We start from the raw sequence: 57,671 nt of genomic DNA, 5'->3' as shown, positions 1-57,671 counted from the left end.
CCGCCGGGACCACCTGGAGGCGAGCGCCCTCTACGAGCTGATCGAAGGCCGGGTCGCGCCGCGGTTCTACGACCGGGCCGGGCGCGCCGGGCTCCCGGTGCGGTGGATCGAGATGGTCCGGCGCACGCTCGTGTCGCTGGGACCGAAGGTCCTCGCCGGACGGATGGTGCGCGAGTACGTGGAGCGGCTGTACGCGCCGGCCGCGCTCGCCCACCGCTCCCTGACCGCCGACGCGGCGCGGGACCTCGCCTGGTGGAAGGGCCGGGTCCGGGCGGCCTGGCCGCGGGTCGGCGTCGAGCACGTGGAGGCGCTGGCCGCGGCTCCCGTGAACGGCACCGCCGAGCTGGGGGCCACCCTCACGCTGCGGGTGCAGGTGTCGCTGGACACGCTGGCGCCCGAGGACGTGGAGGTGCAGGCGGTCGCGGGCCGGGTGGACCCGCAGGACGTGATCCGGGACGGGCGGACCTTCCCGCTCAAGCCGGCCGCCGGTCCCGACATGGAGGGCCGCTGGGTGTACGAGGGCCCGCTCGCCCTCGACCGCACCGGGCCCTTCGGCTACACGGTCCGCATCCTGCCGACGCACCCGCTGCTGGCGACCCCGGCCGAACTCGGCCTGGTCGCGGCCCCGGCGGACACGGACACCGGCGGTGGGGTACTGCTGCGGTAGGTACGGCGGGGGGTGCCTGCGAGGGGGCGGGCGGCGGGTCCATCCGCCGCCCGCCGCCCAGGGAGCCGAGTCGGCGTACGGCGGGGGACCTCCTGGGTGAACCTGAGTTCGCGCCCGGTATGCCGAATCGTTTCAGCGCCCTTGTCCGCTCCTACGCTGCCCGCGGATGCCACCGGATCCGGCATCCGCGGAACCCGAGGAACGGACTCTCCCCCATGCGTCTTGGCACCACCGCCGCAGTGTTCGTCGGCGCCCTCGCCCTCGTCCTGCCCACCGCCGGTCCCTCGCTGGCCGACGACCAGGGTGACCGCACCCTCGGCACGCTGTACTACAGGTATCTCGACGACGCGGGCCGCGAGCGGCAGGGGCGGATCCGGCCGGCGGACGACGGTACCTGCTACCTGCTCACGGGGACGTCCCGCAACGAGCCCGCGGTCGACGTCCGCAACCGGACGCGGTCGCGGGCCCTGCTCTTCGACAACGCCGGATGCAGCGGCAGAGCGGTCGCGACCCTGAGGCCGAACGGCGCCGTGTCGGACGTGGAGGTCGTGGCGGCCTTCTTCAAGCCGGTGGACGAAGCCGGTCAGGAGCCGGGCCGGGGCGACTGGGGCAACGGCGGCGACCAGAACGACGAGGACGCGGCCGACGAGTCGGACGGGGCCGACCAGGGGCAGGGTCGCGGTGACTGGGGCAACGGCGGCGACCAGAACCAGGGCCGCGGCGACCAGGCGGACGCGGAAGAGGGAGCGGAAGAGGAGGAAGGAGATGAAGGGGAAGAAGAGGAGTCGGACGTCGAGGAGGACTTCCTCTCCATGGTCCTCCGCGCCGTGGGCTGATCCGGGGCCTCCGCCGGCTCAGGCCGGCCGTGCCGCGCCGGCCCCCGGCGCCAGCCACCGAACGACGTCCGCCGCCGTGAAGGGCGCCTCGTCCGGAGAGAGCGCCGGGAGGAACGAGAGGTCCTTGCCGATCGTCACCAGCGGCGGTTCCACCCGGCCGCCGGGCCGCCGCTGCGCCAGCCCGATGGTGGCCGGCAGGCCGTTGCACAGGCACTGCCGGCCCGTGGTGTCGGCCTCGTCCCCGCCCTTGCGGACGTAGGCGCGCACGGCCTCGGCCGCGCACCGGTGGAGCAGACCGCGGGGACCGCGCACGGGCGTGCGCAGGAAGCCCAGGTCGCACACGCGGCGGCGGGCGGCGGCCACTTCGGGCTCGGACACGGTCCCGGGCAGCTCCGCCACCTTGAAGGGGAAGGACGTAGGCGAGGCGTCGGGGTCGTTGCGGACCGTCAGGGTGCCGGCCCGGGCCCGGCCGCGGAGCTGCGCGCGCAGGTGCGGGGCCATCCCCGACTCCTCGCACAGGGCGAAGGCGCTGCCGATCTGGACGCCGGCCGCGCCCGCGGCGCGCGCTGCGGCGACCGCTTCGGGGCGACCCTGCCCGCCCGCGAGCCAGAACGGCAGCCCGAGCGCGCCATTTTGGCGAGATCCGGATGGTCGCGGCCCGTGGACCGGCTCCCCGCCGGCGTCCAGCCGCACCGGTCCGCGCGGCGGGGCGCTGTGGCCGCCCGCCCCGCTGGTCTCGATCACGAAGCCGTCCGGCCGGGTCGCCCCGTCGCGCGCCAGGCGCCGGAGGTCCCGACTCCGCCGGCACAGGTCCCTTGCGGCAGGGCCAATGGGACAGGGCCGCCCGGGGAGGTCTTCTCCCGGGCGGCCCCGTGTCTATCTATCGGTCCAGCCGTGGCTCACGCTGCCCCGAAGGGGTCAGAAGGTGAGCTTCCAGCTGTTGATGTAGCCGGTGTCCAGGCTGGCAGCGTCGCGGACACGGAGCTTCCAGGTGCCGTTGGCGACCTCGGAGGAGGCGTTCACGGTGAAGGACTGGACGATGTTGTCCGCGCTGCCGCCGCTGCGGTTGCGCAGGTTGTAGACGCTGCCGTCGGGGGCGACCAGGTCGACCACCAGGTCACCGACGTAGGTGTGGACGATGTTCACGTCCACCTTCAGCGTGCTCGGGGCGTTGCCCGTGCGGGTCACCGCGATCGGGGACTCGACCGTGGCGTTGTCCGCGATCTGGTAGTCGTTCGTGTTCTCGAAGACGTTCTGCTGGCCGGTGCCGACGGTCCAGGTGAAGGACGCCGTGCCGGTCTTGCTCTGCGAGTCGGTCACGGTGACGGTCACGTTGGACGTGCCCGCGGTGGTGGCCGTACCGGAGATCAGACCGGTCGAGGAGTTGATCGACAGGCCGGCCGGCAGGCCGGTCGCCGCGTAGCTCAGCGCACCCGGGTTGGTGCTGGTCGCCTGGACCTGCAGGCTCACAGCGGTGTTGATCTGGGTGGTCTGGTTGGCGATCGGGGTGACCGAGACGCCGCTCACGATGCGCGGGCCGACGTTGATGGCCGCCCAGGCGTTCGCCGCGTTGTTGTAGGTGGTCGAGCCGGCGCCGTACAGGTCGGCCGCCGCCTGCAGGGTCGCCGTACGGGCGGCCGCGTAGTTGGTGTTCGACTTGAACAGACCGGTGGTCAGCGCGCGGAACCAGATCTTCGAGGCGGCGTCGCGGCCGATCGCGGTGACGGGCAGACCGTCGGAGGTCGGCGAGTCGTAGCTCACGCCGTTGACGACCTTGGCGCCGGAGCCCTCGGAGGCCAGGTAGTACCAGTGGTTGGCCGGGCCCGAGGAGTAGTGGACGTCGATCGAGCCGATGCCCGAGTACCAGGCGTCCTTGGACGAGCCGTCCTTGCTGGGCTTGTCCATGTAGCGCAGCGGGGTGCCGTTGCCGCGGATGTCGATCTTCTCGCCGACCAGGTAGTCGCCGACGTCCTGCGGGTTGTTGGCGTAGAACTCGACCGCCGCCGCGAAGATGTCGGAGGTGGCCTCGTTCAGACCACCGGGCTCACCGCTGTAGGTCATGTTGCCGGTGACCGAGGTCAGGCCGTGGGTCATCTCGTGCGCGGCCACGTCGGTGGAGGTGAGCGGCTTGGCGTTGCCGTCGCCGTCGCCGTAGGTCATGCAGAAGCAGGAGTCCTGCCAGAAAGCGTTCACGTAGTTGTTGCCGTAGTGGACCCGGCTGTACGGGGCGACGCCGTCGTTGCGCAGGCCGTTGCGGCCGTGCACGTTCTTGTAGTAGTCCCACGTGACCGCGGCGCCGTAGTGGGCGTCCGCGCCGGCCGTCTCCAGGTTGGACGGCAGGCCGTTGCCCCAGATGTCGTCCGGGCCGGAGAAGAGCGTGCCGGTGCCGGACGTGCCGCGGTTGAGGTTGTACGTCTTGTGGCTGCCGCGCGCCGCGTCGGTCAGGTTCCAGGTGCTGCCCGACTGGGTGCTCCCGAGGGTCACCTGGCCGCTGTACATCGTGTTGCCGGTGCCGGTCTCGACGGCCTGCCACTCGGTGATCTTGGCGCCGGTCCTGGCGTCGGTCACCACGTGCAGCTCGTTCGGCGTGCCGTCGTGCTGGAGACCGCCGACGACCGTCTCGAACGCGAGCCTCGGAGCGCCCTCGGCCGCCCAGATCACCTTGCGGGCGTTCTTGGAGGGCTTGGCCTCCTTCGAGCCTTCGGCGCCGGCGGCGGAGACCGCCTGGCTCTCGGCGGCGGCCGGGGTGACCGAGGCCTCGGTGGTCGCGACCTTGATCTCGTGGTTGGTCGCCTTCGTCACACTCTTGGTGACGCCGTTCTTGGCGTGGACGGTGAGGTCGCCGCCGAGTACGGGCAGACCGTCGTAGGTCCGCTCGTACGTGGTGTGCGTGGTGCCGTCCGCATCCTGGACGACATCGCGGACGACGAGCTTCTCGCCACTGCCGAGGCCGAGCGCCTTGGCGGCCTGCGCGGTGGTCGAGTTGGCTTCGGCGAGGAGCGTCGCACGCTCCGATGCGCTGAGTACGCGGTTGGCCGAGCCCGGATTGGACTGAGCGGCCTTGGGTGCCTGTGACGCGGTGGCGTCGGCGGTGGCGGTTCCGGTCTGTATACCTACGGCGAGCAGGGCTGCCGCGGCAACGAGCGCGCCCGCCGCGGTGGCACGCCTCTGGGGGGTGGACCTCAACGCAGACTCCTTCTGCAAGGGGGGTTCCGGATGGCTGGGTGGGCCTCCGGGCAGAGCAGGTGCGGTGCGATGAACGGTCGAAGATTGCCACTTGGCGCGTCGGATGTCAGGGCCGCGTCAAAAGGTTGGCCGGAAACGGTTCGTTGTTCGAAGATACGTATCCGGTATCCGGAGCATTCACCTTCGCGTGCGTCGCACGACGTCCAGGATTCGGAACGCCAGCTACCGGTTGCTAACACTTGCGCAACAAGAGGCTGGGTTGACCGAAACGGCAATTACCGTACGGGTGTTTGTCGTACTGTTTGCCGGTGCGGCAGATGTTCATCGCCAGGGGAAGCCATGGACACTTGCCACTGTCATAGACCACGTGCCAGGGGGGCCCATGAGGCATGTTCATTTTCCTGCGCAAAGAGTGGCCAGGGCGGCCCATGAGTCCCTGGCGCCCGTGCGGCGCCTCGGGGACAAGGCCCGTTGGTACCGTCCGGCCGCGATAGTCGCCGACTTCTTCGGCGCCGCCGTCCCCGTGGGGCTCGTCTTCGACGCCGCCCAGCAGGTCCGGCCCGTCTACTGCGCCCTGGCCGCCGCCGTGGCGTGGACCGGCATCCAGGCGCTGCGCCGCCGGTACGCCACCCGGGCGCTCGGAGAGTCCCGCGGTGTGCTCCCGGTCCTCCATGACTGGCTGATTCTGATCGGCGTGCTGGCCGTGGCACGTGTGGTGACCGAGGAGGACACGCCCCGGCTGTCCGCCCTCGGGGCCCTGCTGCCCGCTCTGCTGATCACCGTCGCCTGCCACAAGCTGACCTACCGTCACCTCTCGGCCGCCCGCCGCGAGGCCCAGGCCGTGAGCCGCGTGCTGGTGATAGGGGAGCCCGACGCGGCCGAGGACGTCATCGCGCACCTCGCCGCCCGCACCGACCACCCGTACGTCGTCGTCGGCGTCGTCCCGGTCGGCACCGGGCGGCTCGCCAGCGGCGTCCCCGTGGCGGCACGGCTCGACGCCGACGCGCCCGAGGCCCCCGGAGTCGACTCCGCGGCCGTGCTCGGCGCAGTCCTCAGCCACCACGCCGACCTGGTGCTGGTCGCCCCCGGCGTGCGGATCACGGGGGAGCGGCTGCGCCGCGTCGCCTGGGCCCTGCACGACGCGGGACTCGAACTCGCCGTCTTCCCAGGGCTGGTGGAGGTCTCCGTCAAGCGGCTGGAGACCCTCTCCGCGGGCGGACTCGCCGTGCTGCGCGTCGCACCGCCGGTCAGCCGCGGTGTACAGACCCTGCTCAAGTCGGTCCTCGACCGGGTGGGCGCCGCGGCCGGCCTGCTGCTCCTCTCCCCGTTCTTCCTCGGGATCGTCCTCGCGATCCGCTTCGGCTCGCGCGGTCCGGCCTTCTACCGCCAGCGGCGCATCGGCCGTGACGGGGTCCCCTTCGTCATGTGGAAGTTCCGCACGATGGTGGTGGACGCCGACGCGCGCAAGGCCGAACTGGCCGGGGCCAACGAGAACGACGGCCTGATGTTCAAGATGCGCCGCGACCCCCGGGTCACCCGGGTGGGCCGGCTCCTGCGCCGCACGTCCCTGGACGAGCTGCCGCAGCTCGTCAACGTGCTCATCGGCGACATGTCGCTGGTCGGCCCGCGCCCGCCGCTGCCGGAGGAGGTGGCCCAGTACGACGAGGTCGAGCTGCGCCGGCTGACCGTGCGGCCCGGGATGACGGGGCTGTGGCAGATCAGCGGCAGGTCGGACCTGTCCTGGGACGAGACGATCCAGCTGGACCTGCAGTACGTCGACAACTGGTCCTTCACCAGTGACGTCGACGTGATGGGCCGTACGCTCCGCGCCGTCGTCGACGGTCGCGGAGCCTACTGAGGGGCCGAGGCCGCCCGTGCGATCAGCTCTGCTCGCGCCACCACTTGTACGTGGAGGCGATGCCGTCCCGCAGCGGGATGCCGGGCTTCCAGCCGAGCGAGGTCAGGCGGCCGACGTCCAGCAGCTTGCGCGGCGTTCCGTCCGGCTTGGAGGTGTCCCAGGCGAGCCGGCCCCGGAAGCCGGTCACTTCGGCGACCGTCTCGGCCAGCTCGCGGATGGTCAGGTCCTCACCGCAGCCGATGTTGACGGGCTCGTCGCCGTCGTAGCTCTCCAGCAGGACGGCACAGGCCGCGGCCAGGTCGTCCACGTGCAGGAACTCCCGCCGCGGGGTGCCGGAGCCCCACAGGGTGACCTCCTCGCGGCCCTCGGCGGCGGCCTCGTGGAAGCGCCGGATGAGGGCGGGCAGGACGTGCGAGGTCTCCAGGTCGAAGTTGTCGCCGGGCCCGTAGAGGTTCGTCGGCATGGCCGAGATGTACGAGGCCCCGTACTGCTTGCGGTACGACTGGACCTGGACGATGCCGGCGATCTTCGCGAGGGCGTAGGCCTCGTTGGTCGGCTCCAACGGGCCGGTCAGCAGGGCGTCCTCGTGGATCGGTTGCGGTGCCAGCTTCGGGTAGATGCAGGACGATCCGAGGAACAGCAGCCGGCCCACGCCGGCGGCGTGGGCGCCGCCGATCACGCTGAGCTGGATCTGCAGGTTCTCCTCCAGGAACTGCACCGGGTACGTGCTGTTGGCCATGATCCCGCCCACCTTGGCGGCGGCCAGCACGACGGCGTCCGGGCGGACGTCCTTCAGGTACGCCCCGGTCGCGGCGGCGTCGCGCAGGTCGAGGTCGGCACGGCCCCGGGTGAGCACCTCGTGGCCGTCGGCGGTGAGCCGGCGGGCGACCGCGGACCCCACGAGGCCGCGGTGGCCCGCGACGAAGACGCGGGCGTTCGGGGGCAGGAGCGGCAGCGAACTTGTCATACCGCCGATGATGCCAGTCCGCTCCCGCGGGGGTCGCAGTGGTCCACGGCCCGCGCCCCCGGCGCGGCCCCGGCCCCGGCGGCAAACCCCGGCCGGGACGCGGCTGCCCTCGTGGGTGCGGCCGGTGCCGTGCCTCCGGGCGGGCAGTCGGCCCCGTCCGCCGGCCCGCTCCCGGCCGTGCCGACGCGGTCCGGCGCTCCGGGCCCGGCCGCCGGGGCGGCCCGTGGCGTCGGCTCCGGAACCGGGAGCGGGCCGGGCGGCGTCAGGACCACGAGACGGCGGGCGCCCCGCAGGGGGCGGTCGCCGACCGACGTGTACGGTACGCATCCAGCCGCCCGGCCGCGGCCCGACCGCTCGGCGCGCCGCCCCGCAGGGCCCGCTCCGCACTCACACCCACACCCACACCGAGGCAACGCCTCGCCACGACACACAGCAACCACCAGCAAGGGGACCCCATGGGCAAGACCGCACTGATCACCGGAGTCACCGGACAGGACGGCTCGTACCTCGCCGAGCTCCTGCTCTCCAAGGGCTACACGGTGCACGGTCTCGTGCGGCGGTCCTCCAGCTTCAACACGGAGCGGGTCGACCACATCTACCAGGACCCGCAGACGGCCAACCGGTCCTTCGTCCTGCACCACGCCGACCTCTCCGACGGCGTCGCCCTGGTGAATCTGCTCCGTGACATACGCCCCGACGAGGTCTACAACCTCGGCGCGCAGTCCCACGTCCGCGTCTCCTTCGACGCCCCGCTCTACACGGGCGACGTGACCGGCCTCGGCGCGCTGCGGCTGCTGGAGGCCATCCGGGCCAGCGGTGTCGACACGCGCATCTACCAGGCCTCGTCCTCCGAGATGTTCGGGTCCACCCCGCCGCCGCAGAACGAGCAGACCCCGTTCCACCCGCGCAGCCCGTACGGCGCCGCGAAGGTCTTCGCGTACTGGACCACGGTGAACTACCGCGAGGCGTACGACATGTTCGCCGTCAACGGGATCCTCTTCAACCACGAGTCCCCGCGCCGCGGCGAGACCTTCGTGACCCGCAAGATCACCCGCGCGGTCGCCCGCATCAAGGCCGGTCTGCAGGACCACCTCTACCTCGGCAACCTCGACGCGGTGCGCGACTGGGGCTACGCCCCCGAGTACGTGGACGCCATGTGGCGGATGCTCCAGCAGGACGAGCCCACCGACTACGTCGTCGCCACCGGCGTGGCCGCGACCGTCCGCGAGTTCGTCGAGTCGTCCTTCTCGCACGCCGGTCTCGACTGGACCGAGCACGTGCGGTACGACGCCAAGTACGAGCGCCCCAGCGAGGTCGACGCCCTCATCGGCGACGCCTCCAAGGCCCATGACCTGCTCGGCTGGAAGCCGTCGGTCCTGGTGGCCGAATTGGCGCAGATCATGGTCGACGCCGACATCCGCCAGGTCGAGGACCAACTGGCGGGCGTGACGGTCCGTATCGATCGCTGAGGGCTTATATTTCCCCTACGATTTGCCGTGTTCCGGTCATGCAGGCGGTTCTGCGCCAGCATGACCGGGGCAAACGTGCCGTATGTCCCTAGTGCGCCCTCCATGCTGAACCTTTGATTCCAAGTTGGTATGCAATGGGTCAAGGGAGGTGACCAGGCCCTCGCGTGAGCCCTAGTCTGCGCCAGATACATATGGCTGTTCGGATAGTTCCAGCCATCAAACCGGGCGATTGCCCTGGGGGGCTCATGCGTAGATCCAGAGGGCTGACTGCCGCCCTCGTACTGTCACTGGCCGGTGCGGGCACCGGGATAGGCCTGGTGCTGATGCCCCAGGCGTCCGCCATCACGGCGCCGGTGGCATTCACCGCCGACGAGCTGCCGACGTGGCAGCCGGACGGCATCGTCTGGGCGATGGCCCAGGCGGAGGGCACCGTCTTCGCCGGCGGCACCTTCTCCGCCGTCCGCCCGCCCGAGGGCGCGGCGGGCGCCGAGCAGGAGGCCGTGAACTTCGTCGCGCTCGACGCCGCGACGGGCAAGCCGACCTCCTGCAAGCTGGCCTTCACCATCGGCGACGGCACCGCGACGGTGCGCACGCTGGTCGTGTCGAAGGACAAGAAGACCCTCTACGCGGGCGGCTACTTCGGTGCCGTCAACGGCACCCCGGTCTCCAGCGTCGCGGCCATCGACATCGCGAGCTGCACCCCCAAGGCGGCGTTCCACCCGGGCTTCCCCGCCACCGTGCGCGGACTCGCGGTCACGGACGACACCCTTTACGCGGCCGGCGACTTCACCACCGTCGAGGGCCAGACCCGCGAGCGGTTCGCCGCCGTGGACGCCTCCACCGGTGTGCTCAAGCCCTTCGTCGCCAACGTCGACGAGCCGGGCCGGGCGGTCGAGGTCACCCCCGACGGCAAGAACGTGCTGCTCGGCGGCGACTTCTTCACGGTCAACAACTCCAACAGCCACGCGCTGGCCGTTGTGGACGCCGCGTCCGGCGCCGTGAAGAAGACCTACACCAACATCCCGTCGAACTCGGTCGTCAAGGACATCTCCACCGACGACACCGGCTTCTACACGGGCCACGAGGGCTCCGGCGGCGGTGTCTTCGACGGCCGCATCGGCCTGCGCCTGAGCGACTTCACCGAGAAGTGGCGTGACCGCTGCCTCGGCGCCACGCAGTTCGTCCTGCCGTACGAGGGCGTCCTCTACAGCTCCTCGCACGCGCACGACTGCTCCACCGAGCAGGAGTTCCCCGACGGCAAGCGGCACTTCCTGCTGGCGCAGCCGACCAACCACGAAGGCGCCGCCCCCGCGCCCGTGGACGGCTTCGTGCGCGGCCCGGCCAAGCTCGGCTGGCACCCCACGGCCAACGACGGTCTCGGCGAGGGCATCGGCCCGCGCGTGATGGCCGTGGCCGTGAAGAACGACGTGAAGTACATGTGGGTCGGCGGTGAGTTCACCCTCATCAACGGCAAGGCCCAGCAGGGTCTGAGCCGCTTCGCCTCCACCGGCGACGTCGGCGCACCGACCACCCCGGTGGTCAGCGCCTCCAGCGTCAAGCCGGGCGAGGCCCAGGTCCGCTGGCGGACCAGCTACGACGCGGACGACAGCAAGCTGACGTACCGCATCTACCGCAACGGCTCGGCCACCCCGGCCGCCACCGTCACCGCCGGCTCGCTGGAGTGGGAGCGCCCGCAGGCCTCCTGGAACGACACCACGGTCAAGGCGGGCCAGTCGTACACCTACCGGGTGACCGCGACCGACGCCGCCGGCAACACCAGCGCCCTGTCGGCCACCACCTCGGTGACCGTCCCGACCACGGTCCAGTCCTACCCGAACCAGGTCCGCACCGACGGCGCCGACCTGTACTGGCGCTACGACGACGTGGTCAGCCCCTACGTCGCCGACTCCTCGGTGTCCGGCAACCGCAGCGGCATCCAGGTCAACGCCCCCGCCCTGAAGCAGTCCCCCGGCGCGGTCCCCGGCAGCAACGCCATGGGCTTCAACGGCACGAGCCAGAAGGTGCACAGCGACCGCCGTCAGTCGGTCGGCAACACCTTCACCATCGAGACCTGGTTCAAGACCAACACCACGCGCGGCGGCAAGCTGGTCGGCTTCGGCAACAACACCACGCGCAGCAGCGGCTCGAACGACCGCCACATCTACATGACGAACACCGGTCGCCTGGTGTTCGGCGTCTGGAACGGCTCGGCCCGGACGGTCTCCACCGGCCTGTTCGAGACGTACAACGACAACAAGTGGCACCACGTGGTCGGCACCCAGGGCCCCGGCGGCATCACGCTGTACGTCGACGGCCAGAGCAAGGGCTCGCTGAACGCCACCAGCAACACCACCTACGCGGGCTACTGGCACGTCGGCGGTGACAACCTCTCCGGCTGGCCGACCCGTCCGACGAGCAACTTCTTCGCCGGTCAGCTCGACGAGACCGCCGTGTACCCGACGGCGCTCACCCAGGCCCAGGTCAAGAACCACTTCGACCTGGCCAAGGCTCCCACCGACACGGTCTCCACGGTCAAGACGACCGAGGACACCTACATCAACCAGGGCGCCCCGAGCACCGCCTACGGCACCGCCACCTCGCTCGCCGTGCGCGGCAGCGGCTCGCTGTACCAGACGTACATGCGCTTCGACCTGCCGGCCGCACCGGCGGGCCAGGTCCTGAAGTCCGCCTCGCTGCAGTTCAAGACCAGCACCCAGGCGAGCGCCGGCACCGCCGACACCGTCTCCGTGGTCCCGGTCACCGGCACCTGGAGCGGCGCGAGCACGTCGTTCAACACCAAGCCGGCCCTCGGCGCCACCCCGCTCGGCACCATCGCGGGCGTGCCGGACGGCTCGGCCGTGCACAACGTCGAGCTGGACACCGCCGCGGTCACCGCGGTGCTGGGCAGCAGCTACAGCCTGGGCCTGACGAGCAACGGGACCGACCCGCTGTGGCTCTGGGCCTCGGAGTCCACGGCTGCGGAGGGCACTCCGCAGCTGGTCCTCACCTTCGGTGCGAAGTAGCCCCACCGAAGCAACCGCCTGACGGAATGCGGGGCCCGGCTGCGTGGCCGGGCCCCGCATTCCTGCGTACACCCCCTTGAGTACGGGAGCCACCCGATGTACCGACGCTCCGCAGCGGCCGCTGTCCTGCTCGCTGCCGCACTGACGCTGACCGCCTGCAGTTCGGGCGGGGACGACTCCGACGCCCAGGCGAAGGCGAAGCCCCCGGCCTCGTCGGCGGCCCCCGACCCGGCGGACACCCCGGACACGGCGGCGTCGCCCGCCGCCGACGCGAAGCCGACCGGCCCGGTCCTCCCCGACGCCAAGCTCACCCCGAAGACGGGCAGCTTCACGGCGGAGGAGAAGAAGTACCTGAGCGGGCGCGTCCCGGAGAAGATGGACCCGGCGGCCGTCCTGCAGACCGGCCAGGAGGCCTGTCAGCGGGTGGCGCGCACGGCCAAGCGCGACAAGGACGCGGCGACCGGCGCCGTCATCACCGGGGAGATCCCGGGCGCCAAGGACGCCATCACGCACCTGTGCCCGGACCAGAAGCCGATCCTCGCCGCGGCGGAGAAGGGCTTCCCCGAGGGGTCCCGCAAGTCCCCCGCCGCGGGCAGCTACCGGGCGCTGACCCAGGCCACGAACTGCACCTGGGAGGTCAAGGGCAAGGACGGCGCCGTCCTCGCCTCGGGCCCCGAGACCCCGCCCAAGGCCGGTGACAAGATCACGGCCACGATCCCGTCGGGCGCCGCGGAGTTCAACTCCTCCGGCTGCTACGCCTGGATCCCCGCGTAACACCACCGCAGTCGCGAAAACGCCCCCCGGGGCCGGTACTTCCGGACCCGGGGGGCGTTTTCGTGCGCGATACCCGGGTACCCGCGCGGTCACAGTCACCAGACGGAAGGCGGACCCATGGGCATCGGCGGATGCATAGGCCTGATCGTGGTGGGCGCCATCCTCACCTTCGCCAGCGACTGGGAGATGGAGAGCGTCAACCTCGACCTGGTCGGTCTGATCATGATGGCGGTGGGCGGGATCGGCCTCGCCGTCTACACCAGCATCTACAAGCGGCGCCGGACCGCGGGCGCGATCCCGGTGGTGGAGGAACACCGCCGGGACGTCATCTGACCCGGCGGCCCCGCCTCATCGGCGCAGCGCGGCCTCGTACACCGGCAGCAGCGTGTCGAGGACGGCGTCCATGGAGAAGGACCCGTCGGCCAGCTTGCGGGCGGCGAGGGAGGCCTCGCGGCCCGCAAGCGGGTCCAGCAGCTCCAGGACCGCGGCGGCCACACCCGCGGGACCGGGGTCGACCGCGCGGCCCGCACCGGCCGCCGCGACGTCCCGAGCCAGGCCGTTGGAGTGCGTCACCACCGAGGGGACGCCCACCGCGAGGGCCTCCAGGACGGACATCGGGAACGGCTCGTCCACCGAGGGCAGCACGTAGACATGGGCCCGGCGCAGCTCCGCCAGCACCTGCTCGCCGGACAGCGCCCCGGGGACCGTGAACCGGTTCGTCAGGCCCAGCCCCCCGATCCGGGCGCGTACGGCCGCCAGCTCGCCCTCGTCCGGGCCCGCGACCACGAAGTGCGCGTCGGGGTGCGCGGCGAGGACCGCCGGCGCCGCGTCCACGAAGTCCACCGGCCGCTTGCGGGCCTGCAGGCGCGCGGAGTACAGGATGCGCGGCGGCCCCTCCGGCGCGGGCCGCTCCTCCTGCGCCGGGGTCCCGTTGATCAGCCGGACCGTGTTGGCCAGCGGTGCGCCGACCACCGCGTCCAGGCCCTCCCGCTCGTGCGGGGTCAGGTACAGCACCGCGTCCGCGCCGCGCAGCAGCCGGCGTACCGCCACCGCGTCCAGCACCTTCGCCAGGAGCTTCCCGCTCGGGTCCACCATCCCGTGGGTCTGGAGCACCAGCGGCTTGCCCGCGCGCAGCGCCGCCAGCGCCACCGGCAGGGTCACCAGGTCGCGCGCCAGGTGCACGTGCACCACGTCGGCGTCCCGCACCAGGCGCCCGGCCGAGGCCAGCAGCGCCGGCGAGGTCATCCCGCTGAAGCCGAGGGGGAGCAGCCGGCGGGCCGGGAACAGCTTCGCCGGCACGCCCTCCACGGAGGTGGGCCACTCGTCGAAGCCCTCGCCCAGCGCGAGCAGCCGCGCCTCATGGCCGCGTGCCCGCAGCCCCTTCGTCAGATTCAGTGCGACCCGCACCGGACCGCCGAAGGCGTGCGAGGGGGAGTGCAGGGTGACGGCGTGCAGGACTCTCATCGCGGCACTCACTTGGGCTCCTCCACCGGGCGGCGCCGCCCGTCCTGGGTCTGCAGGGTCAGTTCCGGCAGGTCCTTGTGCACGACGGCCCCGGCGCCCGCGACGGCGCACCGGCCGACGGTCACCCCGGCCAGCACGGTCGCCCGTACCGCCACCCAGGCGCCGTCCTCGACGGTGATCGGCGCGTTGCGGTAGCGGAAGTCGGCGGCCCGGTGGTCGTGCGAGCCGGTGCACAGCATCGCCTCCTGCGAGAGGCACACGTGCGAACCGATGGTCACCGGCTCCAGGTTCAGCACCCAGACGCCCTCGCCGATCCAGGCGTGGTCCCCGACGGTGAGCTTCCACGGCCACAGCACGCGGACCCTGTGCCGGATCAGCACCCCCTCGCCGATCTTCGCCCCGAAGGCACGCAGCAGCGCGACCCGCAGCCGGGCCGGACAGAACCAGGCCATGAAGACCGTGTTCATCACGGCGAACCAGAGCGCCTGCGTCAGCAGTCCGCGCCCCTTGTCGTACCCGGCCAGCGTGAAGGAAGGAAGATCACGCAACAGAAGCCCCCATCGTGCTCTCGGCCACGGCCTCCCCGGGCGCGGCCCGCTCAGACTAGACTGCGCGCGGACCAGGCACATCGGGTGGGGGCGGCAGTGACGACGGACATACGCAAGCCCTCCGTGCCGGCCGCCGAGCCGGCCGTCCCGTCCCGCTTCGAGGACGAGAGCATGTGGGGTCGCGAGACCCTTCCACGGACCCTGCTCTCCCGGGCGCTGTCCGTACCGCTCGCACTCGGATTCACCGTCTTCCTGCCGCTGTTCGTCGCCGTCCAGACGGGCGCCGGAGCCCGCGACGCGGCCTTCTGGCTCCAGCTGCTGCTCACCATGTACGCGGGTGCCCGGCTCTCCGCGATGGTGCTCACCAGCCGCCGCAAACTTCTCCAGGGCTCCTTCTGGCTGTTCGTCTACATGGCGATGGGCGTGGCCCCGCTCGCGCAGGCCGTCCTCGGCCAGGTGCCGACGCCGGTCGTCGGCCCGCGTTCGGACCTGACCGTCGCGATCGGGCTGGTGCTGCTCGGCTGCACGGCCTTCGACGTCGGCGTGCTGCTGGCCCGTCACCGGCCGGCCGGGCGTGCGGGCGGCTCCCAGAAGGAGTCGAGGCCCGTCATGGCGCACCGGCGCCGGCTCCAACTCCTGACGGTCCTGTCGTTCCTGTGCAGCGCCGCCTTCATCATGAAGCTGGGCGGCCCGGCGGTCTTCTTCTCCAGCCGTCAGGAGATCATCGCCGGCATCGAGGAGGCGGGCGTCTCCAACGGCGACGGCCAGGCCGGCCAGGCCCTGCTGCGCGGCTTCGGCACCGTGCCGGCCCTGCTCGCGCTGCTCCTGTACACGCGCTGGCTGATCACCTCGAAGTTCGCCCGCCGCAAGGTGTCGATCATCGTCACGTGGTCGGCGCTCGCCGGCCTCAACCTGATCGTCAACAACCCGATCTCGAACCCGCGCTACTGGTTCCTGACGGTCATGTTCGCGCTGCTGTTCACCGTCTTCCCGGTGAGCGCGGCGATGTACCGGGTGGCGCTGTCGATGGCGGTGGTCGTCGCCCTCCTGATCTTCCCGTTCGCGGACCGCTTCCGGTACGACGAGAAGAACTACCGGCCGGTGGAGACCACGTCCTTCCTGGAGCCGATGGCCCTCAAGGACTACGACCAGATCGGCATGTTCGCGAACACCATCACCTTCTCGGAGTCGGGCCCCGGGCACTTCTACGGCCGCCAGCTGGCCGGGTCGATCTTCTTCGCGGTGCCCCGCTCGGTCTGGGAGGGCAAGCCGCGGGACACGGGCGTGATGGTCGGCCAGTGGATGGGCACGGTCAACACCAACCTCTCCTCCCCGATCTGGGCGGAGCTGTGGCTCGACTTCGGGCCGCTGGGGATGGGGGCGGGGCTGCTGGGCATGGGCTACGCCTCGGCCCGCATCGACCGGCGCTATGCGAAACGCGCCACGCGGAGGGCGCCGCCGGGCAGCCTGATCTCGGTGGTCGTCCCGCTGGTCGCGGGCTACTCCTTCATCCTGCTGCGCGGACCGCTGCTGCAGGCGTCGGGACGCGTGGCGATCGCGGCCCTGTGCCTTGCGCTGGTCGCGACCTACCGCACGGACAAGTCCACCACCCTGCGGTAGCGCTCCGCTGGGTTCGGCACGACCCGGACCCCCTCCGCGCCCGGCCGCGGCACCGCTGCTGGGGCTGTATTCCAGCCTCGCCGGCGTGTGAGGCGCGGGTCCGGGCGGAGCCCGGGAAACGGTGAAAGGGCGGGGCGGGGAGAAGGCCCGCGCAGCGGATCAGGCCGCAGGCGCGGTGGCAGGTTCGGTCACGACGGGGACGGCAGCCGGCAGCCGGGCCACCCGGAGCCAGGCGGCCAGAGCCTTGAGCGCCGAGCCGGCCGCCAGGCCCCACGCGGCGCCCGCCACACCCCACACCGCGTAGCCGCCCAGCAGCAGTCCCACGGACAGCAGCGAGAAGACCACCTGGAGGGAGAGCGTGGCCTTCGGGGCGAGGACCCGCAGGGTCAGCAGCGCGCAGGTGCCGAGGCCCATCACGGCGTACTGCGCACCCGTGGCCGGCAGCAGCGCGGCCGCCGCCGCCCAGGTGTCGCCCAGGAGTTCCCGGCCCAGCCGGTCCGGCAGCAGGTACAGGGCGGTCGCCCAACCCGCGCCGACCGCGGCCAGCACCAGGCCCAGCGCCGCCGTGGCCCGTACGGTGGCACGCTTGCCGCCGAGGCGGCCGAGCACCGGCGGCCCGAAGGCGTTCGCCGAGTTGAACAGCACGTTCAGCGGCCCGAAGAGGGTGGTCGCACCCCGCAGCGCACCGACGGCCAGTGGTGTCGCGAAGACGCCGAGGCCCAGTACGGCGAGCTGGCTGGAGCCGTTGCCCACCGCGAACTCGACCACGAACCGCTGCCCCAGGTGACCCCGCCGCAGGTACGGCCGCAGGTCCGCGCGGGAGCCTCGTACGTACGGCCGCAGCAGCCACAGGCCCACCGCCAGCGCGGGCAGTGCGGACAGGCCCCACACCAGCACCAGCCGTCCCGCCGAAGCCCCTTCGGGCTGCACGGCCAGCGCGGCGACCACGCACACCAGCCGCAGCGCGTCCGCGGCCAGTGCCCGCTCGGGGGCGCGCAGCGCGGAGAAGCAGTAGCGCAGCCCGTCCTGGAGGAGCACCAGCGGCAGGACGAGGCCCAGCGCGAGGAAGGCCCGCCCGGTGGCCCCGGGCAGGGCGAGGCCCACCACCGCGAGCAGGACGCCCACGGCGGCCGACGCGGCCCCGGTGAAGCCGGCGGCCGACCGGCAGGCGGCGCCGAGCCCTTCGCCCTTCTGCAGGACGAGGCTCTGGCCGACGTAGGCCATGTTCAGCCCGAGGAGCACGCTGAAGGCCACGTAGACCATCGAGAAGTCGGCGAAGGCGGAGGCCGACGACAGCCGGGCGGCCAGCACCAGCACCAGGATGTTCGTGGCGCTGGAGGCCGCCTGGTCCAGGACCGAGGCGACGGCGGCGAGGCCGCGTCGGCTCACCTGCGGCCCATGCGCACCGTGCGCAGCGCGACGGTGTCGGTGCCGTCACCGGGGATGTGCTGCTCGGGCTCCGCCACCTCGTACGGGATGGGCTGCGGCACGCTGTTCCCCGGCTTCGCGGGCGCCGCCGGGCCGGCGGCGGGCGCCCCGCCCTTGTCGCCCTTGCCCTTGCCGCGCTTCTCGCCGGGCAGCGGCGCGTGCAGCACCGCGCCGAGCACCGTGCCACCGGCGCCGCTGATGAGCTCGCGGATCCGGATGAGGTCGGTGCGGTGGATGGCGCGCGGGTCGGTGACGACCAGGACGCCGTCGACGCGGTCGACGAGGGCGAGGGCGTCGGCGTACGAGAGCACGGGCGGTGCCAGCACGACGACGGTGGAGTTGGGGGCGTCGGCCTCGGAGATCAGCCGGGTGGCGCGCGCGGAGGTCAGCGCGCGCGGGACGTTGCGCGCCCGGTCACCGGGGATCAGGTCGAACGAGCCGGACTCCCCGGCGTCCACGACGAGCTGGCGTCCGTCGGGCCACTCGGAGTCGGCGTGGCGCCCGGGCGCGGGCGCGCCGCTCTGGCCCTGGCTCCAGCGGGGCCGGCCGCCCGCGTCGGTCGGCAGCTGGCTGGCCAGCACCGGGGTGCGCAGGTCGGCCTCGATGAGCAGCACGTCCTTGCCGGTCTCCGCGAAGGAGGCGGCGAGGTTCACGGCCACCGCGGCCGCGGTCTCGCTGCTGCCGCGGGGCGCGACGACGAGGAGTCGGCGCCGGTCGGCGAAGCGGGAGTCGTAGGCGAGGCGGAAGGCCACCGAGCGGTACTCCTCGGCGAGCCGGGGGTCGGCCTCGCCGGCGGCGAGCAGCGGTCCGCCGCCCGTCCGGTCCCGCGGCAGGTAGCCCAGTACGGGCGCGCGCAGGGCCCGGGCCACGTCGCCCTCGGAGCGCGGCGCCGGGTCGAAGACCAGCCGGACCCAGGCGGCCAGCAGGCCGAGTGCGAGGCCGACGGCCGCGCCGAGCGCGAGGGACATCAGGATGCCGGGGCCGTCGGTCGCGGTGGGCGCGGTCGCGGCACTGGTGACCCGGCCCGGGGTCATGTCCAGGGCTTCGAGCTTGGTGATCTTGGTGTTGTAGCCGCCGACCTCGCTCTGCAGGTCGGTCTTGGCGGAGCTGGCCGCGTCGCGTCCGGCGCCGGCGGGCATCCGGGCGATCTCCTTGGACGTCTCGTCGAGCTGCTTGGCGATCGGGTCGCGCTGCTCCTTGTAGCCCTTGACCATCTTGTCGCGGGTGGCGTCGAGGGACTCCTGCCGCTTGAGCAGGTAGGCCTCGGTCATCGCGTTGGCGCGCTTGGCGGCTTCCTTGGGGGAGTCCGCGGTGTAGGTGAAGCGCAGCACCATGGTCTGCGGCGGGTTGGTCACCTGGAGGCCGGCGCGCAGGGCGGCGAAGTCCTTGGCGGACACCCCGAGCTTCTTCGCCGCCTCGTTCGCGATGGAGGAGCTGAGTGCGACCTGGCGCTCGGAGCCGATGTTGATCGCCTTGTCGGGGGCGAGGCTCGGGTTGAACGGGTCGTCGGTGGGCGCGCGCAGCACCACGTCGGCGGTGGCGACGTAGGTGTCGGCGGTGGATATGCCGAGGTAGACGCCGCCCAGCAGGCCGACGGCGATGCCCGCGCCGATCAGCCTGCGGTAGCGCAGGAGCTGCCGGAACTGGTCCCTGAGGAGGTCGGGTTCGTCGTCGGCCGGTGCCGCTGCCGGGCGGTTCGTCTCGATCACGGCCGGGTTCCCCCAAGTGCTTCGTCTATCAGTGCGTCGATGCGGGCCAGGCCCGCTTCACGGCTCAGGTGGGCCGCCACGTGGCGGGGCCCGGCCGCTCCCAGTGCGTCCGCGGCCTCGGGGTCCTCCGCCAGGGCCCGTACGGCCTTCAGCAGGGCCTCGGGGTCCTCCGGCGGTACGAGCACCCCTGCGCCCGAGCGTTCCACCTCCTGGGCGGTCCCGCCCTCCGCTGCCACGGAGGCGACGACGGGCCGGCCGGTCTGGAAGTAGGAGGTGAGCTTCGACGGGACGCTCATGTCCAGCACGGCGGCGTGCTGTGTGACCGCGAGAACGTCCGCCGCCGCGAGGATATCCGGGAACTCGCCGTCAGCGGCAGGGGGGATGATGTCCAGATTCGGCACGTCCGCGGAGAGGTCCGCGAGCGCGGAGCGCTGACTGCCGTCGCCCATCAGGACGAAACGGACCTTCGGGTCCAGCCGGGCGGCGCCCACGAGGACTTCGAGCCCCTGCTTGAGGCCCATGTTCCCGGAGTGCAGGACGACGGTCTCGCCGGGGCTCCACCCCAGGTGACGGCGGGTCTCGCCGCGCGGCTTGGTGGGCTTGGGCACGTGGGACCAGTTGGGAACGAGGCGGATCCGGCCGGGGTCCACGCCCATGCCGACGACCCGCTCCACGAAGGTCTCGTGGATGACGCCGACGAGGGTGGCCCGCTTGAGGGCGTACGCCTCGGCGCGGCCTGCGATCGCGGCCGCCTTGTCGCCGCCGCTGATCCCGCTCTGCGCCGCGGCGGCGCCCATCAGGTCCTGGACGACCGGGACGTAGGGGACCTTCCAGCGCGCCGCGAGCCGGGCGGCGAGCACTCCGCCGGCCAGGCTGGGCATCTGGGCGAGTACCGCGTCCGGCTTGGGCATCCGCGGCGGGGCCACGGCGCCGTGCAGCAGAATCGATCCTTCGAACAGGGCCCGCTTCACGGCGGTCTGGCGGGGCGGCACAGTGTGCGCGCGCCGGTGCACGGTGACTCCCGCGCGCTGTTCCGTGCGCTGGAGCGCCCCCTTGTACTCCGGCTCGAGCGACCACGCGGGGTAGTGCGGCATGCCGGCGAGGACGTGCGTCTCGTGGCCGAGATCCGCCCAGTGCTCCGCGATCTGCGTCGCGTACGGGCCGATGCCCGCGTGCTCCGGAGCGTAATTGGTGGAAACCAGCAGCATGCGCCGCTGACCGGATCTGGACACCGTGCGTCCCCTCTTCCCCTGGATGATGCGCACGTCACCCTATTCGTTCACCCGCGTGCTGCGGAACGTGCACGCTATTGTCTGCTAATCCGCTGCACCGGGGGGTGTGGCCGCTGGGGATGAAGAGATGACGGAGCGGTACATGTCCGACATTGGAGCGCCTGCGCGCCGACCGTATCGAGTCGGTTACGCGCCGGGTGCCTACGATCTATTCCATATCGGACATCTGAACATCCTTCGGCATGCCCGGAGTCAGTGCGACTACCTGGTCGCCGGGGTGGTCTCCGACGAGATGGCCGAACTCGCCAAGGGCCGCCGCCCGATGATCCCGCTCGTCGAGCGCCTGGAGATCGTGCGCAGCGTCAAGTACGTCGACGCCGCCTTCGTCGAGACGGTCCCGGACAAGGTGGAGACCTGGAAGCAGGTCCGCTTCGACGTGATCTTCAAGGGTGACGACTGGCGGGGCACTTCCAAGGGCGACAAGCTGGAGAAGGACTTCGCCGCCCACGGCGTCGACGTCGTCTACTTCCCCTACACCGTCCACACCTCCAGCACCCAGCTGCGCCGGGCGCTGGACGCGCTCGCGGAACCGGCCGCCGCGCCGGGGCAGGTCACCGGCGAACGGCGCTGAGCTCCCGGAACCACTTGGCGAGGAAGGCCAGCAGGAACAGCGCGGCGACCGCGCCCAGTCCGGCGTACGCCCACGCGAACAGCTCTCCGCCGCCGAGCAGCAGGAACACCAGGCAGAACACCCCGTAGTCCACGGGCAGCAGCGCCACCGCGCGCAGGGTCGACGGCGCGGCGGCGGGGCTTCCCGGCGCCGGCCTCGGCTTCAGCTTCTCGGTCAGCAGTCCGCCGAAGAAGGTGACGACGGCGGCGAACTGGAAGCCGAGCGGCACCAGCAGCCAGCCGTCGGCCGTCGTTCCGTACTGCTCGGGGAACCGGTAGAACGCGATCAGCACGCACGAGTGCAGCGCCGTGAGCTTCGCGGCGTCCACGACGTGGTCCAGCCACTCGCCGGCCGCGCTGCCGCCGCCGCGCAGCCGGGCCAGCTGCCCGTCGGCCGAGTCGAAGGCGAAGCCGACCGCGAGCGCGGCCCATACGGCGATCCCCAGCGCCCAGGAGGGCCCGGTCAGCGCGACCGCGGCCACCGCGGCGAAGCTGAAGGCGGCGCTGATCAGCGTCACCTGGTTCGGGGTGAGCCCGAGCGCGTACGAACCGGCGGCCAGGTAGCGCCCGGTGGGCCGGTTGACGAACCGCGAGTAGAGCGACACGCCCTTCGCGGACTTCTGCGCCCCGCGCAGTTCCCCCAGCGCGGTACCGACTCTGCCCATGCAGGGGCTCCCCTCAGCGACGATGTCGAACACATCATCGCAGCACAGATGAGCGGGTCGGTTCCGGATGTCTGCGGACGTCCGGAAGAAGCAGTACGGACAGGTTCGCGCCGGCGCTGAGGGCGGCCGCGACCAGCAGGGGAGCCGTGGACCCGACGGCGGCGGCCAGCGGGGCGGCCACCGCCAGCCCCAACGGGCGCGCGGCGAACGAGATGAGGGTGTCGAAGGATCCGACCCGGCCCAGGGTCTCCAGCGGGATGCGGCGCTGCATCTCCGTCTCCCACAGCGGGCTCAGCACCCCCAGCCCGAACATGGCGCAGCAGAACGCGGCCGCCGTCACCGGGAGCGGCAGGCGCAGTGCGAAGGCGGTGAGCGGCAGCGCCTGGGCGGCGGCCCCGAAAGCCACGCCGAACAGCGGCCGGCGCAGCGGCAGCCGCCCGGCCGTCCACACGCCGGCGAGCATGCCGACCGTGCCGACCTGGGCGATCACCACCCAGGAGCCCTCGCCGCCCAGGCTCTCCATGGCGATTGCCGGGCCGAGGGTCAGGAGCAGCCCGGCCGCCAGGTGCCAGACCCCGTGCGCCAGCACGTTGGTGCGGAACCACGGGTGGCGCCGGGTCTCGGCCCAGCCCGCGCGCAGTTCGGCGCCGAAGGCGGCGCGCGGCGCGGTACGCGGGGCCGGGGTGGTGCGCAGGCCGCCGAGGGTGAGCGCGGAGAGGGCGAAGAGCGCCGCGGTGAGCAGCGAGGCCCAGCCGCCGCCGACGGTCAGCGCCAGCGAGCCGGCGGCCGCCGGAGCCGCGACGTTCGCGAGCCCGGTGGCCACCCCGAGCCGGGTGTTGACGCGCAGCCGCCCGTCCTCGGGAACCGCGGCCGCGACGAGCGTGCGTACGGCGGGCGTACCGAAGGCCACCGCGGCCCCGGTCACGGCGGCGAGCACGGCCAGCTGCGGGATCCGGCCGTCGAGCCCGGTCAGGAGCAGGACGCCGGTGGCCAGTTGGGCGGCCGCCCGGACGAGGTCGGCGACGAGCACCACCCGCCGGGCGGGGAACCGGTCGGCGGCAACCCCGGCGACGGGCAGCAGGAGCAGCATGGGCAGCAGCTCACTGGCGAGTACGAGGCCCAGGTCGCCGGAGGAGCCGGCCCGCAGGAGGGCCAGCGTGAGGGTGGTGGGGACGAGCGCGGAGGCGAAGGCGGCGAAGGTGCGGCCGACGAGCAGCCGCCGTATCGGCGTGATCATGCACGGACATTATTTCGCCAGCGAATCATTCGTCAACGAAATATTGGCCCGGAGTTCGGCGGGGGACGGGACATAATGCGGGCATGGGCAGAGAGGCGGCCGAGGGCCGGGCGCAGCGCGCGGCAGGACGGGCCGCCGCAGCGGAGGCGGGATCCGGGGCCGTGCCGGCCCACCGGGCGGGAACGGCCTCCCCCCTGGGCCCGGACGGCCCGCACGGACCGGCGGTCGTGCCCGAGGACGCCCGGCCGTCGCAAACGGAGCCCGCCGAGGACTCCGTTGACCGGCACATCGCCCGGTGGACCGGCAAAGTGCCCTTCGACGTGCCCACCGAAGCCGTCATCACCCGCATCCAGCTCCTCGCCAAGCACGTCTCGCACGGCAAGGAGCGGGCGCTCGCCGAGACCGGGCTGCAGGCCTTCGAGTTCGAGACGATGCACCGGCTCGCCTCCCGCGGCACACCCTGGCGGGCTCCCTCCGCCGAGCTCGCCGCCGAACTCCTCCTCTCCCCGGCCGGGATGACCGGCCGCCTCGACTCCCTGGAGAAGTCCGGCCTCGTCCGGCGGCTGCGCGCCGCGGCCGACCGCCGCCGGGTCGACGTCGAGCTCACCGAGGAGGGGCGCCGGCGGTGGACCGAGGCCATGCGCTGGCGCGGCATCGCCGAGGCCGAGATGATCGAGCCCCTCGACGACGCCGAACGCGCCGCGCTCGCCGCCCTCCTCAAGCGGATGCTCCTGTCGGTCGAGACCCGCTGACCTTCAGCAGGAGCACCGACCGGGCCGGCACGGTCAGGCTCTCCCCGGCGCGGTGCAGGGTGCCGGGGACGGCGCCCTGCTCCTCCAGGGAGGTGTCCAGGACCAGCTCGTACTCCTCGGCCCACGGCGCCCCCGGCAGCACCCACGCCGCCGGCCGGTCACCGGTGTGGAGCAGGACGAGGAAGCTGTCGTCCGTCACCTGCCGGCCCCGCTCGTCACGGCCCGGGATGTCCCGCCCCGACAGGTACATCCCCAGCGCGGCCGCCGGCGCGTACCAGTCCCGCTCCGTCATCTCCACGCCCGCCGGCGTGAACCAGGCCAGGTCCCGCAGCCCGTCCGCACCCTGCGGCCGACCCGAGAAGAACGCCCGCCGCCGCAGCACCGGATGGGCGTGGCGCAGCGAGATCAGCCGGGCCGCCAGGGCGAACAGCGACTGCCACGCCGGGTCCTCCAGCAGCGACCAGTCCACCCACCCCGTCTCGTTGTCCTGGCAGTACGCGTTGTTGTTGCCGCCCTGGGTGCGCCCGAACTCGTCGCCCGCCACCAGCATCGGCACCCCGGTCGACAGCAGCAGGGTGGTCAGCAGGTTGCGCAGCTGGCGGCGGCGGAGCACACCGATGCGGGCGTCGTCCGTCTCGCCCTCCGCCCCGCAGTTCCACGACCGGTTGTCGTTGGTGCCGTCCCGCCCGGCCTCCCCGTTCGCGTCGTTGTGCTTGCGCTCGTAGGACACCAGGTCCCGCAGGGTGAAACCGTCGTGCGCGGTCACGAAGTTCACCGAGGCGTACGGCCGCCGCCCGCCCCACGCGTACAGGTCGCTCGACCCCGACAGCCGGTAGCCGAGGTCCCGTACGTCGGGCAGCGCGCCCCGCCAGAAGTCCCGTACGGCATCCCGGTAGCGGTCGTTCCACTCCGTCCACAGCGGCGGGAACGCCCCCACCTGGTAGCCGCCCGACCCCACGTCCCACGGCTCGGCGATCAGCTTCACCCGCCGCAGCACCGGATCCTGGGCGATCACCGCCAGGAACGGGGACAGCATGTCCACGTCGTGCATCGAACGGGCCAGCGCCGCAGCCAGATCGAAGCGGAAGCCGTCCACCCCCATCTCCGTGACCCAGTAGCGCAGCGAGTCCGTGATGAGCCGCAGCACGTGCGGACGCCCGGCGTGCAGGGTGTTGCCGCAGCCCGTGTAGTCGGCGTACCGGCGCTGGTCGGACTGGAGCCGGTAGTAGCCCCGGTTGTCGAACCCGCGCAGCGACAGCGTGGGTCCCAGCTCGCCGGCCTCCGCCGTGTGGTTGTAGACCACGTCGAGGATGACCTCGATCCCGGCCGCGTGCAGCGCCCGGACCATCCGCTTGAACTCCCCGACCTGCTGCCCGGCCGTACCGCTCGACGAGTACCCCGCGTGCGGGGCGAAGTAGCCGACCGAGTTGTAGCCCCAGTAGTTGCGCAGCCCCCTGCGCAGCAGGTGGTCCTCGTGGGCGAACTGGTGCACCGGCAGCAGCTCGACCGCCGTCACGCCCAGCTTCACCAGGTGCTCGACCGCCGCCGGATGGGCGAGACCCGCGTAGGTGCCGCGCAGCTCCTCGGGAACACCCGGATGGCGCATCGTGAAGCCGCGCACGTGCAGCTCGTAGATCACCGAATCGGCCCAGGGCGTCTTCGGCCGGACGTCGTCCGCCCAGTCGTCGTCGTCGTGCACGACCACGCCCTTGGGGACGAACGGCGCGGAGTCCCGGTCGTCGCGCACGGTGTCCGCGATGTACTGCTGCGGCCAGTCCCGGACGTGCCCGTACACCTCCGGCGGCAGGGCGCCGTAGTCATTCCCCTCCGCCCCGTCCACGGCCCGTGCGTACGGGTCCAGGAGCAGCTTCGCCGGATTGAACCGGGCGCCCGTCCAGGGATCCCAGCGGCCGTGCACCCGAAAGCCGTACCGCTGTCCCGGGCGCACGCCCGGCACGAAACCGTGCCAGATCTCGTGCGTGAGCTCCGTCAGCACGCAGCGGGTCTCGGCCCCGCCCTCGTCGAAGAGGCACACCTCCACCGCCTCCGCGCCCTGCGCCCACACAGCGAAGTTGGTGCCCGCGGTCCCGTCCGGACCGTGGTGGAAGCGGGCCCCCAGGGGATGCGAGGACCCCGGCCACACCGCCGGGGCCGGGCGTGCCTGTGCCCGTGGAACCTGCCCCCTGACCTGGCCGTTGGTCCGGCCGTCCGGCCGTCCGTTCGACTGATGGCCCAGTGGGCCGCCCGATGGGCCGTCGATGTGCGGTACGGGCGCGGCCTGTCCGCTCCGTACCGCTCCGACGGCGTTGCTGACGGCTTCCACCGCCTCCTGCTCGGCTGCGCTCGACACTGCCCGCCTCCACGGCTCTTCGGTACCGGCGGGGGGAGGGGAGTATGTGGCCCCGGCGTCCCGGCCCGGGCCCGCCCCCGTCTGGTCCTTCCCACTGTTCTGCCCGGACTGTTCTGCCCGGAACGTGGCCCGCGCTCACGTTTCCCCCGGAGGGCCCGGTCGTTGGAGGGAACGTGACACTTCTGACGAGGCGGGCAGGGGCGGGCTTGGCCGCCGTGGCGGTGTGGGCGGGCCTGCTGGGCGGGGCGGCAGGCTGCACCCAGGACGGCAAATCGCCCGTCGAGATCCAGCTCCCCGGCAGAGTCCGCTCGCCGGACGAAGCCATCCGCATCACCCCCGCCGACAATGCCAAGGGCGTGCCGGCCGACGGGCGGCTGACGGTCACCGTCCCCGAGGGGCGGCTGGAGCGGGTCAAGGTGACCAAGGTGGAGGACGCGCAGCAGGAGGAGGTCCCCGGCGCCATCGCCGCCGACGGGCTCAGCTGGAGCCCCACCCCGCAGGCCGGGCGGCTCGCCCTCGCCGCCAAGTACACGGTGGACGCCGTCGCCCTCGACGGGCACAACCGCCGCCAGGCCCGCCGCACCACCTTCACCACCTACGTCCCCGAGGAACGGTTCATCGGCTACTTCAAGCCGGAGCACCGCTCCACCGTCGGCACCGGCATGATCGTCTCCTTCAAGTTCAGCCGAGCCATCGAACAGCGCGCCGAGGTGGAGCGCGCCATCCGGGTCACCTCCGACCCGGCCGTGGAGGTCGTCGGCCACTGGTTCGGCAAGGAACGCCTCGACTTCCGGCCCAAGCAGTACTGGAAGCCCGGGACCAAGGTCACCGTCCAGATGGCCCTGCGCGACGTCGAGGGCGCCCCCGGCTCGTACGGGATCCAGTCCAAGACGATCACCTTCACCGTCGGGCGCTCCCAGATCTCCACCGTGGACGCGGCCGCCCACACCATGGAGGTCCGCCGGGACGGGGAGCTGCTGTCGACCGTGCCGATCAGCGCCGGAGCGCCCAAGACCACCACCTACAACGGCAAGATGGTGGTGATGGAGCTCTTCGACGTCACCCGGATGAACGGCCAGACCGTCGGGTTCGGCGGCGAGTACGACATCCCCGACGTCCCGCACGCCATGCGGCTGACCAACTCCGGGACCTTCCTGCACGGGAACTACTGGTCCAGCCCCGACACCTTCGGCAGCACCAACGTCAGCCACGGCTGCGTGGGCCTGCGCGACGACAAGGGCGGCGGCTCCGACACCCCGGCGGGGTGGTTCTTCGACCGGACCCTGATCGGGGACGTGGTCGAGGTCGTCAACTCGCAGGACAAGACGGTCGCCGCCGACAACGGGCTGGGCGGCTGGAACATGTCCTGGGCGGACTGGGTGGCCGGCTCCGCCGTCGCCTGAACGGCGCACGACCCCCCGCAAGAGTGACTCGTGTGATCGGAATGCCGTAGCCGAGAGTGTCCGCGCCCCGCCCCGCCGACCCCTGCCCCCAGCCTGTCAGGGCACCTCAGGGCAGCACGGAACGGACGGAGCGTCATGTCAGCAAGGAAGTGGACCCTCGGGCTCGCGGTCGGCGCCGTGCTGGCCGCCGCGGCCCCCACGGCCGTCGCCGCCGGACCCGGCGCCGACCGGCCGGTGGCGGCCGCCCGGGCGCCGTTGCCCGACGGGCTGGGTCCGTGCGTCCCGGGCCGCTGCCCGGACCCGTACCCGCCGATCAACAGCGACGGCGTCCTGCGCGGCCGCGACAACGGCATCAACATCTTCGCCGGCGGCGACTTCCGGGTCCGGGGACGGGCCTCCGAGGCCGAGGGCCGCCTCGTCGTCCTCGGCGGCTTCGACCAGGACAAGCTGGCGGGCGGCGACAGCCGCTACAACGTCGGGATCGTCGGTGCCGGATCGCTCGTCCCGCCGCCCGACGGGGCCGACTTCCTCACCACCGGCGCAGGCGTCACCGTCGCCCAGGGCGAACGCCTCCTCGCCGACGGCGGGGTGATCCGCCATGCGGGCGCCGTCACCGGGGTCGTCTCCGGCCGCCTGGTCCCGGACCCCGCCGCCGTCGCCCCGTACGCCGGACTGCGCGACCGGCTCAGCGCCGCCAGCCAGTGCTACGCCCGGGTCGGCGGGCAGCCGCGCCCGGCCACCGGCACCGTCGTCAACAGCGGATTCGAGACCGTGTTCACCGGCGACGGCACCTCCGCGCTCCAGGTCTTCAACGTCGACGCGAACCTCGTCGGCAACGGGGGCGGCCAGCAGGGCATCCGGTTCGCCCGCATCCCGGCCACGGCCACCGTCCTGGTGAACGTGCTGGGTGCCGCCCGCACGATCAACACCTACAGCGGCGGCATCGCGGACACCGACCCCCTGAACGCCTACCGCGACCGCCTGCTGTGGAACTTCCCCGACGCCACCACCGTGCGGCTGACCGGCGGCGGCCAGTTCCAGGGCAGCTTCCTGATGGGGCAGCAGCGCTCCGAGACCACGATCACCCTGCCCGGCATCAACGGCCGCTTCTTCACCACCGGCTCCGTCACCCACGGCAGCGACACCGGCGGGGGCGGCGGCCAGGAGTTCCACGCCTACCCCTTCGACGGAGACCTGCCCGACTGCGGCGGCCCGGCCCCGGTGACCGGCTCGGTCTCCGTCCTCAAGCGGGACGCCGAGACGGGCGCGGCGCTGGCGGGGGCACAGTTCGAGCTGTGGCGGGAGACCAACGGCGCGGCGGGCCTGCAGCCCGCCGGCCCGGGCGCCGACACCCTCGTCACCGGGTGCACCACGCCGGCGAGCGGCCTGTGCCGGGAGACCACGACGCCCGGCACGTACTACTGGCGCGAGACCCAGGCGCCCCCCGGGTACGAGGTGCCGGCCCAGCCGGTCCACGAGCTGACCCTGACGGCCGAGAACGCGCAGGCGGGCGTCCGGTACGAGGCGGACAACCGGCGCAGCCCGGAACCGCCGGACGGCGCCCGGGTGGTGCTGCGCAAGACGGACCGGGCGACGGGCCTGCCGCTGCCCGGCGCGCGGTTCGAGCTGTGGCGGGAGACCAACGGCAGCGCCGGGCTCCAGCCCGTCACCCCGGGCGGTGACACCCGGCTGGACGGCGCCTGCGTGACCGACGCCGAGGGCACCTGCACGGTGGAGCTGCCGGTCGGCCGCACGTACTACTGGCGGGAGACGGCGGTCCCGGCCGGATACGAACCGCCGGCGGACCCGGTCACGCGCTTCGACCTGACCGAGGGCGACGTGGCGGACGGCATCGTCGTCGCCGTCCCGAACACGAGGAACGAGCGGTACGAGGGCTCCATCCGGGTCCTGAAGCAGGACGCCAAGACCGGGCGGCCGCTGCGCGGCGCGGTGTTCGAGGTGTGGCAGGAGACCAACGGCACCGCCGGCCTCCAGACCCGCGGCATCAACGCCGACCGCCGGGCGGCGGACGGCTGTGCCACGGACCGCGGTGGGGCCTGCGACTTCGGCCGGCTCCCCGAGGGCTGGTACTACCTCGTCGAGACGGCCGTGCCCGAGGGCTACGCCCTGCCCGCGGACCGCGTGACCGGGCCGCTGAGGCTGGACGGCGCCACCCCGGACCGGCGGCTCGTGGTCACGCTCCAGAACCGGCGCGACGGCCACGGCAAGGGCAAGGGCGACCACGGCAAGGGCAAGGGCGAGCACCACAAGCACCCGAAGCACCCGAAGGACGCCAAGCACCCGAAGGACGCCAAGCACCCGAAGGACGCCAAGGGCCCCCGGGCCTGATCCCGGCCCGTACGACGGACGGAGCGACATGACAGCCAGGACGATGAGGGCATGGCCCATCGGTCTCACCGCCGCGGTGGTGCTCGCCGCGGCGGCCCCGGCCCGTGCCGCTCCGCCCGAGGCACCGCCCGGAACCGCCCGGGCGGTGCTGCGCAGCACCGACGCGGACACCGGAACACCCCTGTCCGGGGCCCGGTTCGAGCTGTGGCGCGAGGCCAACGACCGGGCCGGCCTCCAGAGCAGCGGTCAGGACGCCGACGAGCGGCACGACGCCGTCTGCGTGACCGACGCGAAGGGCGTCTGCTCGGTGGAGCTGCCGACCGGCGAGACGTACTACGCGGTGCAGGTCGAGGTCCCCGCCGGCTACGACCGGCCCGACGAACCGTTCGCCGGCTTCGACCTGGGCGAGGGCGCCGCCCGGGAGGGGATCATCGTCAACGTCCCCGGCCGCCGGCGGGACGCGGCGTACGGCGGCGGGATCCGGGTCCGCAAGAGGGACGGGAAGACCGGTGCGCCGTTGCACGGCGCGGTGTTCCAGATCTGGAAGGAGACCAACGGCACCACCGGCCTGCAGACCGCGGGCGTGGACGCCGACCATCGTGCGAGGCCCGGCTGCGCCACCGACACCGACGGTACGTGCGACTTCGAGGGGCTCGCCGACGGGGCGTACTTCCTGGTCGAGAAGGACGTCCCCGAGGGCTACGTGCTGCCGAAGAACCCGGTGGCGGGCCCCTGGCGGCTGGACGGCGCATCCGGCCGCAGACTCGTCGTCACGGTCTACAACAAGCGTGCCGAGCAGATCCCCACCGTGGGCGGGAACGACGGCCGCCGGGCCCGGACCGTACGCGCCGGTGCGCCGCTGGAGTGACCTCCTCACCCCGGCGGCGCAGCAGCGCGAGCCGTACCGCGGCCCGACGGGTTGGCTGGTCCGTGACCGTCGCGTTCACGGACCGGAGGAGGCCCGGATGGCCGTACGTCAGGGGATCGGCCGGGTGGCGCGGATGACCGTGTTCGGCGCCCTGCTCGCACTGGCGGTCCCGCTCCCGTCCCCGGCGGTGGCCGCCCCGGCAGAACCGGAGAACGCGTGCGTGGCGGGCACCGGCCCCTACCAGCGGGAGCTGGAGGACCACCTGGGCCGGCCGGTCGACGGGGTGCAGTCCACCGCGGACTGCCACGCCGTCCGCGCCTTCCAACGCACGAACGGCGTCAGCCCCGCCGACGGCTACCCGGGCGTCGCCACCTACCGCACGATGCTCGTCGTCACGGCCCGTCCCGACCCCAACGCCGCGGGCGAGTGCCCCGAACGCGAACATCGCGTCACGTGTGTGGACCTGGAGCGCCAGCTGCTGTGGGTGCAGAGAGGGGCCAGGATCGTCTTCCCGCCCGTGCCCATCCGCACCGGGCGCGACTACCAGGAGACCCGGACCGGCTGGCACGATGTGTACTGGCGCAGCAAGGACCACGTCTCCACGCTCTACGGCACGCCCATGCCGCACGCCCAGTTCTTCGACGGGGGCCAGGCCCTGCACGGATCCCCCGGATCCCTTTACACAACGGGTGGTTCCGCAGGCTGCGTCAACCTCACCGAACCGGACGCGAAACGCCTCTGGGACCTGCTCGCCGAGGGCGACGCCGTCTACGTCTGGGGCACCAAGCCGGGCACCGAGGACTGACCCCGCAAGCCGTCCCCGCCGTTTCGCGGCACTTGGGACGGAACGGTGACAAGACCGTGGCTCATCGTGATCCTCCCGTGTGATTTCCTGTCGACATGCGCGCGACAGTCCGCGCGCGGGGGACATGGGGAGAACACGAGTGAACCTGCAGCCGATACGCGGCCGCGCCCGGACGGGCCTGCCGGCCCTGCTGCTGGGAGCGGCCCTGCTGTTCACCACCGCCTGCAGTGGCGGTGGCGGCGGCAACAGCAACGGCAGCGGCGGCGACAACGCCGGGGGTGGCGGCAAGACCGGTACCGAGGCTTCGAAGGCCGTCGTGAGCGTCAAGCCCGACGACGGGGCCAAGGAGGTCGCCACGAGCGGCGTCCTGAAGATCACGAGCACCGGCGGCAAGCTCAGCACGGTGACCGTCGCCGACACCAAGGGCAACGCGGTCGAGGGCAAGCTCTCCGACGACGGCGCGAGCTGGGAGCCGGCCCGCCACCTGGCCTCGGCCACCGAGTACAAGGTGCACGCGGTCGCCAAGGACGAGGCCGGCCGGGAGTCCGCCAAGGACACCACCTTCACGACCCTGACCCCGACCAACACCTTCGTGGGCCACTACACGCCCGAGGACGGCTCGACCGTCGGCGTGGGCATGCCCGTCTCGATCAACTTCACCCGTGGGATCACCAACCCCGAGGCCGTCGAGAAGGCCATCACCGTGACGGCCGAGCCGGCCGTGCCGATCGAGGGCCACTGGTTCGGCAACGACCGCCTCGACTTCCGCCCCGAGAACTACTGGGCCGCGGGCACCAAGGTCACCGTCAAGCTCGCCCTCGACGGCGTCGAGGGCCGCCCGGGGGTCTACGGCAAGCAGACCCGCACGGTCACCTTCACCATCGGCCGTTCCCAGGTCTCGACGGTCGACGCGGCCGCGCACACGATGCAGGTCGTCCGTGACGGCCAGGTCCTCAAGGACGTCCCGATCACCGCGGGCGCCCCGTCGACCACGACCTACAACGGCCAGATGGTCATCAGCGAGAAGTACAAGGTCACGCGGATGAACGGCGCGACCGTCGGCTTCGGCGGCGAGTACGACATCTCCGACGTCCCGCACGCCATGCGCCTGTCGCAGTCGGGCACGTTCGTGCACGGCAACTACTGGGCCTCCGCGGGCACCTTCGGCTCGGCGAACGTCAGCCACGGCTGCATCGGCCTCAAGGACGTCCGCGGCGCGGGCGACTCCAAGCAGCCCGCGGCCTGGTTCTTCGACGAGTCGCTGATCGGTGACGTGGTCGTCGTGAAGAACTCCAAGGACAAGCAGATCGCCCCGGACAACGGCCTCAACGGCTGGAACATGCCGTGGGCGGAGTGGATCAAGTAGCCGTTCCGCGTACGCCGCGCACGCGATCCGGGTGGCCCGGTGCTGTGACCCACAGCACCGGGCCACTTCACGTTAACCGACGCTAACCTGGCCCGTATGACCATCTCTCTCGAAGTCTCCGAAGGCGTCGGCACCATCCGCCTGGACCGGCCGCCCATGAACGCCCTGGACATCGCCACCCAGGACCGGCTGCGCGAGCTCGCGGTGGAGGCGACCGACCGGGCCGACGTCCGCGCGGTCGTCATCTACGGCGGCGAGAAGGTGTTCGCGGCGGGCGCGGACATCAAGGAGATGCAGACGATGGACCATGCGGCGATGGTCGTCCGGTCCCGTGCGCTGCAGGACGCCTTCACCGCCGTCGCCCGCATCCCCAAGCCCGTCGTCGCGGCGATCACCGGCTATGCGCTGGGCGGCGGTTGCGAGCTCGCGCTGTGCGCCGACTACCGGATCGCCGCCGACAACGCGAAGCTCGGCCAGCCCGAGATCCTCCTCGGCCTGATCCCGGGCGCGGGCGGCACCCAGCGGCTGTCCCGGCTGGTCGGCCCCTCCAGGGCCAAGGACCTGATCTTCACGGGCCGCATGGTCAAGGCCGACGAGGCGTTCACCCTGGGTCTGGTCGACCGCGTGGTGCCCGCCGACGAGGTGTACGAGCAGGCGCACGCCTGGGCGGCCAAGCTCGCGCAGGGGCCGGCGATCGCGCTGCGCGCCGCGAAGGAGTGCGTGGACGCGGGCCTGGAGGCCGACATCGACACCGGGCTCACCATCGAACGCAACTGGTTCGCGGGCCTGTTCGCCACCGAGGACCGCGAGCGCGGCATGCGCAGCTTCGTCGAAGAGGGCCCGGGCAAGGCGAAGTTCGTCTGATCCCGGCCGGGCGGTCCTCCCTGTGGGTGGATTAGCCAGGCCTTAAGGCAGGCTTAAGCAGAATCGGTGATCAACTCGCTGTGATCACTTCCGTGCGGTGCGTCACGCCAGGTCAGGGCCGGTTTTCGGGCCGCCTCGTTGCCTCCCGCATATGACAGGGCACCCCCTTGGATTTGTTGAATCCGGGGGGTGTTTTCCTGTGGAACGGCCCGGGGCGGCAGGCGGGCCGTCCATGATGGGTGCATGGCGGGCCTGGAGGGTGTGGAACAGCCGCAGCAGCGCGGCGGTGCTTCGGCGGTACGGCTCACGGCGGCCGTCGAGGAGGAACAGGGCCTCAAGGCGCTGGAGTTGTACGGCAACCCGGCCGAGGCGGAAGTGACCCTGCCGTCCATGCCGGAGTCGGCCAGTACCGCCCGCCGGCTCACCCAGTGCGTGGTGATCCGCCTCTGGGGCCTCTCTCCGCAGATCTCCGAGCACGCCGTCCTGCTGGTCTCGGAACTCGTCGGCAACGCGGTCCGCCACACCGGAGCCCGCTCCTTCGGCTTACGCATGCTGCGGCGCCGCGGCTGGATCCGGGTGGAGGTGCGCGATCCCTCGCGCGGGCTGCCCTGCCTGATGCCGGTCCACGAACTGGACACCACCGGCCGCGGCCTCTTCCTCGTCGACAAGCTGTCCGACCGCTGGGGTGCCGACCTGCTGCCGCGCGGCAAGATCACCTGGTTCGAGATGCGGGTCGCCGACCGCCAGAACGCCTGAAGCCCCCGGCTCGCCGCGTGGGGCGCTGTGGGGGCTTCATGGGTGCGCCGAGGATCGAAGGGGGTGTGATCCTCGGCGTGGTGACTTCGCTCGGGTCAATGGGAAGTCGTGGTTTCGACTATGACAGACGAGGGCTCGAACGCCAAAAGTCCCTACTTGGACATAAGTGTGCAAATCATAAGACTTTCTAGCTAAATCCTAGGCGAGGTGAGCCACGGGCCTCGCATTCGATGAATAACTATCGACTGCTCTGAGTAAATCGTTGATCACGCGGCGGATGGGCCGCCCGATCCGCCCCTTCGGTGAACGTCCCGAAATGGGTCAATCATTACCTTCCGGGCTATCCACCTCTTAAATGGGCAGGTGCTCTCACATCCAGGCCGCCGCGCGGCCCTGCGTGCGGCTCTGCGTGCGGCCGGTCTCGGTGTGGCCGGCGCCGCGGCGGCCGGCATCACCACCGGCTGCGGCCCCGGCCGTCCGGCCGCCGGGCCCTCCTCCCCGCCCCCCGGCCCGGCCCGTCCGGCCAAGCCCGCGCGGGCTGCGGCCCCCGCCGCCCCGCGCCGGTTCGCCGGGCAGCCCGTGGAGATCGGCCACGGTCCGCGCGACGGCGGCCGGGTCGCCCTCACCTTCCACGGCAACGGGGAGCCCGCCCTCGCGCGCGCGGCGCTGGCCGAGGCGGAGAAGGGGGGCGCGCGGGTCACCGTACTGGCGATCGGCTCCTGGCTCGACGCCCACCCGGACATGGCCCGCCGGATCCTCGACGGCGGTCACGAGCTCGGCAACCACACCCAGCGCCACCTCGCCATCAACGACATGGCCGAGGCGGAGGCCTACGCCGAGATCACCGGCTGCGCCCAGCGCCTCAAGCGGCTCACCGGCTCCATCGGCACCTGGTTCCGGCCCTCCCAGACGCAGTACGCGACCCCGCTCGTCCAGAAGCTGGCCCAGCGGGCGGGCTACCCGCACGTCCTCTCGTACGACGTCGACTCCCTCGACTTCACCTCGCCCGGCGCCGCGGCCGTCATCCGCAACGTCACCGGGACGATCCGGCCCGGATCCGTGGTGAGCCTGCACTTCGGCTACGCGGACACGGTCGACGCGATGCCTCCCCTCCTCGAAGAACTCGCGCGCCGCAAACTGCGCGCGGTGACCACCACGGAGCTGCTGACGCCATGAAGACCACCCGCCTTCCCCGGAATGCCGGCGTGCTGCTGGCCGGTCTGGTCCTCGCCGCCCTGGCCGGCTGCGGATCAGCAGGAAAGGGGCCCGCCGAGGCGCTCGGCACCAAGGGCCCGGCCAAGCCCGTCAAGGCCGTGCCGGCCGCCCCGCCCGGGCTGCCCGGCATGCCGCCCCTGCTGGATCCGAACGACGTCTACGCGGCGGACCGGCCGGGCAAACTCTCCCCCGTGGTCAAGGACTTCCCGTCCCGCGTCTACGTGCCGAACACCAACTCCAACACCGTGTCCGTCATCGACCCGGAGACCTACCGGGTCATCGACACCATCCCGGTCGGGGTCCAGCCCCAGCACGTCGTCCCCTCCTGGGACCTGAAGACCCTGTGGGTCAACAACAACCGGGGCCACACGCTCACCCCGATCAACCCCGCGACCGGCGAGGCCGGAAAGCCCGTCGAGGTGCACGACCCGTACAACCTGTACTTCACGCCCAACGGCAAGTACGCGATCGTCATGGCCTCGATGGACAAGGAGCTGGTCTTCCGCGACCCGCACACCATGGACCGCGTGAAGACCGTCCCGGTGACCTGCTACGGCGTCAACCACGCCGACTTCTCCGCCGACGGCCGCTACTTCATCGTGAGCTGCGAGTTCTCCGGCGAACTCCTCAAGGTCGACACCGAGCGGATGGAGGTCGTCGGCCAGCAGAAGCTGCCGTTCGAGGGCGCGATGCCGCAGGACGTCAAGGTCTCCCCGGACGGCAAGACCTTCTACGTCGCGGACATGATGGCGCACGGCATGTGGGTGCTCAGCGGCGACACCTTCGAGACCCCGAAGCTGCTGCCCACCGGCAAGGGCTGCCACGGCCTCTACGTGAGCCGCGACTCCAAGGAGATGTACGTCTCCAACCGAGGCGAGGGCACCATCTCCGTCTACGACTTCCCGCAGAAGAAGCTCACCAAGAAGTGGACGCTGCCCGACGGCGGCAGCCCCGACATGGGCGGCGTCTCCGCCGACGGCAAGGTGCTGTGGCTGTCCGGCCGCTACAACTCCGAGGTGTACGCGGTCGACACCGTGACCGGCAAGCAGCTCGCCCGGATCCCGGTGGGCGGCGGCCCCCACGGCCTCGCCGTCTACCCGCAGCCAGGCCGCTACTCGCTCGGCCACACCGGCATCTTCCGCTAGGTCGCGCCTCGTGGATCTCGCCGGGCCCGCTGCGCCCCCGGGGCCGGGACCCGGGGGGTCCGGCCGCCCCGCGTGCCGCTACCCTGGGCCGGTCAACAAGCACCAAGAAGGGGTGGACCCAGTGGCGGACATCGAGAGCGCACGGGCTACGTTCGACAGGTTCGACGTGAACGGTGACGGCTTCATCACGGCCGACGAGTACAGCGCCGCGATGCGCTCGATGGGCGACGCCCACGTGACCCCGGCCGTCGCGGACTCCGTCGTCGCCTCCAAGGACGCCAACGGCGACAAGCTGCTGAGCTTCGACGAGTTCTGGGCCTCCCTGAACAAGTAGTCCCTTCGGCTCCGCCCCCGCCCCGGTCCGCCCGGGCGGGGGCGGAGCCGTGCGGCAGCGGCACGCGCCGAGGGCTCCGGGCCCCCACGGGGCCTCAGGCCTGCGGGCCGGACATGTCGCCGACCTCGGCGAGGGCCTCCTCCAGCCAGGTCAGCCAGAACGTCTCCAGGGCGATCCCGCCGTGCAGGACGAGCCGGCGCAGCCGGTCCTCCACGGCGTCGCGCCCCGGCGGGAAGTCCTTCTCCTCGATGGCCTCGTACTGCGCCAGCTGGCGCCGGTGCAGCTCCAGATGGCGCCGCAGCTCGGGGCCGAGGCCCTGCGGCCCCACCACGCCCGCCGCCCGGATCCGCAGCAGCAGCGGATCGCGCATCGGCTTGGGGTCCTGGCTCTCCGCGACCCACCGGGCCAGCTCCGTGCCGCCCGCGGGCAGCACCTCGTACTCCTTCTTCTGGCCCCGCACGGGCACCTCGCTGGGCAGCGCCCGGATCAGCCCGGCCTCCTCCAGCCGCCCGAGCTCGCGGTAGATCTGCTGGTGCGTCGCCGACCAGAAGTACCCGATGGACTTGTCGAACCGCCGGGTCAGCTCCAGCCCGGACGAGGGCTTCTCGAGCAGGGCGGTGAGGATGGCGTGCGGCAGGGACATGCCGCCATCCTAGGTACGCGGCGGGCCGGCCACCGCGCTCACCTCCGCGCGGCCGCCCCCGTACGGGCCAGGCCCGGTGGCGGCCGCCCCGCACGCTGCGCACGCTGGGTTGCGTGGCTGCCGACGAGAACACCGCGAACCGTGCGCACTACGCCGACCTCACCGCCCTCTACGTGAACTGCACGCTCAAGCGCTCGCCCGAGACCGGCAACACCGAGGGCCTGATCGACAGGAGCCGGGCGGTCATGGAGTCCGCGGGCGCCCGCACCTCGCTCATCCGCGCCGTCGACCACGACCTCGCGACGGGCGTCCGGCCGGACATGACCGACCACGGCTGGGAGAGCGACCAGCACCTCGGCTACGCGATCCCGCCGCAGGCCGACGCGGGCTGGATCGGCGAGGCCGGCCCGGGCCCCTCCTACCTCGACCCCGGCTCGGGCGGCCCCGAGAACGACTTCACCAACCGCAACACCGCCATCATGTCCTGGAACCTCATGCACCTGGCCGCCCTGCTCAAGCGCTCCGGCGGCATCCCGGCGCACGGCAACCAGCGCTCCCTGTGGGACGCCGGCTGCCGCTTCGACTTCCCCAACCCCGAGCACCGGTGAAGGCGGGAGGAAGCGCGTGGAGCAACTGCTGAGGGTCCAGAACTTCAACGTCTCGCAGGACGGGTTCGGAGCCGGCGAGCACCAGAGCCTGGAGCGGCCGTTCGGCGACGCCGACCCCGGGGCCCTGTTCGCGTGGGCCGGGGCCACGGCCAGCTGGCCCCACCGCACCGACCCCGGCGGGAGCCGGGGCCTGGACGACTACTTCACCCGGGACTTCGCGTACAACATCGGCGCCGAGATCATGGGCCGCAACAAGTTCGGGCCCCAGCGCGGCCCCTGGGCCGACCACGAATGGCGGGGCTGGTGGGGCGAGGAGCCCCCGTTCCACACCCCGGTGTTCGTCATGACCCACCACACGCGCCCCTCGTTCACGCTCTCCGACACCACCTTCCACTTCGTCGACGACGACCCGGCCGCGGTCCTCGCCGCGGCCCGCGAAGCGGCGCGGGGCAGGGACGTACGGCTCGGCGGCGGGGCGACCACGATCCGCGAGTTCCTCGACGCCGACCTCGTCGACACCCTGCACGTGGCGGTCTCGCCCGTGGAGATCGGCTCCGGGGCCAGGCTGTGGGAGTCGCCGGAGGAACTGCTCGACCGGTTCCACCGGGACGTCGTGCCCAGCCCGGGCGGCGGCGTCACGCACCACCTGTTCTGGCGCAGATGACACGGGCCGGCCCGGGGCGTGCGACGCCCCGGGCCGGCCGTGCGGACTGCGTACTGCGGCCGAGGGTTCAGTGCGCGATGTCCACGATGAACCGCTCGGGCGAGTGCAGGCTGTAGGCCCGGTAGTAGGGGAGGGTGTCGAAGGCGGCGCCGAAGGTCACGTACCCCTCGTAGTCGCCGGTCATGGCGAGGCCCTTGAGCTTGCTGAGGTAGATCTTCTGGAGCTTGGGGCCGTGGTAGACGCTCTCGCCCGCGTCGTTGTGCGCGGCGGCGGGGTTGAGGCGGATCTCCAGGAAGTACTTCCCGGCCAGCGGCACGGGCTGCCCGGAACCGTCGTACCTGAGCTGTGCGACGGGTGTGACGGTCACCGTGGGGGCGTACCCCTGCAGGTCGATGACGATCCGGTCGAACGTGGCGTGCCCGCCCCAGCGGGCGTTCACGACGAGCGGGGTCTGGACCTGGGTGCCGGCGGCGGCCGGGGTGAGGGAGGAGGCCGAGGCAGGCGCGGCGAAGGACAGGCAGGCGGCGAGCACGGCGCCGACCGCCAGGGCCACGAACTGCCGGAGACGGGCGTGGATCATGACGTCCCCTCGATTCTCAAGAGACGGGGACTGGTGGCACGACTAAGGACGCCGTGCCGGATCCGGCGGTTCCGGGTCCGTCGGGCGCCGTACGGGACGGCGCAGGGCCCGGCGCGTGCACGCGCCGGGCCCTGCGGTCATCGGGACGGGGTCAGCACTCGATGACGTTGACCGCGAGGCCGCCGCGGGCGGTCTCCTTGTACTTGACCTTCATGTCGGCGCCGGTCTCCTTCATGGTCTTGATGACCTTGTCCAGGGAGACCTTGTGGCTGCCGTCGCCGCGCATGGCCATCTTCGCGGCCGTGACGGCCTTGACCGCCGCCATGCCGTTGCGCTCGATGCAGGGGATCTGGACGAGGCCGCCGACCGGGTCGCAGGTCAGGCCCAGGTTGTGCTCCATGCCGATCTCGGCCGCGTTCTCGACCTGTTCCGGGGTGCCGCCGAGCACCTCGGCGAGGGCGCCGGCCGCCATCGAGCAGGCCGAGCCCACCTCGCCCTGGCAGCCGACCTCGGCGCCGGAGATCGAGGCGTTCTCCTTGAAGAGCATGCCGATCGCGCCCGCCGCGAGCAGGAAGCGGACCACGCCGTCCTCGTCCGCGCCCGGGACGAAGTTCATGTAGTAGTGCAGGACGGCCGGCAGGACGCCCGCCGCGCCGTTGGTGGGCGCGGTGACGACACGGCCGCCGGCCGCGTTCTCCTCGTTGACCGCCATCGCGTAGATCGTCGCCCACTCGCTGCGGTGCAGCATCGGGTCGCCCTCGGTGCGCAGCTGGCGCGCCGTGGCGGCGGCCCGGCGCTTGACCCGCAGGCCGCCCGGGAGGATGCCCTCGCGGGACATGCCGCGCGAGACGCAGGACTGCATGACGCGCCAGATCTCCAGGAGGCCCTCGCGGATCTCCTCCTCCGTGCGCCAGGCCTTCTCGTTCTCCAGCATCAGGGAGGAGATCGACAGGCCGGTCTCGTTCGCCAGGCGCAGCATCTCGTCACCGGAGCGGAAGGGGTACTTCAGCACGGTGTCGTCGAGCTTGATCCGGTCCTCGCCGACCGCGTCCTCGTCCACGACGAAACCGCCGCCGACCGAGTAGTAGGTCTTCTCCAGGAGCGGGGTGCCGGCCTCGTCGTACGCGAAGAGCGTCATGCCGTTCGCGTGGTACGGCAGGGAGCGCCGACGGTGCAGGATCAGCTGGTTCGGCTCGTCGAAGGCGATCTCGTGGCCATCGCCTATCTCCGCGCCCAGCAGCCGCAGCCGGCCGCTCTTGCGGATGCGCTCCACCTCGTCGTCCGCCGTCTCCACGTTCACGGTGCGGGGGGAGTGGCCTTCCAGGCCCAGCAGCACGGCCTTGGGCGTGCCGTGGCCGTGGCCGGTCGCGCCGAGGGAGCCGAAGAGCTCTGCGCGCACGGAGGCCGTCTGGGCGAGCACCCCGTCCTTCTTCAGCCGCGTCACGAACATGCGCGCGGCGCGCATCGGACCGACCGTGTGGGAGGAGGAGGGACCGATGCCGATGGAGAAGAGATCGAAGACGGAGATGGCCACGGTGGCGGACTCCCTTGTCTGCTCGTGGGGTGGGAGGGGGCAGGAGAGGTGGATTGTTCAGATTTTGTCCGACAGACGAGCTTAACGCGGCGAGGTGAACGTCCTGGCTGCCGGTCGAGGTGGGAAGGATTACGTGGACAGGTCGGACAGGTGTCCACCCGCGCCACGGGGGCCGCGATACCGGGTCCTCGGGCCGCCGGGCGCCGTGGCGGACGCCGGCGGGCATGGGAAGGGCCCGGCCCGTGCACAGACGAGGCCGGGCCCTTCCGCGCCGTCGTTAGAGCGACGGGTACAGCGGGAACTTCGCGGCGAGCGCCGAGACGCGCGCCTTGAGGCCCTCGGCGTCGTACGTCGGCTTCAGCGCCTGCGCGATGATCTCGGCGACCTCGGTGAAGGCCTCGGCGTCGAAACCGCGGGTGGCCAGGGCCGGCGTACCGATCCGCAGACCCGAGGTGACCATCGGCGGCCGCGGGTCGTTCGGGATGGCGTTGCGGTTGACCGTGATGCCGACCTCGTGGAGGCGGTCCTCGGCCTGCTGGCCGTCCAGCTCGGAGTTGCGCAGGTCGACCAGGACCAGGTGCACGTCGGTGCCGCCGGTCAGGACGTCCACGCCCACGGCCTTGACGTCGTCCTGGACCAGACGGGCGGCGAGGATCTTCGCGCCCTCCAGGGTGCGCTCCTGGCGCTCCTTGAACTCGGGCGAGGCCGCGACCTTGAAGGAGACCGCCTTGGCCGCGATCACGTGCTCCAGCGGACCGCCCTGCTGACCCGGGAAGACCGCGGAGTTGATCTTCTTGGCCAGCTCCTGCGTCGACAGGATGACACCGCCGCGCGGACCGCCGAGGGTCTTGTGCGTGGTGGTGGTCACGACGTGGGCGTGCGGCACCGGGTTCGGGTGCAGGCCCGCGGCGACCAGGCCGGCGAAGTGCGCCATGTCGACCATCAGGTACGCGCCGACCTCGTCCGCGATGCGGCGGAAGGCGGCGAAGTCCAGCTGGCGCGGGTAGGCGGACCAGCCGGCGACGATCAGCTGCGGCTTGGACTCCTTGGCGAGGCGCTCGACCTCGGCCATGTCCACCTCGCCGGACTCGTCCACGTGGTACGGGACCACGTTGTAGAGCTTGCCGGAGAAGTTGATCTTCATGCCGTGGGTCAGGTGACCGCCGTGGGCCAGGTTCAGGCCCATGATCGTGTCGCCCGGCTTGAGCAGCGCGAACATCGCGGCGGCGTTCGCCTGCGCACCGGAGTGCGGCTGGACGTTCGCGGCCTCGGCGCCGAACAGCGCCTTGATGCGGTCGATCGCGATCTGCTCGACCACGTCGACGTGCTCGCAGCCGCCGTAGTAGCGGCGGCCCGGGTAGCCCTCGGCGTACTTGTTGGTGAGGACCGAGCCCTGGGCCTCCATGACGGCGACCGGAGCGAAGTTCTCCGACGCGATCATCTCCAGGGTGGACTGCTGGCGCACGAGCTCCGCGTCGACGGCGGCGGCGACGTCGGGGTCGAGCTCGTGGAGAGGGGTGTTCAGTACGGACATCAGGATCCCCTGGGGTCAGTTACCGGCGGTGAGCTTGGTGTACTCCTCGAAGGAGAGCGCGTCCTTGGGCTCCTCGGAGAGGCGGACCTTGAACAGCCAGCCGCCCTCGAACGGGGCGGTGTTCACGAGCGCCGGGTCGTCGACGACGTCCTGGTTGGCCTCGACGATCTCGCCGGAGACCGGGGAGTACAGGTCGCTGACCGACTTGGTCGACTCCAGCTCGCCACAGGTCTCGCCCTCGGTCACGGTCTCGCCGACCTCGGGGAGCTGGGCGTAGACGACGTCACCGAGCGCGTTGGCCGCGAACTCCGTGATGCCGACCGTCGCGACGCCGTCCACGACGTCCGACAGCCACTCGTGCTCCTTGGTGTAACGCAGCTTCTCGGGGTTGCTCATGACCTGATTCTCCTGGATGCGGGGGAGTGGATACGAACTGCGGTCTTGGGTACTGAGACGGCGCCGTACGGGTACCCGTACGGCGGACGTCGTGCGCGGAGGGCTACTTCTGCCGCTTGTAGAACGGCAGCGCGACGACCTCGTACGGCTCATGCGTACCGCGAATGTCGACGCCGACGCCGGAGGCGCCGGGCGCGGCGTGCTCCGCGTCCACGTACGCCATCGCGATCGGCTTGCCCAGCGTCGGGGACGGGGCGCCCGAGGTGACCTCGCCGATCACCTCTCCGCCGAACGTGACGGGGAAGCCGGCGCGCGGGACGCGGCGGCCCTCGGCGATCAGTCCGACCAGCTTGCGCGGCGCCTTGGTCGCGGCCTTCTCGGCGGCGGCCTCCAGGGCGGCGCGGCCGACGAAGTCCCCCTCCTTCTCGAACTTCACGACCCGGCCCAGACCCGCGTCGAACGGGGTCAGGGAGGTGGTCAGCTCGTGCCCGTACAGCGGCATGCCCGCTTCCAGGCGCAGGGTGTCGCGGCAGGACAGGCCGGCCGGGACCAGGCCGACGCCCTCGCCGGCCTTGGTGAGCGCCTGCCACAGCTCCACGGCGTGCTCGGGGGAGACGAACAGCTCGAAGCCGTCCTCGCCCGTGTAGCCCGTACGCGCGATCAGCGCGGGCACGCCCGCGACGGTGCCCGGCAGGCCCGCGTAGTACTTCAGGCCGTCCAGGTCGGCGTCGGTGAGCGACGCGAGGATGCCGGGGGACTCCGGGCCCTGCACTGCGAGCAGCGCGTACGCGTCGCGGTCGTCGCGGACCTCGGTGTCGAAGCCGGCGGCACGCTCGGTCAGGGCGTCGAGGACGACCTGGGCGTTGGAGGCGTTGGCGACGACCATGTACTCGGTCTCGCCGAGGCGGTAGACGATCAGGTCGTCGACGATCCCGCCGTCCTCCTGGCAGATGTGCGTGTAGCGGGCACGGCCGACACCGACGGTGGAGATGTTGCCGACCAGCGCGTAGTCCAGGGCCTTGACGGCCTCCGGGCCGGTCAGCGTGATCTCGCCCATGTGCGAGAGGTCGAAGAGGCCGGCCTTGGTGCGTACGGCGTTGTGCTCGTCGCGCTCGCTGGCGTACCGCAGCGGCATGTCCCAGCCCGCGAAATCGGTCATGGTCGCACCGAGCGAGCGGTGCAGCGCATCGAGGGCGGTCAGGCGGGGGGCAGTGCTCATGGGTGTGGCTCCCGGGTCCCAGGGCATCGACATGACATGACGAGGACGTTCCTCCCCATCTGTCATCGGAACCTGAGAGGTTCGCCGAGAGTTCCGCCGATCGTCCGATCGCCGGTCTCACCGACTTGCACCTTGGGTGGAGCTGCCGCGCAGCTCGCTTTTCAGATCTGCCTCATCCACGCGGTACGGGGCCTGAGAGATTCAAGGGAGGTTCTTGCTCCTTCGGCGCCCGCGCACGGCCTTGCGGCGTGCCGGGACTCTCCCGCGCGGATTCAAGCGGCCGGTATGCAGTTGGTCCAGATGGCGCACATCATTGCACGCCATGCCCGAGATCGGGGGTCGGGGTCCGAAAGTTCGTACGCCCATCCGAGCGGGCAGAACGGAACCGGACATGCCGATTACCGTCTCTTTACACTCAGTGGGCAAGGGTCCCGGTGACCCGATTCGGGGGAGGCGAACACTGTGCGGAGATTCGGAGTGGTGACGACGACGGGAACCGTGGACGCGGTGCCGGTGCAGCGGCGCGGCCCGCGCGAGCGCAGGAGGGCGGCGGACGGCGGCCTCGGCCTCGTACGCGACCTGCGCGGCCCCGCGCTGCGCGGACCCCGGCGGCTCGGCTTCGCCGAGGGCGACATCGTCGTCGTCTCCGGCCTGCCCGGCGGCGGCAAGACCACGCTGATCAAGCGGGCCGCGCCCGAGGGCGGGGCCGTCGACTCCCAGGACACCCGCGAGCGCTGGGAGCGCCGGATGCCGGCCCGCCTGCCGTACGCGGTGTACCGCCCGCTGGTGCGCGCCGCGCACTACTGGGGGCTGTACCGGATCCTGCGCTCCGGCGCCTCCGTGGTCGTCCACGACTGCGGCACCCAGAGCTGGGTGCGCGGCCTGCTCGCCGCGGCCGCGCGCCGCCGGGGCCGGGATCTGCACCTTCTCCTCCTGGACAGCAGCCCCGAGGAGGCCCTCTCCGGCCAGGCCGCCCGGGGTCGCGGGGTGTCCGCCTACGCCTTCGCCCGCCACCGCGGCGCCGTGGGCCGCCTGCTGCGCGACGCCGAGGCGGGCCGTCCGCCGGCCGGCTGCGCCTCGGCGACCCTCCTGGACCGCCGTTCGGCCGCCGCCGTGACGGGGATCGGCTTCCACGGCTGAGCGCCGGACCGGCCGCACCCGGATCCCCGGCGGCGGCGCCCGCCCGGCGGCCGGTACCCTGCGGGGCGACACGCGCGGAACCACGCGCGCGGGACCAGACAGGGGCAGGGGCAGATGCAGGGCAGCGGCTGGCCGGGGAATGAGCTGGAGCAGGTGCTCGGGGCGGCGCTCGGGCAGCCGGACGCCGGAGGCCGGATCCTGGAGGTGCTCGGGCGCAGCCAGGTGTGGGTGCCCCTGCCGGGCGGCGGCGGCCCCGGCACGGCCGGCCTGGACCTGCCGACCATGGACATCGGCGGGGCGGCGTACGTGCCCGTCTACAGCTCCGAGGCCCAGTTCCTCGCCTGCGTCGGCCCCGGCATGGACTTCGCGGTGGCTCCGGCGGTCGAGTTCGCCCGGGGGCTTCCCCCGCAGCTCGGCATCGCGGTCAATCCGGAGGGCGCCGTCGGCGTACCGCTGCCCCCGCCCGCCGTCGCGGAGCTCTGCCGCACCGGGCGCAGCCCGCTCGACGGACACGCCACCGGCGGCCGCGTACGGCTCTTCGAGCCCGACTGGCAGGAGGACCCGGTGGACTTCCTGGCCGCCGCCGCCGAGGAGTTCCGCGCCACGGGCGTCGTCGCCGCGGCGCACCGCTGCCTCGCCAGCGTCGAGGGAGGGGCCCCGGAACTGTTCATCGGTGTCCGCCTGGTGGGATGGGAGCCGCAGATGAGGGAGGCTCCGATGGAGGCGCTCGGACGGGCCCTGACCCGTGTCCCGGCGCCGTGGCCGGTGCAGTTGATCCTCCTGGACGCGGCCCAGGACCCGGTCACGGACTGGATTCGTGAGCGCGTACGCCCCTTCTACCTCGCGTAGGGCCGCTTAAGCTGGTTACATCTCCTGGCCGCACGCATGAGCGCTGGCCCGGGTAAGGCACGCGTGGAGCGACGGGCGGACGAAGAGGGGTACCGGGTGAGTGCGTCAGGCACGGCCGCGGCCGGGCAGGTCGAGCACATGATGCGCCAGGTGACCCCCGGGCGCTACGAGAGCTACGAGTCACTGCTGCACGCCCTGTCCGAGGGCCGGCTGTGGATGTTGCTGTGGCAGGGGCAGCCGGGGTCCCCGGACGCCCAGTACGGCGGGATGGAGGTCGAGGGGCTCGGCTACGCGCCCTGCGTCACCTCCCCCCAGGAGCTGGCCGCGAGCGGCTGGAACCGCGGCTACGAGGTCGTCACCGGGCGGGACATCGCCCGCGCCCTCTACCCGGACCGCTGGGGCCTGTGGCTCAACCCGCACGCCCAGGGCGGCGGCCTCGGCGTCCCGTGGGCGGACCTGCGCCGCATCGCGACCGGCCTGGACCGGATGCCGGCGGGCCCGCTGCGGCTTTCCGAGCCCAGCATCGAGCTCCCGCAGTTCTACGGGCTGCTGACCCAGCACGCGCACCGCACGCCGGCCGTGCGGTCGCTGCGCCGCGCCTGGGTGCAGCCGGCGCTCGGGTCGCCGTACCTCGCGGTCGGGCTCGACCTGTACGACGCCTCCGCGCCCGCGCTGGAGTCCGTACGGGAGATGATGCGCCAGTCGGTCGGGGCGGTCCCCGAGGGCGTCCCGGTGTGCACCGTCGCGCTGGCGGACGAGCACGATCCCGTGGCGATGTGGCTGCGGGCGCAGACGCGCCCCTTCTACGACCGCGAGGGCCAGGCGCCGGCGTACTGATCCGGCCGGCAGGGGGTCCCGCAGCCTGCGGCGACCTCCGGCGCGCCATCCTGCACGACATCCGCATATTGGGACATCCGTCTCGAAGGCCGCACCGGTCCCACCGGTGCGGCCTTCGGCATATCCGCTGAATAGGCCCAAGATCCATGCCGGAAAGGGCAGTTGGGTCGGATGTCCGTTCCGCGCCGAACGTGCGGTGTTTCACCGCTCAACAGGTCTGGCGGTTCGGATAACGGAAGGTGTAGGCGCAGATCACGGTTGCGCATCACATCCCCGGGGGGTCTGGCGGGTGATTGAGAGGGCGTTGAAGACTCCCCCCACCGAAGGCCGGTCCATCTCACAAACACCAGCTCTTCACGTGCACTTCCGGCACATTTCTCGCCAATCGCACCACCAGCGACGCCGATTGAACCAAGCCGCCACAGCGGCGGGCATGGGCCGGCCACCGTCGGCCGAGAGGGGTCCCCACCACGATGACGGCACCACTGCACGACACCAGCGCGGCCGAGCCCGCGGCCGTGGCCGCCCCCGACGTTCCGCAGAAGGCGATCGAGGGGCGCTCGCCGTGGCAGATCGCCTGGCTGCGCCTCAAGCGAGACAAGGTCGCGCTGGCCGGCGGTGTCATCGTGCTCCTGCTGATCCTCGTCGCGATCTTCGCGCCGCTGATCGTCAAGGCCTTCGGACACCCGCCGGAGGAGCTGCACGAGGACCTGCTCGACCCGCTGCTGGGCCTCCCGCTCGGCGACTGGGGCGGCATGAGCGGCGACTTCCTGCTCGGCGTCGAGCCGGTCAACGGACGCGACGTCTTCAGCCGCATCGTCTACGGCGCCCGGATCTCGCTGCTGGTGGCCTTCCTGTCCGCCTTCGTGGCGGTCTCGCTGGGCACCTTCTTCGGCATCGTCGCCGGCTACTTCGGCGGCTGGGTCGACGCCGCCATCAGCCGGGTCATGGACCTGCTGCTGGCCTTCCCGCAGCTGCTCTTCATCATCGCGCTGATCTCGGTCATCCCCAACAAGCTCTGGGGCTTCGAGGGTTCGGGCCTGCGCATCGCGGTCCTGGTGCTGGTGATCGGCTTCTTCGGCTGGCCGTACATCGGCCGCATCGTCCGGGGCCAGACCCTCTCGCTGCGCGAGCGCGAGTACGTCGAGGCGGCACGCAGCCTCGGCGCGGGCCGCTTCTACATCCTCTTCCGCGAACTGCTCCCGAACCTGGTGGCGCCCATCACGGTCTACGCGACGCTGATGATCCCCACCAACGTGCTGACCGAGGCGGCGCTGAGCTTCCTCGGAGTCGGCGTCAAGCCGCCCACGCCGTCCTGGGGGGAAACCCTCGCCACGGCCGTGCGGACCTACGAGGACGATCCGCTCTTCATGATCTTCCCCGGCGTAGCGATCTTCATCACCGTGCTGGCCTTCAACCTCTTCGGCGACGGCGTCCGCGACGCCCTCGACCCGAAGGGCTCCCGCTAGCCACCGCAGGGCAAACCAGGAACCGGCCTCGTGCCGTACGTACACCGGAACTACAACGGAGGGTTGCGAGCATCGTGACTACCCATCGCACGTCGAAGCGCAGACTTGCCGCCGGCACGGCCGTCGTGCTCGCGGCCATGCTCACCGCGACCGCCTGTGGCGGCGGGGCCGACAAGAAGGACGACAAGGCCGCCGGCTCCGGCAGCGGCTTCAACGCGGGCATCGAGAAGGTCGCCAACGCGTCGGACAAGAAGGGCGGCGAGCTGAAGTTCGTCGGCACCCAGGACGCCGACTCGTGGGACCCGCAGCGCGGCTACTACGGCTTCATGTGGGACTTCTCCCGCTACTACACGCGCCAGCTGATCAGCTTCAAGCCCGGCCCCGGCAAGGAGAGCACCGAGCTCGTCCCGGACCTCGCCACCGCCAAGGCCGAGATCAGCGACGGCGGCAAGACCTACAAGTACACCCTCAAGGACAACGTGACCTGGGAGGACGGCTCGCCCGTCACCGCCCAGGACATCAAGTACGGCATCGAGCGCACCTGGGCGCAGGACGTCATCTCCGGCGGTCCGGTCTACCTCCAGCAGGTCCTCGACCCGAAGGCCGAGTACCCCGGCCCGTACAAGGACACCGCTCCGGACAAGCTCGGCCTGAAGGCGATCGAGACCCCGGACGCGAAGACCATCATCTTCAAGCTCCCGACGCCCAACGGCGACTTCGAGCAGATGCTGGCGATGCCCGCGGCGAGCCCGGTCAAGCAGGACAAGGACACGGCCGCCAAGTACGGCCTCAAGCCCTTCTCGAACGGCCCGTACAAGATCGACTCGTACGAGCCGAACAAGAGCATGAAGCTCTCGCGCAACGAGAACTACAAGCCCGAGTCGGACACCATCCGCAAGGCGCTCCCGGACTCCATCTCGGTCACGTTCATGGCGAACGCGGACGACATGGACAAGCGCCTGATGAACGGCGAGTTCGACCTCGACATCAACGCCACCGGCATCGGCCAGGCGGCCCGCGCCACGGCGCTGAAGGACCACAAGGGCAACCTCGACAACGGCCAGACCGGCTTCATCCGGTACGCGGTCATGCCGCAGACCGTCGCGCCGTTCGACAACATCGAGTGCCGCAAGGCCGTCATCCACGCGGCCGACAAGAAGTCCCTGCAGACCGCCCGCGGCGGCCCGCAGGCCGGTGGCGACATCGCCCCCAACATGCTCCCGCTGGGCATCAAGGGCTCGGACGCCAAGTACGACCCGTACGAGGTCCTGAAGAACGACGGCAAGCCGAACCTCGAGAAGGCCAAGGAGGCCCTCAAGGCCTGTGGCAAGGAGAGCGGCTTCAAGACCACCATCGCCGTCCGCAACAACAAGCCGGTCGAGGTCGCCACGGCCGTCTCGCTCCAGAACGCCCTGAAGCAGGTCGGCATCGAGGCCGACGTCGACCAGTTCGACGGCGCCCAGACCTCCGGCATCATCGGTTCGCCGAAGGTCGTCAAGGAGAAGGGCTACGGCATCATCATCATGGGCTGGGGCGCCGACTTCCCGACCGGACAGGGCTTCTCGCAGCCGCTGGTCGACGGCCGCTTCATCCTGCAGAGCGGCAACAACAACTTCTCCGAGCTGAACGACCCGGCGATCAACACCCTGTTCGACCAGGCCATCGCGGAGACCGACCCGGCCAAGGCCGGCGACATCTACAAGCAGATGAACCAGAAGGTCTCCGAGGCCGCGGTCTACCTGCCCTTCGTCTACGACAAGACGATCACCTGGCGCAGCACCCGGCTGACGAACGCCTACACCACCGACGCCTACAACGGTCGCTACGACTACGCGTCCCTCGGTGTCGTGAAGTAACGGTCCATCAGTCCAGTTCCAGTGTTCCAGTGCCACACCCGCTAGGCACGAAGGGCAGGTGATGGCCGCGGTTACGGCTTGGGGGCGCCCTCCAGAAGAGGGCGCCCCCGGGCCGCAGCCAGGCCGAGCGCAGTGCTTGCATACCTCATCCGACGGATCTTCGCCGTCCTCGTCATGCTGCTGGTCATCACGCTGGTGACCTTCGGAATCTTCTTCCTGTTCCCGAAGCTGATCGGGACGGACCCTGCCCTGTACTTCGTGGGCAAGCAGTCCGACCCCGCCGCCATCGAAGGCATCCGGCAGAAGATGGGTCTCGACGACCCGATCCTCGTCCAGTTCGGCAAGTTCGTCGTCGGGCTGGTGGCGGGTCGCACGTACGCCAACGGCTCCGACGTCACGCAATGCGCCGCGCCCTGCTTCGGATACTCCTTCAAGACCGAGCAGGAGGTCTGGCCGCTGCTGCTGGACTGGCTGCCGGTCACCCTCTCCCTCGCCATGGGCGCCGTCGTCCTCTGGGTCGCCGGCGGCGTCGCCACCGGCGTCGTCTCCGCCCTCAAGCGCGGCAGCGTCCTGGACCGCTCGGCCATGGGCGTCGCCCTCGCCGGCGTCTCCCTCCCCATCTACTTCACGGGCATGCTCGTCATCGCCCTCTTCTCCGACCAGCTCGGCTGGTTCGGACGACCGGAGGCGACCTTCGCCGAGGATCCGGCCAAGTGGTTCAACGGCATGATCCTGCCGTGGGTCTCGCTCGCCTTCCTCTACGCGGCGATGTACGCGCGGCTCACCCGCGCGACCATGCTCGAAGTCCTCAACGAGGACTACATCCGCACCGCCCGCGCCAAGGGCCTGACGGAACCCGTCGTCATCGGCAAGCACGCCATGCGCTCGACGATGACGCCGATCCTGACCGTCCTGGGCCTCGACCTCGGCGCCCTGATGGGCGGCGCGGTCCTGACCGAGTACACGTTCTCGCTGCACGGCCTGGGCTACAGCGCGGTGCGCGCCATCAGCGAGCACGACCTCCCCGTCATCCTGGGCATCACCCTGATCTCCGCGTTCTTCGTCGTCGCCGCGAACCTCATCGTTGACCTCCTGTACGCGGTGATCGACCCCCGAGTGAGGCTGTCATGACCGACCCGACGACCAAGACCGGAGAGACCGGAGCGCTCAACCAGCCCTACGACGGGTCGCGGCCCCCCACCGCCTTCCTCGAGGTCCGCGACCTCAAGGTGCACTTCCCGACCGAGGACGGCCTGGTCAAGTCGGTCGACGGCCTCTCCTTCTCCCTGGAGAAGGGCAAGACCCTCGGCATCGTGGGCGAGTCCGGCTCCGGCAAGTCGGTCACCTCGCTGGGCATCATGGGCCTGCACCGCGTGGGCCAGTACGGCCGCCAGCGGGCCCGGATCTCCGGCGAGATCTGGCTCGACGGCAAGGAGCTGCTCTCCGCCGACGAGGACGAGGTGCGCAGGCTGCGCGGCCGGGAGATCGCGATGATCTTCCAGGACCCGCTGTCCGCGATGCACCCGTACTTCACCGTCGGCAAGCAGATCTCCGAGGCGTACCGGGTCCACCACAAGGTCGACAAGAAGGCCGCCCGCAAGCGGGCCGTCGAGCTCCTCGACCGCGTCGGCATCCCCGAGCCGCACAAGCGGTTCGACAGCTACCCGCACGAGTTCTCCGGCGGCATGCGCCAGCGCGCGATGATCGCGATGGCGCTCGTCAACAACCCCGAACTGCTCATCGCGGACGAGCCGACGACCGCCCTGGACGTCACCGTCCAGGCCCAGATCCTCGACCTGATCCGGGACCTCCAGAAGGAGTTCGGCTCCGCGGTCATCATGATCACGCACGACCTCGGCGTGGTCGCCGAGATGGCCGACGAACTCCTCGTGATGTACGGCGGCCGCTGCGTCGAGCGGGGCACCGCCGAGAAGGTCTTCTACGAGCCCCGGCACCCCTACACCTGGGGCCTGCTGGGCTCGATGCCGCGCATCGACCGCGAACAGACCGAGCGCCTCATCCCGGTCAAGGGCTCGCCGCCCAGCCTCATCAACATCCCGAGCGGCTGTGCCTTCAACCCGCGCTGCCCGTACGCCGACGTGCCCAAGGGCAACGTCACCCGCACCCTGCGCCCCGAGCTCACGGCGCAGGACGACACCGGGCAGGACGGCACCCGCCACTGGTCCGCCTGCCACATGTCGCAGGACGAGCGGACCCGGATCTGGACCGAAGAGATTGCGCCGAAGCTGTGACCGACACCAACAAGACGGATCCGGCCGTCACCCTTCCGGCGCAGGCCACGGACTCTCCCGAGCCGCTGCTCAAGGTCACCGGCCTGACCAAGCACTTCCCCATCACCAAGGGGCTGCTGCGCAGGCAGGCCGGCGCGGTCAAGGCCGTCGACGGCCTCGACTTCGACGTCCGGCGCGGTGAGACCCTCGGCATCGTGGGCGAGTCCGGCTGCGGCAAGTCGACCATGGGCCGGCTGATCACGCGGCTGCTCGAACCGACCGGCGGCACGATCGAGTTCGAGGGCAAGGACATCACGCACCTGGGGGTGGCGGGCATGCGCCCGCTGCGCCGCGACGTGCAGATGATCTTCCAGGACCCCTACGGCTCGCTGAACCCGCGCCACACGGTGGGCACCATCGTCAGCGCCCCGTTCAAGCTCCAGAACGTCAACCCGGAGGGCGGGCTCAAGGCGGAGGTCCAGCGGCTGCTGTCGCTCGTCGGCCTCAACCCCGAGCACTACAACCGCTACCCGCACGAGTTCTCGGGCGGCCAGCGCCAGCGCATCGGCATCGCGCGGGCCCTGGCGCTGAAGCCGAAGCTGGTCGTCGCGGACGAGCCCGTCTCGGCGCTGGACGTCTCGATCCAGGCCCAGGTGGTGAACCTGCTGGACGACCTCCAGGAGGAGCTCGGCCTCACCTACGTGATCATCGCGCACGACCTGTCGGTCATCCGGCACGTGTCGGACCGCATCGCGGTGATGTACCTCGGCAAGATCGTCGAGCTCGCCGACAACAAGTCGCTGTACGGGGAGCCGATGCACCCCTACACCGCGGCCCTGATGTCGGCCGTGCCGGTGCCGGACCCGAGGCGGCGGGGCGCCAAGAGCGGCCGCATCCTGCTCAAGGGCGACGTGCCGTCCCCCATCTCGCCGCCGAGCGGCTGCCGCTTCCACACGCGGTGCTGGAAGGCGACGCAGATCTGCGCGACGCAGGAACCGCCGCTGCTCGCGCTGAAGACCGGCCACCAGGTCGCCTGCCACCACCCGGAGAACGCCCCCGACCAGGCCCCGGGCGACAAGCCCCTCCCGGGCGCGGCGGACGCGGTGACGACGGCGACGGAGTGAGCCCGGGGCGGGCGGGCCCAAGCGGCCCGCCCGCACCCGTGCACCACCGGCCCCGCCCGGCAAAATCAGCCCCGCCCGGGGGCCCCTCCCGGCGGTAGCCGGGGGAGATTGAGGCGCGGGGGTCCGGCGGCAGCGCCCCCGCAACGGCGCGCCGCGTGCGTGCGAGACGAGGGATCCGGGGGCGGCGCTGCGCCCCGGTTCCGGCCCGCACCGGCACCCGCACCCGGCCGCGGCGGCGGAGCCCCGCATTCCGCTGCGCTTGCCACAGGCGACAATGGCCCGGTGCTCCACGATCTCTTCCCGCCAGGGGTTCAGCATGCGCTGGACCTCGCCGGCATCTTCGTCTTCGCCACCTCGGGCGCCCTGCTCGCCGTCCGCAAGAACTTCGACGTCTTCGGCATCGCCGTGCTCGCCCTCGTCACCGCCCTCGGCGGCGGCCTCTTCCGCGACCTGGTCATCGGCGCCGTCCCGCCGGCCGCCTTCGGCGAGCTCAGCTTCTTCGTCACCCCGCTGATCGCCGCGGCGTTCGTCTTCTTCCTGCACCCCGAGGTCCAGCGGATCAACCGGGCCATCAACGTCTTTGACGCCGCCGGCCTCGCGCTGTTCTGCGTGACCGGCACGACCAAGGCCTACGAGTACGGCCTGGGCCTCACCGCGTCCGCCGCGCTGGGCCTGGCCACGGCCGTCGGCGGCGGCGTACTGCGCGACGTCCTGGTCAACGAGGTGCCCTCGCTGCTGCGCGACCGCGAGATGTACGCCGTGCCCGCCACCGTCGGCGCCGCGATGGTCGCCGTCTCCATCGCCCTGGACTCCCTCAACGCCATCACCACCGGCCTCGCGATCGTGACCACCTTCGTCCTGCGGCTCCTCGCCATGCGCTACCACTGGCGGGCGCCACTGGCCTGGAACAGGCGCTCCTCCGTGGCCGAAGAGCCGTAACAATAGAAAGCTACCGCTTAGTAGCAAGCGGGTGTACCGTCGTTCCATGTCATTTGCAGCTGCCCAGGCATCCATCGGCGACAGCGAGTTCGACCGCGACACCGCCATCACCGAACGCGCGGGTGAGCCCGGCGTGTACGACGCGGAGCTCTCCGCCGGCTGGACGATCATCGCCGCTGTCAACGGCGGCTACCTGCTGGCCCTGGTCGGCCGGGCCCTGTCGGCGACCCTCCCGCACCCGGACCCCTTCACCGTGTCCGCGCACTACCTGACCTCCTCCGTGCCCGGCCCCGCCGTGATCCGCACCGAGGTCGTCCGGGTCGGCCGCACCCTCTCCACCGGCCAGGCCTCGCTCTTCCAGTACGACGAGCACGGCAACGAGGTCGAGCGCATCCGCGTCCTCGCCTCCTACGGCGACCTCGCGTCCCTGCCGGACGACGTGCGGACGGTCGCCGAGCCGCCGCTCATGCCGTCCTACGAGAACTGCATCGGCCCCGAGGCCGGCCCCGCGCCGATCCCCGGCAGCTCCGCCATCGTGGACCGGCTCCGGCTCCGGCTGGACCCGGCGACCGCGGGCTGGGCCGTCGGCGCGCCCTCCGGCAAGGGCGAGATGCGGGCCTGGTTCGAGCTGGCCGACGGCCGCGACGCCGACCCGCTCTCCATGCTCCTCGCGGTGGACGCGCTGCCGCCGACCGCCTTCGACCTCGGCCTGGTGGCCTGGACCCCGACCGTGGAGCTCACCACGCACATCCGCCGCCGCCCGGCCCCGGGCCCGCTGCGGATCTCCATCACCACCCGCAACCTGGCCGGCGGCTTCCTGGAGGAGGACGCCGAGGTCTGGGACTCCACCGACCACCTGGTCGCCCAGTCCCGCCAGCTGGCGCGCGCCCTGCGCATCTGACCCTCCCCGCGGCCCGGCCGCGGCACCCGGCCGGGCAGCGGCAGGGCGTACGCCCCTCCCCGCGGCCCGGCCGGATCGGGGTCCCGCCGGGCGGAAGGGCACGGGCGGGCCCCTAGAATCGGGGGATCATGGCCTACCTCGACCACGCCGCCACCACCCCCATGCTGCCGGAGGCCGCCGCGGCGATGACCGCGCAGTTCGCCGCCACGGGGAACGCCTCCTCCCTGCACGCCGCCGGCCGCCGGGCCCGCCGTACCGTCGAGGAGGCCCGCGAGGCCTTCGCCGAGGCGATCGGAGCCCGCCCCAGCGAGGTGGTCTTCACCGCCGGCGGCACGGAGGCCGACAACCTCGCCGTCAAGGGCCTCTACTGGGCCCGGCGCGACGCCGACCCCGCCCGCACCCGGGTCATCGCCAGCCCCGTCGAGCACCACGCCGTGCTCGACGCCGTGCACTGGCTCGCCGAGCACGAGGGCGCCCAGGTCGACTACCTGCCCGTGGACCGCTACGGACGCGTGCACCCCGACGCCTTCCGCGAAGCCGTCGAGCGCAACCCCGACGACGTCGCCCTGGCCACCGTCATGTGGGCCAACAACGAGATCGGCACCGTCATGCCGGTCCGCGAACTGGCCGCCACCGCCCGCGAGGCCGGGATCCCGCTGCACTCCGACGCCGTCCAGGCCTTCGGACAGCTCGACGTCCACTTCGCCGACAGCGGCCTCGCCGCCATGACAGTCAGCGGCCACAAGATCGGCGGCCCCTACGGCATCGGAGCGCTGCTCCTCGGCCGCGACCAGACCCCCGTACCCGTCCTGCACGGCGGCGGGCAGGAACGGCACGTCCGCTCCGGCACCCTCGACGTGCCCGCCGTCGCCGCCTTCGCGGTGGCCGCCGTCCTCGCCGCCGAGCGGCGCGAGCAGTTCGCCGCGGAGGTCGGCGCCCTGCGCGACGAACTCATCGCCGCCGTCCTCGCGGCCGTGCCCGACGCCGTCCTCGGAGGGGACCCCGAAGAGCGGCTTCCGGCCAACGCGCACTTCAGCTTCCCCGGCTGCGAGGGCGACTCCCTGCTGCTCCTGCTCGACGCCCAGGGCATCGAGTGCTCCACCGGCTCGGCCTGCACCGCGGGCGTCGCCCAGCCGAGCCACGTCCTGCTGGCGGCCGGCACCGACCCGCAGCTGGCCCGCGGCACCCTGCGCTTCTCCCTCGGCCACACCTCCACCAAGGAGGACGTCGCCGCCCTCGCCGCGGCCATCGGCCCCGCGGTGGAGCGCGCCCGGACGGCAGGCCTCAGCTGAGCGTCCGGGAGGCTCAGGCCGAAGCGGCCAGGGCCTCCCGGACCATGCGTATGTAGCGGTCCCAGTCCCAGTGCTCGCCCGGGTCCGTGTGGTCGGCGCCCGGCACCTCGGAGTGCCCGACGATGTGCGTGCGGTCGGGCCGTATGTCGTACCGGCGGCAGATGTCGGCCGCCAGCCGCGCCGACGCCGTGTACATGGCGTCCGTGAAGTCCTTGGGCCGGTCCACGAAACCGACGTGCTCGATGCCGACGCTGCGCTCGTTCATCGAGCGGTTGCCCGCGTGGAAGGCCACGTCC

Annotated in this window: 51 protein-coding genes and 1 riboswitch (2 of these 52 running past the window's edge); of the genes, 33 read left to right on the top strand and 18 right to left on the bottom strand. The window is 71.9% G+C overall.

Annotated features, from left to right (window positions below):
- Together glgP and OHA91_RS12585 are read left to right on the top strand one after the other, a co-directional pair.
- Positions 1-667, top strand: partial view of an alpha-glucan family phosphorylase gene (gene glgP / locus OHA91_RS12590; protein WP_031148384.1) — the 3' portion only. 1,970 nt of this gene lie to the left of the window's left edge; only the last 667 of its 2,637 coding nucleotides appear in the window; its start codon lies beyond the left edge, outside the window; it ends in the stop codon at positions 665-667.
- Positions 668-882: 215 nt separating this feature from the next.
- Positions 883-1,503, top strand: a complete 621-nt coding sequence (locus tag OHA91_RS12585; RefSeq protein WP_328739242.1) for a hypothetical protein — start codon at positions 883-885, stop codon at positions 1,501-1,503.
- Between the two features lie 18 nt (positions 1,504-1,521).
- On the opposite strand, the gene OHA91_RS12580 is transcribed toward OHA91_RS12585, so the two are convergent.
- Together OHA91_RS12580 and OHA91_RS12575 are read right to left on the bottom strand one after the other, a co-directional pair.
- Entirely contained in the window at positions 1,522-2,283 is a 762-nt protein-coding gene (locus OHA91_RS12580) for a nitronate monooxygenase (RefSeq protein WP_328741129.1), read from the bottom strand.
- Between the two features lie 138 nt (positions 2,284-2,421).
- Positions 2,422-4,689, bottom strand: a complete 2,268-nt coding sequence (locus OHA91_RS12575; protein WP_266497588.1) for a M4 family metallopeptidase — start codon at positions 4,687-4,689, stop codon at positions 2,422-2,424.
- A gap of 382 nt (positions 4,690-5,071) precedes the next feature.
- On the opposite strand from OHA91_RS12575, the gene OHA91_RS12570 reads away from it, so the two are divergent.
- On the top strand, positions 5,072-6,547 hold the full coding sequence (locus OHA91_RS12570) for a sugar transferase (protein WP_031148392.1): 1,476 nt from the start codon (positions 5,072-5,074) through the stop codon (positions 6,545-6,547).
- Positions 6,548-6,569: 22 nt separating this feature from the next.
- Here the strand turns inward: OHA91_RS12570 and OHA91_RS12565 are convergent, their stop codons facing one another.
- Complete coding sequence (locus OHA91_RS12565; RefSeq protein WP_136232660.1) at positions 6,570-7,514, bottom strand: GDP-L-fucose synthase family protein; 945 nt, start codon at positions 7,512-7,514, stop codon at positions 6,570-6,572.
- A gap of 455 nt (positions 7,515-7,969) precedes the next feature.
- Here OHA91_RS12565 and gmd point away from each other — a divergent pair, with 455 nt between their 5' ends.
- The 4 genes from gmd (at position 7,970) to OHA91_RS12545 (ending at position 13,113) form a co-directional block, all read left to right on the top strand.
- On the top strand, positions 7,970-8,983 hold the full coding sequence (gene gmd, locus OHA91_RS12560; RefSeq protein ID WP_030846680.1) for a GDP-mannose 4,6-dehydratase: 1,014 nt from the start codon (positions 7,970-7,972) through the stop codon (positions 8,981-8,983).
- Positions 8,984-9,228: 245 nt separating this feature from the next.
- Positions 9,229-12,006 carry a CBM96 family carbohydrate-binding protein gene (locus OHA91_RS12555; RefSeq protein WP_328739241.1) on the top strand — a complete coding sequence of 926 codons (2,778 nt, stop codon included), beginning with the start codon at positions 9,229-9,231 and terminating at the stop codon, positions 12,004-12,006.
- Between the two features lie 96 nt (positions 12,007-12,102).
- The gene (locus OHA91_RS12550) at positions 12,103-12,780 is read left to right on the top strand and encodes a hypothetical protein (protein WP_031148398.1); all 678 of its coding nucleotides are present in this window, start codon (positions 12,103-12,105) and stop codon (positions 12,778-12,780) included.
- 117 nt (positions 12,781-12,897) lie between these two features.
- Entirely contained in the window at positions 12,898-13,113 is a 216-nt protein-coding gene (locus OHA91_RS12545) for a DUF6458 family protein (RefSeq protein WP_031148400.1), read from the top strand.
- Between the two features lie 15 nt (positions 13,114-13,128).
- On the opposite strand, the gene OHA91_RS12540 is transcribed toward OHA91_RS12545, so the two are convergent.
- Together OHA91_RS12540 and OHA91_RS12535 are read right to left on the bottom strand one after the other, a co-directional pair.
- Positions 13,129-14,244 (bottom strand): glycosyltransferase, encoded by a 1,116-nt coding sequence (locus OHA91_RS12540; RefSeq protein WP_328741128.1) that lies wholly within the window; start codon positions 14,242-14,244, stop codon positions 13,129-13,131.
- A gap of 8 nt (positions 14,245-14,252) precedes the next feature.
- Positions 14,253-14,792 (bottom strand): WcaF family extracellular polysaccharide biosynthesis acetyltransferase, encoded by a 540-nt coding sequence (locus OHA91_RS12535; RefSeq protein ID WP_031148403.1) that lies wholly within the window; start codon positions 14,790-14,792, stop codon positions 14,253-14,255.
- Between the two features lie 171 nt (positions 14,793-14,963).
- On the opposite strand from OHA91_RS12535, the gene OHA91_RS12530 reads away from it, so the two are divergent.
- Complete coding sequence (locus tag OHA91_RS12530) at positions 14,964-16,412, top strand: hypothetical protein (protein ID WP_266499794.1); 1,449 nt, start codon at positions 14,964-14,966, stop codon at positions 16,410-16,412.
- 159 nt (positions 16,413-16,571) lie between these two features.
- Here OHA91_RS12530 and OHA91_RS12525 read toward each other — a convergent pair whose 3' ends face one another.
- Genes OHA91_RS12525 through OHA91_RS12515 form a run of 3 tightly spaced genes read right to left on the bottom strand, consistent with a single transcriptional unit; the run spans position 16,572 to position 20,757 of the window.
- Entirely contained in the window at positions 16,572-17,801 is a 1,230-nt protein-coding gene (locus OHA91_RS12525; RefSeq protein WP_051892997.1) for an MATE family efflux transporter, read from the bottom strand.
- Positions 17,798-19,549, bottom strand: a complete 1,752-nt coding sequence (locus OHA91_RS12520; protein ID WP_031148411.1) for an LPS biosynthesis protein — start codon at positions 19,547-19,549, stop codon at positions 17,798-17,800. The genes OHA91_RS12525 and OHA91_RS12520 overlap by 4 nt, the downstream gene beginning before the upstream one ends.
- Positions 19,546-20,757 carry a glycosyltransferase family 4 protein gene (locus tag OHA91_RS12515; RefSeq protein WP_328741127.1) on the bottom strand — a complete coding sequence of 404 codons (1,212 nt, stop codon included), beginning with the start codon at positions 20,755-20,757 and terminating at the stop codon, positions 19,546-19,548. Before OHA91_RS12515 ends, OHA91_RS12520 begins: the two co-directional genes overlap by 4 nt.
- 166 nt (positions 20,758-20,923) lie before the next feature.
- On the opposite strand from OHA91_RS12515, the gene OHA91_RS12510 reads away from it, so the two are divergent.
- Positions 20,924-21,412: an adenylyltransferase/cytidyltransferase family protein gene (locus tag OHA91_RS12510; RefSeq protein WP_031148418.1), complete on the top strand. Its 489-nt coding sequence runs from the start codon at positions 20,924-20,926 to the stop codon at positions 21,410-21,412.
- On the opposite strand, the gene OHA91_RS12505 is transcribed toward OHA91_RS12510, so the two are convergent.
- Positions 21,393-22,115 carry a CDP-alcohol phosphatidyltransferase family protein gene (locus OHA91_RS12505; protein ID WP_031148419.1) on the bottom strand — a complete coding sequence of 241 codons (723 nt, stop codon included), beginning with the start codon at positions 22,113-22,115 and terminating at the stop codon, positions 21,393-21,395. The genes OHA91_RS12510 and OHA91_RS12505 overlap by 20 nt on opposite strands.
- A 34-nt stretch (positions 22,116-22,149) precedes the next feature.
- The gene (locus OHA91_RS12500) at positions 22,150-23,352 is read right to left on the bottom strand and encodes an MFS transporter (protein ID WP_328739240.1); all 1,203 of its coding nucleotides are present in this window, start codon (positions 23,350-23,352) and stop codon (positions 22,150-22,152) included.
- Between the two features lie 83 nt (positions 23,353-23,435).
- Here OHA91_RS12500 and OHA91_RS12495 point away from each other — a divergent pair, with 83 nt between their 5' ends.
- Entirely contained in the window at positions 23,436-24,104 is a 669-nt protein-coding gene (locus OHA91_RS12495) for a MarR family winged helix-turn-helix transcriptional regulator (RefSeq protein ID WP_078959182.1), read from the top strand.
- Here the strand turns inward: OHA91_RS12495 and glgX are convergent.
- The gene (gene glgX / locus OHA91_RS12490; protein ID WP_037631837.1) at positions 24,070-26,454 is read right to left on the bottom strand and encodes a glycogen debranching protein GlgX; all 2,385 of its coding nucleotides are present in this window, start codon (positions 26,452-26,454) and stop codon (positions 24,070-24,072) included. The genes OHA91_RS12495 and glgX overlap by 35 nt on opposite strands.
- 182 nt (positions 26,455-26,636) lie before the next feature.
- On the opposite strand from glgX, the gene OHA91_RS12485 reads away from it, so the two are divergent.
- The 10 genes from OHA91_RS12485 (at position 26,637) to OHA91_RS12440 (ending at position 37,559) form a co-directional block, all read left to right on the top strand.
- Entirely contained in the window at positions 26,637-27,857 is a 1,221-nt protein-coding gene (locus OHA91_RS12485) for a L,D-transpeptidase (RefSeq protein WP_031148427.1), read from the top strand.
- A 135-nt stretch (positions 27,858-27,992) separates the two neighbouring features.
- A complete protein-coding gene (locus tag OHA91_RS12480) occupies positions 27,993-30,206 on the top strand; it encodes a choice-of-anchor A family protein (protein ID WP_328739239.1) in 2,214 nt (737 codons plus the stop codon).
- Positions 30,207-30,234: 28 nt separating this feature from the next.
- Complete coding sequence (locus OHA91_RS12475; RefSeq protein WP_328739238.1) at positions 30,235-31,074, top strand: MSCRAMM family protein; 840 nt, start codon at positions 30,235-30,237, stop codon at positions 31,072-31,074.
- 97 nt (positions 31,075-31,171) lie between these two features.
- Complete coding sequence (locus tag OHA91_RS12470) at positions 31,172-31,879, top strand: L,D-transpeptidase family protein (RefSeq protein WP_381624981.1); 708 nt, start codon at positions 31,172-31,174, stop codon at positions 31,877-31,879.
- Positions 31,880-32,003: 124 nt separating this feature from the next.
- On the top strand, positions 32,004-33,245 hold the full coding sequence (locus OHA91_RS12465) for a L,D-transpeptidase (protein WP_051893004.1): 1,242 nt from the start codon (positions 32,004-32,006) through the stop codon (positions 33,243-33,245).
- Between the two features lie 96 nt (positions 33,246-33,341).
- A complete protein-coding gene (locus tag OHA91_RS12460; protein WP_031148436.1) occupies positions 33,342-34,109 on the top strand; it encodes an enoyl-CoA hydratase/isomerase family protein in 768 nt (255 codons plus the stop codon).
- Positions 34,110-34,352: 243 nt separating this feature from the next.
- Positions 34,353-34,865 (top strand): ATP-binding protein, encoded by a 513-nt coding sequence (locus OHA91_RS12455; protein ID WP_031148438.1) that lies wholly within the window; start codon positions 34,353-34,355, stop codon positions 34,863-34,865.
- Positions 34,866-35,228: 363 nt separating this feature from the next.
- Entirely contained in the window at positions 35,229-36,041 is an 813-nt protein-coding gene (locus OHA91_RS12450) for a polysaccharide deacetylase family protein (RefSeq protein WP_031148440.1), read from the top strand.
- Positions 36,038-37,225: a YncE family protein gene (locus tag OHA91_RS12445; protein ID WP_031148442.1), complete on the top strand. Its 1,188-nt coding sequence runs from the start codon at positions 36,038-36,040 to the stop codon at positions 37,223-37,225. Before OHA91_RS12450 ends, OHA91_RS12445 begins: the two co-directional genes overlap by 4 nt.
- A gap of 121 nt (positions 37,226-37,346) precedes the next feature.
- Positions 37,347-37,559, top strand: coding sequence for an EF-hand domain-containing protein (locus tag OHA91_RS12440; protein WP_328739237.1), 213 nt, complete (start codon positions 37,347-37,349; stop codon positions 37,557-37,559).
- Between the two features lie 94 nt (positions 37,560-37,653).
- On the opposite strand, the gene OHA91_RS12435 is transcribed toward OHA91_RS12440, so the two are convergent.
- Positions 37,654-38,202, bottom strand: coding sequence for a PadR family transcriptional regulator (locus OHA91_RS12435; RefSeq protein ID WP_031148444.1), 549 nt, complete (start codon positions 38,200-38,202; stop codon positions 37,654-37,656).
- Positions 38,203-38,315: 113 nt separating this feature from the next.
- Between OHA91_RS12435 and OHA91_RS12430 the strand changes: the two genes are divergently transcribed.
- Positions 38,316-38,810 (top strand): hypothetical protein, encoded by a 495-nt coding sequence (locus OHA91_RS12430; protein ID WP_328739236.1) that lies wholly within the window; start codon positions 38,316-38,318, stop codon positions 38,808-38,810.
- Between the two features lie 16 nt (positions 38,811-38,826).
- Positions 38,827-39,474 (top strand): dihydrofolate reductase family protein, encoded by a 648-nt coding sequence (locus OHA91_RS12425; RefSeq protein WP_031148449.1) that lies wholly within the window; start codon positions 38,827-38,829, stop codon positions 39,472-39,474.
- 67 nt (positions 39,475-39,541) lie between these two features.
- Here OHA91_RS12425 and OHA91_RS12420 read toward each other — a convergent pair whose 3' ends face one another.
- The 5 genes from OHA91_RS12420 to gcvT form a co-directional block, all read right to left on the bottom strand.
- On the bottom strand, positions 39,542-40,051 hold the full coding sequence (locus tag OHA91_RS12420) for an AMIN-like domain-containing (lipo)protein (RefSeq protein WP_421673302.1): 510 nt from the start codon (positions 40,049-40,051) through the stop codon (positions 39,542-39,544).
- Between the two features lie 154 nt (positions 40,052-40,205).
- Positions 40,206-41,588 carry an L-serine ammonia-lyase gene (locus OHA91_RS12415; protein WP_031148453.1) on the bottom strand — a complete coding sequence of 461 codons (1,383 nt, stop codon included), beginning with the start codon at positions 41,586-41,588 and terminating at the stop codon, positions 40,206-40,208.
- 277 nt (positions 41,589-41,865) lie between these two features.
- A complete protein-coding gene (glyA, locus tag OHA91_RS12410) occupies positions 41,866-43,122 on the bottom strand; it encodes a serine hydroxymethyltransferase (RefSeq protein ID WP_030655704.1) in 1,257 nt (418 codons plus the stop codon).
- Between the two features lie 15 nt (positions 43,123-43,137).
- Positions 43,138-43,518, bottom strand: a complete 381-nt coding sequence (gene gcvH, locus OHA91_RS12405) for a glycine cleavage system protein GcvH (protein WP_031148457.1) — start codon at positions 43,516-43,518, stop codon at positions 43,138-43,140.
- Positions 43,519-43,621: 103 nt separating this feature from the next.
- The gene (gene gcvT / locus OHA91_RS12400; protein ID WP_031148459.1) at positions 43,622-44,737 is read right to left on the bottom strand and encodes a glycine cleavage system aminomethyltransferase GcvT; all 1,116 of its coding nucleotides are present in this window, start codon (positions 44,735-44,737) and stop codon (positions 43,622-43,624) included.
- Between the two features lie 171 nt (positions 44,738-44,908).
- Positions 44,909-45,012: riboswitch (glycine riboswitch) on the bottom strand.
- Between the two features lie 205 nt (positions 45,013-45,217).
- Between gcvT and OHA91_RS12395 the strand changes: the two genes are divergently transcribed.
- The 11 genes from OHA91_RS12395 (at position 45,218) to OHA91_RS12345 (ending at position 57,375) form a co-directional block, all read left to right on the top strand.
- Complete coding sequence (locus tag OHA91_RS12395) at positions 45,218-45,877, top strand: AAA family ATPase (protein WP_408059164.1); 660 nt, start codon at positions 45,218-45,220, stop codon at positions 45,875-45,877.
- A gap of 114 nt (positions 45,878-45,991) precedes the next feature.
- Positions 45,992-46,726, top strand: coding sequence for an enhanced serine sensitivity protein SseB (locus OHA91_RS12390; RefSeq protein ID WP_266497545.1), 735 nt, complete (start codon positions 45,992-45,994; stop codon positions 46,724-46,726).
- 96 nt (positions 46,727-46,822) lie between these two features.
- Positions 46,823-47,563 carry an enhanced serine sensitivity protein SseB C-terminal domain-containing protein gene (locus tag OHA91_RS12385; RefSeq protein ID WP_031148465.1) on the top strand — a complete coding sequence of 247 codons (741 nt, stop codon included), beginning with the start codon at positions 46,823-46,825 and terminating at the stop codon, positions 47,561-47,563.
- Between the two features lie 473 nt (positions 47,564-48,036).
- Positions 48,037-49,032, top strand: coding sequence for an ABC transporter permease (locus tag OHA91_RS12380; protein WP_031148467.1), 996 nt, complete (start codon positions 48,037-48,039; stop codon positions 49,030-49,032).
- 74 nt (positions 49,033-49,106) lie between these two features.
- Positions 49,107-50,888 carry an ABC transporter substrate-binding protein gene (locus OHA91_RS12375; protein WP_266497541.1) on the top strand — a complete coding sequence of 594 codons (1,782 nt, stop codon included), beginning with the start codon at positions 49,107-49,109 and terminating at the stop codon, positions 50,886-50,888.
- A 132-nt stretch (positions 50,889-51,020) separates the two neighbouring features.
- Positions 51,021-52,019, top strand: a complete 999-nt coding sequence (locus tag OHA91_RS12370; RefSeq protein WP_031148473.1) for an ABC transporter permease — start codon at positions 51,021-51,023, stop codon at positions 52,017-52,019.
- Positions 52,016-53,140, top strand: coding sequence for an ABC transporter ATP-binding protein (locus tag OHA91_RS12365; RefSeq protein ID WP_031148474.1), 1,125 nt, complete (start codon positions 52,016-52,018; stop codon positions 53,138-53,140). The genes OHA91_RS12370 and OHA91_RS12365 overlap by 4 nt, the downstream gene beginning before the upstream one ends.
- Positions 53,137-54,243 (top strand): ABC transporter ATP-binding protein, encoded by a 1,107-nt coding sequence (locus OHA91_RS12360; protein WP_266497537.1) that lies wholly within the window; start codon positions 53,137-53,139, stop codon positions 54,241-54,243. The genes OHA91_RS12365 and OHA91_RS12360 overlap by 4 nt, the downstream gene beginning before the upstream one ends.
- A gap of 282 nt (positions 54,244-54,525) precedes the next feature.
- The gene (locus tag OHA91_RS12355; protein ID WP_328739235.1) at positions 54,526-55,182 is read left to right on the top strand and encodes a trimeric intracellular cation channel family protein; all 657 of its coding nucleotides are present in this window, start codon (positions 54,526-54,528) and stop codon (positions 55,180-55,182) included.
- Positions 55,183-55,228: 46 nt separating this feature from the next.
- A complete protein-coding gene (locus OHA91_RS12350) occupies positions 55,229-56,083 on the top strand; it encodes a thioesterase family protein (RefSeq protein ID WP_031148477.1) in 855 nt (284 codons plus the stop codon).
- Between the two features lie 128 nt (positions 56,084-56,211).
- A complete protein-coding gene (locus tag OHA91_RS12345) occupies positions 56,212-57,375 on the top strand; it encodes a cysteine desulfurase family protein (RefSeq protein ID WP_031148479.1) in 1,164 nt (387 codons plus the stop codon).
- A 13-nt stretch (positions 57,376-57,388) separates the two neighbouring features.
- On the opposite strand, the gene OHA91_RS12340 is transcribed toward OHA91_RS12345, so the two are convergent.
- Positions 57,389-57,671 carry the final stretch of an N-acetylmuramoyl-L-alanine amidase gene (locus OHA91_RS12340; protein ID WP_328739234.1) on the bottom strand. 380 nt of this gene lie beyond the right edge of the window, so only the last 283 of its 663 coding nucleotides appear in the window; its start codon lies off the right edge, out of view — the gene reads right to left on this strand; it ends in the stop codon at positions 57,389-57,391.

The organism is Streptomyces erythrochromogenes (genome assembly GCF_036170895.1).
GTDB lineage: Bacteria > Actinomycetota > Actinomycetes > Streptomycetales > Streptomycetaceae > Streptomyces > Streptomyces erythrochromogenes.
Note: the sequence above shows the minus strand (reverse complement) of the source record. Positions and strands in the feature narration are given on the sequence as shown.

What these genes read in the sequence shown, in the direction of transcription:
- OHA91_RS12585 (WP_328739242.1), top strand. Translation starts at nt 883, where the DNA reads ATGCGTCTTGGCACCACCGCCGCAGTGTTCGTCGGCGCCCTCGCCCTC.
- OHA91_RS12570 (WP_031148392.1), top strand. Translation starts at nt 5,072, where the DNA reads ATGAGGCATGTTCATTTTCCTGCGCAAAGAGTGGCCAGGGCGGCCCAT.
- OHA91_RS12565 (WP_136232660.1), bottom strand. Translation starts at nt 7,514, where the DNA reads ATGACAAGTTCGCTGCCGCTCCTGCCCCCGAACGCCCGCGTCTTCGTC.
- gmd (WP_030846680.1), top strand. Translation starts at nt 7,970, where the DNA reads ATGGGCAAGACCGCACTGATCACCGGAGTCACCGGACAGGACGGCTCG.
- OHA91_RS12555 (WP_328739241.1), top strand. Translation starts at nt 9,229, where the DNA reads ATGCGTAGATCCAGAGGGCTGACTGCCGCCCTCGTACTGTCACTGGCC.
- OHA91_RS12550 (WP_031148398.1), top strand. Translation starts at nt 12,103, where the DNA reads ATGTACCGACGCTCCGCAGCGGCCGCTGTCCTGCTCGCTGCCGCACTG.
- OHA91_RS12545 (WP_031148400.1), top strand. Translation starts at nt 12,898, where the DNA reads ATGGGCATCGGCGGATGCATAGGCCTGATCGTGGTGGGCGCCATCCTC.
- OHA91_RS12540 (WP_328741128.1), bottom strand. Translation starts at nt 14,244, where the DNA reads ATGAGAGTCCTGCACGCCGTCACCCTGCACTCCCCCTCGCACGCCTTC.
- OHA91_RS12530 (WP_266499794.1), top strand. Translation starts at nt 14,964, where the DNA reads ATGTGGGGTCGCGAGACCCTTCCACGGACCCTGCTCTCCCGGGCGCTG.
- OHA91_RS12515 (WP_328741127.1), bottom strand. Translation starts at nt 20,757, where the DNA reads ATGCTGCTGGTTTCCACCAATTACGCTCCGGAGCACGCGGGCATCGGC.
- OHA91_RS12510 (WP_031148418.1), top strand. Translation starts at nt 20,924, where the DNA reads ATGTCCGACATTGGAGCGCCTGCGCGCCGACCGTATCGAGTCGGTTAC.
- OHA91_RS12505 (WP_031148419.1), bottom strand. Translation starts at nt 22,115, where the DNA reads ATGGGCAGAGTCGGTACCGCGCTGGGGGAACTGCGCGGGGCGCAGAAG.
- OHA91_RS12500 (WP_328739240.1), bottom strand. Translation starts at nt 23,352, where the DNA reads ATGATCACGCCGATACGGCGGCTGCTCGTCGGCCGCACCTTCGCCGCC.
- OHA91_RS12495 (WP_078959182.1), top strand. Translation starts at nt 23,436, where the DNA reads ATGGGCAGAGAGGCGGCCGAGGGCCGGGCGCAGCGCGCGGCAGGACGG.
- OHA91_RS12480 (WP_328739239.1), top strand. Translation starts at nt 27,993, where the DNA reads ATGTCAGCAAGGAAGTGGACCCTCGGGCTCGCGGTCGGCGCCGTGCTG.
- OHA91_RS12475 (WP_328739238.1), top strand. Translation starts at nt 30,235, where the DNA reads ATGACAGCCAGGACGATGAGGGCATGGCCCATCGGTCTCACCGCCGCG.
- OHA91_RS12470 (WP_381624981.1), top strand. Translation starts at nt 31,172, where the DNA reads ATGGCCGTACGTCAGGGGATCGGCCGGGTGGCGCGGATGACCGTGTTC.
- OHA91_RS12465 (WP_051893004.1), top strand. Translation starts at nt 32,004, where the DNA reads ATGGGGAGAACACGAGTGAACCTGCAGCCGATACGCGGCCGCGCCCGG.
- OHA91_RS12460 (WP_031148436.1), top strand. Translation starts at nt 33,342, where the DNA reads ATGACCATCTCTCTCGAAGTCTCCGAAGGCGTCGGCACCATCCGCCTG.
- OHA91_RS12455 (WP_031148438.1), top strand. Translation starts at nt 34,353, where the DNA reads ATGGCGGGCCTGGAGGGTGTGGAACAGCCGCAGCAGCGCGGCGGTGCT.
- OHA91_RS12445 (WP_031148442.1), top strand. Translation starts at nt 36,038, where the DNA reads ATGAAGACCACCCGCCTTCCCCGGAATGCCGGCGTGCTGCTGGCCGGT.
- OHA91_RS12435 (WP_031148444.1), bottom strand. Translation starts at nt 38,202, where the DNA reads ATGTCCCTGCCGCACGCCATCCTCACCGCCCTGCTCGAGAAGCCCTCG.
- glyA (WP_030655704.1), bottom strand. Translation starts at nt 43,122, where the DNA reads ATGTCCGTACTGAACACCCCTCTCCACGAGCTCGACCCCGACGTCGCC.
- gcvH (WP_031148457.1), bottom strand. Translation starts at nt 43,518, where the DNA reads ATGAGCAACCCCGAGAAGCTGCGTTACACCAAGGAGCACGAGTGGCTG.
- gcvT (WP_031148459.1), bottom strand. Translation starts at nt 44,737, where the DNA reads ATGAGCACTGCCCCCCGCCTGACCGCCCTCGATGCGCTGCACCGCTCG.
- OHA91_RS12390 (WP_266497545.1), top strand. Translation starts at nt 45,992, where the DNA reads ATGCAGGGCAGCGGCTGGCCGGGGAATGAGCTGGAGCAGGTGCTCGGG.
- OHA91_RS12380 (WP_031148467.1), top strand. Translation starts at nt 48,037, where the DNA reads ATGACGGCACCACTGCACGACACCAGCGCGGCCGAGCCCGCGGCCGTG.
- OHA91_RS12365 (WP_031148474.1), top strand. Translation starts at nt 52,016, where the DNA reads ATGACCGACCCGACGACCAAGACCGGAGAGACCGGAGCGCTCAACCAG.
- OHA91_RS12350 (WP_031148477.1), top strand. Translation starts at nt 55,229, where the DNA reads ATGTCATTTGCAGCTGCCCAGGCATCCATCGGCGACAGCGAGTTCGAC.
- OHA91_RS12345 (WP_031148479.1), top strand. Translation starts at nt 56,212, where the DNA reads ATGGCCTACCTCGACCACGCCGCCACCACCCCCATGCTGCCGGAGGCC.